This is a genomic window from Mesorhizobium sp. M0119, assembly GCF_040322615.1.
GTDB lineage: Bacteria > Pseudomonadota > Alphaproteobacteria > Rhizobiales > Rhizobiaceae > Mesorhizobium.
The window spans coordinates 1-56,207 of record NZ_JAMYTU010000013.1; the positions used below are offsets into that span (position 1 = coordinate 1).

49 protein-coding genes and 17 pseudogenes (1 of these 66 running past the window's edge) are annotated in these 56,207 nt (G+C 61.1%); 22 read left to right on the forward strand and 44 right to left on the reverse strand.

Annotated features, from left to right (window positions below):
* Positions 1–307: pseudogene (locus tag NKJ40_RS14540) on the forward strand (ATP-binding cassette domain-containing protein); the annotation flags it as partial.
* Positions 308–365: 58 nt separating this feature from the next.
* Here the strand turns inward: NKJ40_RS14540 and NKJ40_RS14545 are convergent.
* Positions 366–854, reverse strand: a pseudogene (locus NKJ40_RS14545) (ABC transporter permease subunit); the annotation flags it as partial.
* Between NKJ40_RS14545 and NKJ40_RS14550 the strand changes: the two are divergent.
* Positions 841–1,553 (forward strand): annotated as a pseudogene (locus NKJ40_RS14550) (IS6 family transposase). The pseudogenes NKJ40_RS14545 and NKJ40_RS14550 overlap by 14 nt on opposite strands.
* Positions 1,550–1,660 (forward strand): annotated as a pseudogene (locus tag NKJ40_RS14555) (IS6 family transposase); the annotation flags it as partial. The pseudogenes NKJ40_RS14550 and NKJ40_RS14555, both read left to right, overlap by 4 nt.
* Here the strand turns inward: NKJ40_RS14555 and NKJ40_RS14560 are convergent.
* Positions 1,647–2,873, reverse strand: a pseudogene (locus NKJ40_RS14560) (ATP-grasp domain-containing protein); the annotation flags it as partial. The pseudogenes NKJ40_RS14555 and NKJ40_RS14560 sit on opposite strands and share 14 nt — an antisense overlap.
* A 330-nt stretch (positions 2,874–3,203) precedes the next feature.
* On the opposite strand from NKJ40_RS14560, the pseudogene NKJ40_RS14565 reads away from it, so the two are divergent.
* From NKJ40_RS14565 to NKJ40_RS14575, 3 genes and pseudogenes are all read left to right on the forward strand, one after another.
* Positions 3,204–4,135: pseudogene (locus NKJ40_RS14565) on the forward strand (IS630 family transposase).
* A gap of 425 nt (positions 4,136–4,560) precedes the next feature.
* Positions 4,561–5,478 (forward strand): annotated as a pseudogene (locus NKJ40_RS14570) (alpha,alpha-trehalose-phosphate synthase (UDP-forming)).
* A 75-nt stretch (positions 5,479–5,553) separates the two neighbouring features.
* Positions 5,554–5,856 (forward strand): hypothetical protein, encoded by a 303-nt coding sequence (locus NKJ40_RS14575; RefSeq protein ID WP_352466615.1) that lies wholly within the window; start codon positions 5,554–5,556, stop codon positions 5,854–5,856.
* A 162-nt stretch (positions 5,857–6,018) separates the two neighbouring features.
* Here the strand turns inward: NKJ40_RS14575 and NKJ40_RS14580 are convergent, their stop codons facing one another.
* From NKJ40_RS14580 to NKJ40_RS14625, 10 genes and pseudogenes are all read right to left on the reverse strand, one after another.
* Positions 6,019–6,267, reverse strand: a complete 249-nt coding sequence (locus tag NKJ40_RS14580) for an ATP dependent DNA ligase (RefSeq protein WP_352466616.1) — start codon at positions 6,265–6,267, stop codon at positions 6,019–6,021.
* Entirely contained in the window at positions 6,207–6,848 is a 642-nt protein-coding gene (locus NKJ40_RS14585; RefSeq protein WP_352466617.1) for an ATP-dependent DNA ligase, read from the reverse strand. Before NKJ40_RS14585 ends, NKJ40_RS14580 begins: the two co-directional genes overlap by 61 nt.
* Positions 6,849–7,073: 225 nt before the next feature.
* On the reverse strand, positions 7,074–7,220 hold the full coding sequence (locus tag NKJ40_RS14590) for a hypothetical protein (RefSeq protein ID WP_352466618.1): 147 nt from the start codon (positions 7,218–7,220) through the stop codon (positions 7,074–7,076).
* 704 nt (positions 7,221–7,924) lie between these two features.
* Complete coding sequence (locus NKJ40_RS14595) at positions 7,925–8,194, reverse strand: hypothetical protein (RefSeq protein ID WP_352466619.1); 270 nt, start codon at positions 8,192–8,194, stop codon at positions 7,925–7,927.
* A gap of 280 nt (positions 8,195–8,474) precedes the next feature.
* The gene (locus tag NKJ40_RS14600) at positions 8,475–8,978 is read right to left on the reverse strand and encodes a hypothetical protein (RefSeq protein ID WP_352466620.1); all 504 of its coding nucleotides are present in this window, start codon (positions 8,976–8,978) and stop codon (positions 8,475–8,477) included.
* A gap of 58 nt (positions 8,979–9,036) precedes the next feature.
* Positions 9,037–10,203 carry a hypothetical protein gene (locus NKJ40_RS14605; protein WP_352466621.1) on the reverse strand — a complete coding sequence of 389 codons (1,167 nt, stop codon included), beginning with the start codon at positions 10,201–10,203 and terminating at the stop codon, positions 9,037–9,039.
* A 263-nt stretch (positions 10,204–10,466) separates the two neighbouring features.
* Positions 10,467–10,811, reverse strand: a complete 345-nt coding sequence (locus NKJ40_RS14610) for a hypothetical protein (protein ID WP_352466622.1) — start codon at positions 10,809–10,811, stop codon at positions 10,467–10,469.
* Positions 10,811–11,176 (reverse strand): annotated as a pseudogene (locus tag NKJ40_RS14615) (transposase); the annotation flags it as partial. The pseudogene NKJ40_RS14615 and the gene NKJ40_RS14610, both read right to left, overlap by 1 nt.
* A gap of 113 nt (positions 11,177–11,289) precedes the next feature.
* A complete protein-coding gene (locus NKJ40_RS14620; RefSeq protein ID WP_352466623.1) occupies positions 11,290–11,607 on the reverse strand; it encodes a hypothetical protein in 318 nt (105 codons plus the stop codon).
* Between the two features lie 170 nt (positions 11,608–11,777).
* Positions 11,778–12,140 (reverse strand): hypothetical protein, encoded by a 363-nt coding sequence (locus NKJ40_RS14625; RefSeq protein ID WP_352466624.1) that lies wholly within the window; start codon positions 12,138–12,140, stop codon positions 11,778–11,780.
* A 73-nt stretch (positions 12,141–12,213) separates the two neighbouring features.
* On the opposite strand from NKJ40_RS14625, the gene NKJ40_RS14630 reads away from it, so the two are divergent.
* The 5 genes and pseudogenes from NKJ40_RS14630 (at position 12,214) to NKJ40_RS14650 (ending at position 15,047) form a co-directional block, all read left to right on the forward strand.
* The gene (locus NKJ40_RS14630) at positions 12,214–12,621 is read left to right on the forward strand and encodes a hypothetical protein (protein WP_352466625.1); all 408 of its coding nucleotides are present in this window, start codon (positions 12,214–12,216) and stop codon (positions 12,619–12,621) included.
* A pseudogene (locus NKJ40_RS31895) lies at positions 12,618–13,069 on the forward strand (DUF3846 domain-containing protein). The gene NKJ40_RS14630 and the pseudogene NKJ40_RS31895 overlap by 4 nt, the downstream one beginning before the upstream one ends.
* Positions 13,066–14,064, forward strand: coding sequence for a hypothetical protein (locus tag NKJ40_RS14640; protein ID WP_352466627.1), 999 nt, complete (start codon positions 13,066–13,068; stop codon positions 14,062–14,064). The pseudogene NKJ40_RS31895 and the gene NKJ40_RS14640 overlap by 4 nt, the downstream one beginning before the upstream one ends.
* Before the next feature lie 343 nt (positions 14,065–14,407).
* Positions 14,408–14,659 (forward strand): type II toxin-antitoxin system Phd/YefM family antitoxin, encoded by a 252-nt coding sequence (locus NKJ40_RS14645; RefSeq protein WP_023802399.1) that lies wholly within the window; start codon positions 14,408–14,410, stop codon positions 14,657–14,659.
* On the forward strand, positions 14,652–15,047 hold the full coding sequence (locus tag NKJ40_RS14650; RefSeq protein WP_352466628.1) for a hypothetical protein: 396 nt from the start codon (positions 14,652–14,654) through the stop codon (positions 15,045–15,047). Before NKJ40_RS14645 ends, NKJ40_RS14650 begins: the two co-directional genes overlap by 8 nt.
* A gap of 735 nt (positions 15,048–15,782) precedes the next feature.
* On the opposite strand, the gene NKJ40_RS14655 is transcribed toward NKJ40_RS14650, so the two are convergent.
* From NKJ40_RS14655 to NKJ40_RS14760, 23 genes and pseudogenes are all read right to left on the reverse strand, one after another.
* Positions 15,783–16,670 carry a universal stress protein gene (locus NKJ40_RS14655; protein WP_352466629.1) on the reverse strand — a complete coding sequence of 296 codons (888 nt, stop codon included), beginning with the start codon at positions 16,668–16,670 and terminating at the stop codon, positions 15,783–15,785.
* Between the two features lie 107 nt (positions 16,671–16,777).
* The gene (locus NKJ40_RS14660; RefSeq protein WP_352466630.1) at positions 16,778–17,539 is read right to left on the reverse strand and encodes a response regulator transcription factor; all 762 of its coding nucleotides are present in this window, start codon (positions 17,537–17,539) and stop codon (positions 16,778–16,780) included.
* 50 nt (positions 17,540–17,589) lie between these two features.
* Positions 17,590–18,069, reverse strand: coding sequence for a NifX-associated nitrogen fixation protein (locus NKJ40_RS14665; RefSeq protein ID WP_352466631.1), 480 nt, complete (start codon positions 18,067–18,069; stop codon positions 17,590–17,592).
* Positions 18,070–18,086: 17 nt separating this feature from the next.
* Positions 18,087–18,584, reverse strand: a complete 498-nt coding sequence (gene nifX, locus NKJ40_RS14670; protein ID WP_352466632.1) for a nitrogen fixation protein NifX — start codon at positions 18,582–18,584, stop codon at positions 18,087–18,089.
* Positions 18,550–19,932 (reverse strand): nitrogenase iron-molybdenum cofactor biosynthesis protein NifN, encoded by a 1,383-nt coding sequence (gene nifN, locus NKJ40_RS14675; RefSeq protein WP_352466633.1) that lies wholly within the window; start codon positions 19,930–19,932, stop codon positions 18,550–18,552. Before nifN ends, nifX begins: the two co-directional genes overlap by 35 nt.
* Positions 19,933–19,940: 8 nt before the next feature.
* Positions 19,941–21,431: a nitrogenase iron-molybdenum cofactor biosynthesis protein NifE gene (gene nifE, locus NKJ40_RS14680; protein ID WP_352466634.1), complete on the reverse strand. Its 1,491-nt coding sequence runs from the start codon at positions 21,429–21,431 to the stop codon at positions 19,941–19,943.
* A 56-nt stretch (positions 21,432–21,487) separates the two neighbouring features.
* Entirely contained in the window at positions 21,488–23,029 is a 1,542-nt protein-coding gene (gene nifK / locus NKJ40_RS14685) for a nitrogenase molybdenum-iron protein subunit beta (protein WP_352466635.1), read from the reverse strand.
* Positions 23,030–23,155: 126 nt separating this feature from the next.
* On the reverse strand, positions 23,156–24,658 hold the full coding sequence (gene nifD / locus NKJ40_RS14690) for a nitrogenase molybdenum-iron protein alpha chain (protein ID WP_352466636.1): 1,503 nt from the start codon (positions 24,656–24,658) through the stop codon (positions 23,156–23,158).
* Positions 24,659–24,757: 99 nt separating this feature from the next.
* Entirely contained in the window at positions 24,758–25,651 is an 894-nt protein-coding gene (gene nifH / locus NKJ40_RS14695) for a nitrogenase iron protein (protein WP_023801970.1), read from the reverse strand.
* 481 nt (positions 25,652–26,132) lie between these two features.
* A complete protein-coding gene (locus NKJ40_RS14700) occupies positions 26,133–27,389 on the reverse strand; it encodes a type II toxin-antitoxin system HipA family toxin (protein WP_352466706.1) in 1,257 nt (418 codons plus the stop codon).
* A pseudogene (locus NKJ40_RS14705) lies at positions 27,364–27,691 on the reverse strand (helix-turn-helix domain-containing protein). Before NKJ40_RS14705 ends, NKJ40_RS14700 begins: the two are co-directional and overlap by 26 nt.
* Before the next feature lie 226 nt (positions 27,692–27,917).
* A pseudogene (locus NKJ40_RS31900) lies at positions 27,918–28,076 on the reverse strand (ISKra4-like element ISMet1 family transposase); the annotation flags it as partial.
* A 76-nt stretch (positions 28,077–28,152) separates the two neighbouring features.
* Entirely contained in the window at positions 28,153–29,259 is a 1,107-nt protein-coding gene (gene fni, locus NKJ40_RS14710; protein WP_502903711.1) for a type 2 isopentenyl-diphosphate Delta-isomerase, read from the reverse strand.
* A 28-nt stretch (positions 29,260–29,287) separates the two neighbouring features.
* On the reverse strand, positions 29,288–30,190 hold the full coding sequence (locus NKJ40_RS14715; protein ID WP_352466637.1) for a terpene synthase family protein: 903 nt from the start codon (positions 30,188–30,190) through the stop codon (positions 29,288–29,290).
* Positions 30,187–31,737 carry a hypothetical protein gene (locus NKJ40_RS14720; RefSeq protein ID WP_352466638.1) on the reverse strand — a complete coding sequence of 517 codons (1,551 nt, stop codon included), beginning with the start codon at positions 31,735–31,737 and terminating at the stop codon, positions 30,187–30,189. Before NKJ40_RS14720 ends, NKJ40_RS14715 begins: the two co-directional genes overlap by 4 nt.
* A 149-nt stretch (positions 31,738–31,886) precedes the next feature.
* Positions 31,887–32,879: a polyprenyl synthetase family protein gene (locus tag NKJ40_RS14725; protein WP_352466708.1), complete on the reverse strand. Its 993-nt coding sequence runs from the start codon at positions 32,877–32,879 to the stop codon at positions 31,887–31,889.
* A 154-nt stretch (positions 32,880–33,033) separates the two neighbouring features.
* Positions 33,034–34,377, reverse strand: coding sequence for a cytochrome P450 (locus NKJ40_RS14730; RefSeq protein WP_352466640.1), 1,344 nt, complete (start codon positions 34,375–34,377; stop codon positions 33,034–33,036).
* Entirely contained in the window at positions 34,377–35,216 is an 840-nt protein-coding gene (locus NKJ40_RS14735) for an SDR family oxidoreductase (RefSeq protein WP_352466709.1), read from the reverse strand. The genes NKJ40_RS14730 and NKJ40_RS14735 overlap by 1 nt, the downstream gene beginning before the upstream one ends.
* Positions 35,217–35,384: 168 nt before the next feature.
* Positions 35,385–35,528 (reverse strand): annotated as a pseudogene (locus NKJ40_RS14740) (ferredoxin); the annotation flags it as partial.
* Positions 35,512–36,801, reverse strand: coding sequence for a cytochrome P450 (locus tag NKJ40_RS14745; protein WP_352466641.1), 1,290 nt, complete (start codon positions 36,799–36,801; stop codon positions 35,512–35,514). The gene NKJ40_RS14745 and the pseudogene NKJ40_RS14740, both read right to left, overlap by 17 nt.
* A gap of 90 nt (positions 36,802–36,891) precedes the next feature.
* Positions 36,892–38,094, reverse strand: coding sequence for a cytochrome P450 (locus NKJ40_RS14750; protein WP_352466642.1), 1,203 nt, complete (start codon positions 38,092–38,094; stop codon positions 36,892–36,894).
* Between the two features lie 153 nt (positions 38,095–38,247).
* Positions 38,248–38,441: pseudogene (gene nifH / locus NKJ40_RS14755) on the reverse strand (nitrogenase reductase); the annotation flags it as partial.
* A gap of 432 nt (positions 38,442–38,873) precedes the next feature.
* A complete protein-coding gene (locus NKJ40_RS14760; RefSeq protein ID WP_156937376.1) occupies positions 38,874–39,038 on the reverse strand; it encodes a hypothetical protein in 165 nt (54 codons plus the stop codon).
* Positions 39,039–39,773: 735 nt separating this feature from the next.
* Here NKJ40_RS14760 and NKJ40_RS14765 point away from each other — a divergent pair.
* The 4 genes from NKJ40_RS14765 to NKJ40_RS14780 all read left to right on the forward strand — a co-directional run bounded on the left by NKJ40_RS14765 (position 39,774) and on the right by NKJ40_RS14780 (position 46,121).
* On the forward strand, positions 39,774–40,307 hold the full coding sequence (locus NKJ40_RS14765) for a peroxiredoxin (protein WP_352466644.1): 534 nt from the start codon (positions 39,774–39,776) through the stop codon (positions 40,305–40,307).
* A 70-nt stretch (positions 40,308–40,377) separates the two neighbouring features.
* Entirely contained in the window at positions 40,378–41,814 is a 1,437-nt protein-coding gene (rpoN, locus tag NKJ40_RS14770; protein WP_352466645.1) for an RNA polymerase factor sigma-54, read from the forward strand.
* 57 nt (positions 41,815–41,871) lie between these two features.
* On the forward strand, positions 41,872–43,089 hold the full coding sequence (locus tag NKJ40_RS14775; RefSeq protein ID WP_352466646.1) for an MFS transporter: 1,218 nt from the start codon (positions 41,872–41,874) through the stop codon (positions 43,087–43,089).
* 1,418 nt (positions 43,090–44,507) lie between these two features.
* Positions 44,508–46,121 carry an anti-phage dCTP deaminase gene (locus NKJ40_RS14780; RefSeq protein ID WP_352466647.1) on the forward strand — a complete coding sequence of 538 codons (1,614 nt, stop codon included), beginning with the start codon at positions 44,508–44,510 and terminating at the stop codon, positions 46,119–46,121.
* 13 nt (positions 46,122–46,134) lie between these two features.
* Here NKJ40_RS14780 and NKJ40_RS14785 read toward each other — a convergent pair.
* Positions 46,135–46,455, reverse strand: a pseudogene (locus NKJ40_RS14785) (hypothetical protein).
* Positions 46,438–46,554: pseudogene (locus NKJ40_RS14790) on the reverse strand (KTSC domain-containing protein); the annotation flags it as partial. The pseudogenes NKJ40_RS14785 and NKJ40_RS14790, both read right to left, overlap by 18 nt.
* Before the next feature lie 350 nt (positions 46,555–46,904).
* Here NKJ40_RS14790 and NKJ40_RS14795 point away from each other — a divergent pair.
* On the forward strand, positions 46,905–47,609 hold the full coding sequence (locus tag NKJ40_RS14795; protein ID WP_352466648.1) for an excalibur calcium-binding domain-containing protein: 705 nt from the start codon (positions 46,905–46,907) through the stop codon (positions 47,607–47,609).
* 38 nt (positions 47,610–47,647) lie between these two features.
* Positions 47,648–48,253 (forward strand): BRCT domain-containing protein, encoded by a 606-nt coding sequence (locus NKJ40_RS14800; protein ID WP_352466649.1) that lies wholly within the window; start codon positions 47,648–47,650, stop codon positions 48,251–48,253.
* Here the strand turns inward: NKJ40_RS14800 and NKJ40_RS14805 are convergent.
* A complete protein-coding gene (locus NKJ40_RS14805) occupies positions 48,232–48,564 on the reverse strand; it encodes a DNA -binding domain-containing protein (RefSeq protein ID WP_352466650.1) in 333 nt (110 codons plus the stop codon). The genes NKJ40_RS14800 and NKJ40_RS14805 overlap by 22 nt on opposite strands.
* Before the next feature lie 120 nt (positions 48,565–48,684).
* Between NKJ40_RS14805 and NKJ40_RS14810 the strand changes: the two genes are divergently transcribed.
* Genes NKJ40_RS14810 through NKJ40_RS14820 form a run of 3 tightly spaced genes read left to right on the forward strand, consistent with a single transcriptional unit; the run spans position 48,685 to position 49,917 of the window.
* Positions 48,685–48,987 (forward strand): DUF4258 domain-containing protein, encoded by a 303-nt coding sequence (locus NKJ40_RS14810; RefSeq protein WP_352450764.1) that lies wholly within the window; start codon positions 48,685–48,687, stop codon positions 48,985–48,987.
* A gap of 14 nt (positions 48,988–49,001) precedes the next feature.
* A complete protein-coding gene (locus tag NKJ40_RS14815; protein ID WP_023678227.1) occupies positions 49,002–49,457 on the forward strand; it encodes a helix-turn-helix domain-containing protein in 456 nt (151 codons plus the stop codon).
* On the forward strand, positions 49,411–49,917 hold the full coding sequence (locus NKJ40_RS14820) for a hypothetical protein (RefSeq protein WP_352450763.1): 507 nt from the start codon (positions 49,411–49,413) through the stop codon (positions 49,915–49,917). Before NKJ40_RS14815 ends, NKJ40_RS14820 begins: the two co-directional genes overlap by 47 nt.
* 325 nt (positions 49,918–50,242) lie before the next feature.
* Here NKJ40_RS14820 and NKJ40_RS14825 read toward each other — a convergent pair.
* The 4 genes and pseudogenes from NKJ40_RS14825 to NKJ40_RS14840 all read right to left on the reverse strand — a co-directional run.
* Positions 50,243–50,752, reverse strand: a pseudogene (locus NKJ40_RS14825) (transposase); the annotation flags it as partial.
* 281 nt (positions 50,753–51,033) lie between these two features.
* The gene (locus NKJ40_RS14830; RefSeq protein WP_352466710.1) at positions 51,034–51,654 is read right to left on the reverse strand and encodes a nitrogen fixation protein NifQ; all 621 of its coding nucleotides are present in this window, start codon (positions 51,652–51,654) and stop codon (positions 51,034–51,036) included.
* 359 nt (positions 51,655–52,013) lie between these two features.
* A complete protein-coding gene (locus NKJ40_RS14835; protein ID WP_352450761.1) occupies positions 52,014–52,205 on the reverse strand; it encodes a ferredoxin in 192 nt (63 codons plus the stop codon).
* A gap of 40 nt (positions 52,206–52,245) precedes the next feature.
* Positions 52,246–53,463 (reverse strand): cytochrome P450, encoded by a 1,218-nt coding sequence (locus NKJ40_RS14840; protein ID WP_352450760.1) that lies wholly within the window; start codon positions 53,461–53,463, stop codon positions 52,246–52,248.
* A gap of 436 nt (positions 53,464–53,899) precedes the next feature.
* Here NKJ40_RS14840 and NKJ40_RS31905 point away from each other — a divergent pair.
* Positions 53,900–54,241 (forward strand): annotated as a pseudogene (locus tag NKJ40_RS31905) (hypothetical protein).
* 119 nt (positions 54,242–54,360) lie between these two features.
* On the opposite strand, the gene NKJ40_RS14855 reads toward NKJ40_RS31905, so the two are convergent.
* Positions 54,361–55,365 (reverse strand): hemin-degrading factor, encoded by a 1,005-nt coding sequence (locus NKJ40_RS14855; RefSeq protein ID WP_502903712.1) that lies wholly within the window; start codon positions 55,363–55,365, stop codon positions 54,361–54,363.
* Positions 55,254–55,829 (reverse strand): hemin uptake protein HemP, encoded by a 576-nt coding sequence (hemP, locus tag NKJ40_RS31910; RefSeq protein ID WP_502903709.1) that lies wholly within the window; start codon positions 55,827–55,829, stop codon positions 55,254–55,256. The genes NKJ40_RS14855 and hemP overlap by 112 nt, the downstream gene beginning before the upstream one ends.
* Before the next feature lie 324 nt (positions 55,830–56,153).
* Here hemP and NKJ40_RS14865 point away from each other — a divergent pair, with 324 nt between their 5' ends.
* Positions 56,154–56,207: the 5' end (the start) of a HesB/IscA family protein gene (locus tag NKJ40_RS14865; RefSeq protein ID WP_023678237.1), read on the forward strand. The gene runs 267 nt beyond the window's last position; 54 of the gene's 321 nt are visible here — the first part of the coding sequence; it begins with the start codon at positions 56,154–56,156; its stop codon lies beyond the right edge, outside the window.

Genomic DNA, 56,207 nt, shown 5'->3' on the forward strand with positions numbered 1-56,207 from the left:
AGAACGTCACCGCCGGCTATGGCAATGGCATCGTCAAGGTTCTGAAGAATGTCGCGCTCGACATCTATCCCGGTCAGACGCTGGCCGTGGTTGGCCAATCTGGCTCCGGAAAGTCGACGCTGGCGCGCGCCATCACCGGCCTGCTGCCGCCACAACAGGGCGAGATCATTTTCGATGGCCGCAAGCTCTCCAACCGGCTGACGGACCGCAGCAAGGACGATCTGCGCCAGCTTCAAATGATCTACCAGATGGCGACGTGGCGATGAACCCGCGCCATACAGTCGGCACGATCATCGGCCGGCCACTTCTCGCCCGGCGGATAGAGGGTCGCCTCGATGCGGAGGTTGCGGATATCGAGCAAGATATCAGCCATTGCCGCGCCCTCCCTTGAGGTCGGTGGTCCGGTTGAGGATCCAATCGGCGACCAGATTGACGGAGATGGCAAGCGCCCCGATCGCAGCTGCGGGCATGAGGGCTGCAGAAATGCCGAAGACAATGCCGTCCTTGTTGTCTTTCACCATGCCGCCCCAGTCGGCTTGCGGCGGCTGCACACCAAGGCCAAGAAGGGACAGGGCAGACAGGAAGAGCACGGCAAAGATGAAGCGCAGGCCGAGTTCGGAGACCAGCGGCGACAGAGCATTCGGCAAGATCTCGCGGAAGATGATCCAAGCGCGGCCCTCGCCGCGCAGCTTGGCCGCCTCTACGAAGTCCATCGCGTTGATGTCCGCGGGGACCGCGCGTGACAACCGGTAGCCGGTAGGGCTTTCGATTACCCACATCTCTTGCAGCGGCGCTGTCACATTGATTGAGCGGTAAGGAAATTGAGGTAGCAGCGTGCCCATGACCGTGAGTGCACCGACCTACAAGAACCACCGCTATCCGATCGAAACCGTAGCCCGTGCTGTCTGGCTCTACTCCGCTTAATCTGAGCCTGCGCGACGTCGAGGAAATGCTGCTCGATCGCGGGATCGTCGTTTCCTACGAGACCATCCGCCGACGGTGCCGAAAGCACGGCCCTGATTGCATACGCCGCAAGGCTCCGACGAAAGGCGATGTCTGGCACCTCGATGAAGTCGTGGTGCGCATCAAGGGTCAGAAATGCTGGTTGTGGAAAGCGGTTGATCAGGACGGATATGGGCTCGACGAGATCGTCCAGACGCCCCGCAGCACCAAGGCGGCCAAGCGCCTGCTGACGCGGCTTCTGAAGAAGCAGGGCGTGCCGCCAAAGCGTATGGTCACCGACAAATTGCGCGCCTACGGGGCGGCCAAACGCCAGGTCATGCCGAACGTGGAACACTGCTCGCATAAAGGCTTGAACAACCGGGCGGAGAATTCTCACCTGCCGTTCCGAAAACGGGCGCGAACGCGACAGGGTTTCCGGTCGGTCGGCTCATTGCAACATTTCGTGTCGATCTTCTCCGCAGTCCGAAACCTCTTCGTCCCATCCCCGCCAACCGCTCCGCGACAAATTCGAATCCATCGACGTCGCCATGGCCGCGTGGGAAGCCGTGAGTGCACGGCCCAAGGATTGGGGCGATAGTGCCGGTGCATGAATACCCGTGTCGTCAGCTATAAACGTCATCGTTTTGCGCCCCAGATCATCACTCGTGCCGTGCGGCTGTATTTCCGGTTTCCACTGAGCCTGCGCCTGGTGGAGGAAAGGGTGTGATCGACCAACCGATTAAGTCGACAGCACGCTGAAGTATCGCCTCGGTCCGAACACGGCTGGGTGAAACGGCGATAACATGTCCCATATAGTCTCGGTAATCGCCTTTTCTGACGATCGGCGTCTTGGGCTCAATACGCAATTTGACCTCGGCGACACCTGGCACGGCAGCCGCCTGACTGTCGCCATTGATCCAATCGAGGATGCCATCGCGATCGGGGAGCAGGGAGCGCCAGCCGGCAATGTGCGAATGCGTTCTGCGCAGATCGCATTTTTCGCCGATGACAAGCTTGATGTGCTCGATTGTGAGATCGACACCGTAAGCCAGCTGAACCAGTATAGGATCCCCTCCCCCCATACGCGGATTGACTTCAATGACGACCGGGCCGCGCTTCGTCCACCGGAATTCAATGTTCGTTGGTCCCCAGCCAAGGTCGAGAGCTCGCAAACAGCTCAACGAAACATCGGCGATACGCTCATGCTCCTCATCAGTGAGCGAGGCCGGAAAGGTGTATTCACGAAAGAGAAAATGCGGTGGGGAGTCAAACTCAGCTGCGGCAATCGCAATGACCTCATTTCCCATTATGTTAGCGCCGTAGTATGGGCCTTGTGCGAATTCTTCGACCAGTATCCTCGGCGCTGATCGCCATATGTGCTTTCCGCCCAACAGATAGGTCGTATGTTCGGCCAACTCGTCGACGTTGCGGCACAATCGAACACCGCTGCTGCCGCTGCCAACAGCTGGCTTAAGAATCACCGGCAGGCCGATTTCCGCGGCAGAGCATTCTACCTCCGCCGCATTCGCTGCCATGCGATAAGCAGGTATTGGAATGCCGGCCTCGCCGAGGAGCTCACGTTGAATGAATTTGTCGCAACATCGTTCAACGGATGTGGGGTTCGGTCCCGGTAGATGGAAATGCCGGCAGAGCTTGCCAACTGTCGCATAGAACGACTGGTCGGCGCTCCAAAAGCCGGTAATGCCCGCAATGTCATAGGTCGCACGTAGCCTGGAACATTCGCTGATCAGCGCATCGAGATTGTCTGTATCGACACGGATGGCCTCAATGCTTTCCGCCGCAAGATAGTCGTACTGGGCTGGATCAGCCGACAGGGTAATTGGATGAAGACCAAGACGCTGGGCTGCTTGGACGTATTGCAGACCCATACGCCTATGGCCTTCAACCAGGATGAGCGCTTTTCTTGCCATTGGCTGTCGACCCTCCGTTAGGTGCTGTGCGGCGGTCGAGGTAAATCGGCATCAGCTTCTTCAGCCGTGCCGGACCTCAGACTCTGTGGTGAACGTACCATTGTTAGGGATTTGCGATCGTAAAGATTCTGTAAAATCATTTGAAATCCTGCCCGCCAGTTGCCCTGATGCCAGCCAGTCGCCCTGATCATCGGCTGGCGTCCCAAATGGAGACGACGCCTTCTCCAGGGTGTGCGCTAGAGCGGTTTTGCCAAATTCGGAGTCGCGGGTTTGCGTTGAGTGGCTTGTTCTGATTCCCTGATCGAAGTGATTTGCGAAAGGAGCAACGGCATGGCGCGAGCCTACGGCGTGGATTTGCGAAAGCGTGTGGTCGAGGCGATAGACGAAGGTCTGTCGACCCGGGCAGCGGCGCGGCGGTTTTCGATCGGGATTTCGACGTCCGGCGCGTGGTATCGCGAGTGGCGTTCGCGTGGCAGGCTGGAGCCTGGCCGGCAGGGCAAGCCGAAGCTTTCGAAGCTGGATGCGCACGAGGCGTTCATTCTCGCCCTGGTGGAGACCGACGAGCGGGACATCACGCTTGCTGAGATCGCCGAGCGCCTTGCCGAGCGCGGCGTCAAAGCCGGCGTGACGACGGTCCACGAGTTCTTCGCAAAGCGCGGCATCACGTATAATAAAGACGGCGCACGCGGGCGAACAGCAGCGCCCGGACGTTTTGGCCGCGCGAGAAGACTGGTTCGACGGATAGCTCGATCTCGACCCAAGCCGCCTGATCTCATCGACGAAAGTGGCCTCAATACAAAGATGGCGCGGCTTTGGGGTCGCTCGCCGCGCGGCGAACGTTGCCGGGCGGCCGTGCCTCACGGGCATTGGAAGTCCACGACCTTCACGGCGGGCTTGCGTCTCTCAACGGGATCGCCGCGGACGGTGCGATGGATGGCGAAGCGTTTCTGGTCTACCTGCGCCGCGTCCTTGCGCCGACGCTTCAGCCCGGCGACGTCGTCGTGATGGACAACCTCCCGGCTCACAAGGTAGCCGGCGTTCGCGAGATCATCGAGGCGGCCGGCGCATGCCTACGCTATCTTCCGCCCTACTCGCCGGACTTCAATCCGATCGAGATGGCATTCGCCAAGTTGAAGGCCTTCCTGCGAAAGGTCGCCGCGCGATCCATTCCAGAACTGTGGGACGCCGTGCGCCTCGCAATCGATCGATTCGAACCAAAGGAATGCGAAAACTTCTTCGCCCATGCCGGCTACGATGCGTGACCCAAATTATTCCGAAAACGCTCTAGTACAGACGCGCCAACCGCCCGAACGTCCGCACGGTGAAGAGTAGTGCCCTCCGGCTGCGTTTCGACATCCCTCCATTTGGCTCGAAAAACCTCATATCCATCGGTCTTCGGCCGGCCATACCAGCCCCTCTCTCCATTCGGGCGAGCACCCCACCCCAGTGGCTCGGCGCGAGTTCAGCGTTGACCCCAATCTTGCGCAAGGAAGGACAGCGGCGCTATCACATTGATTGAGCGGTAAGGAAATTGAGGTAGCAGCGTGCCCATGACCGTGAGTGCACCGACCTACAAGAACCACCGCTATCCGATCGAAATCGTAGCCCGTGCTGTCTGGCCGGCAGCGGACTATCCTGGGTACTATCAAGGTTTGCGAATTCAATATTGTGGCCGGCGCTCCACTCGTTGCTCGACCGGATCTCAGGCTCAGAAGAGCATTATAAAAGTTATCGCGACATCAACGCCTTCATGGCGCGCGCGGTGTCCGAATTGGAGGATAACGAGGCCTTCTGGGTTCATGACTATCATTTCCTGCCGCTCGGCGCTGATTTGCATAAGCTCGGCATTGACCGGCCGATCGGCCATTTCCTGCATACGCGATGGCCCGAGTCTGACATGATGGAGCGGGTGGCCAATTCTGGCGAGCTAATGAAATCTATGCTCGAGTATGATCTGCTCGGTTTCCAGACCGACCGTGATGTGAACAATTTCCTCGCCTGTGTCCAATCTCATTTGGGGCTGGAGAGCAAGCACGGGGTCGTTTTCTCGGAGCATGGCCAGACGCGATGCCAAAAGTTTCCTATAGGCATCGATCCGAAGCAATTCGCACGGTGTGCTGCGGATTCGCTTGCGGAGAAAGCCTATATTTCGCAGTTGAAACTTGGTGGAGCAAAGCTAGCTTAGCTAGTTATCGGCGTCGATCGGCTCGACTATACCAAGGGCATCGACAACCGGATCAAAGCTTTCGAACTGCTGGCAGCAGTCGAGCCGCAAAGTGTCTCGCTCTTGCAAATCGCAACTCCCTCACGCGGCGACATCCAAATGTACAGTGAATATCGGCGCGACGTCGAAAGCCTCGTCAATCAAGTCAATGACGAGCATGGCACGGACGAGTGGAGGCCAATCATCTATGAGAACAGGTCGTTCACCCAAGCTGAGTTCGCGGGTCTTTACCGCGCCGCGCGTGTTTGCGTAGTGACGCCGTTGCGCGACGGCGTGAATCTTGTGGCGAAAGAATATATTGCTGCACAAGATCCGAGTGACACCTCCCACTGGATGGCGCCGGCCTGTCGTATTCGTCGACGGCCATGGTTCGAGCGATAGGAACCATTGGCAGTTCGAGCTTCTTTGCGGCCTGTCCCCCTTTAAGCCCAACGATCTCATCATCCCGCCTGGCTGATGTTCCCTGAGATCGACGCGATCGATGCCGTGTTCGCGCAGCTTGCGTATAGCCTGCATGGCGGCTTCGTCGTCGGGAAAGAGATAGCGACCGGCGGGATCATAGGACGTCAGAAGGCGGCTGCGCCGGAGTTGAGTGTAAATCCATTTCGGCGGAATGCGCAGTCGCGCAGCCAGCTCCGTGACGGCAAGTCGTCCTTCGACCTTGGGCCAGCGGGTGCGCTGCCGCGCGGTCATGATGCGACGGCGAAGACGGACGCCCTGGACCGTGCTTGGGGGCACTTCATCGACGCGCCGTGGTGAGCGATGGCCTTCAGCGGTGAGGAGGCGGGCGATCTCATCATCATGGACGCCCTTGGAAGCCAGCTCGCTTAGTGTGATCGAGCCGATAGCATCCTGGGCCACCACCGACCTCGAGAAGGCGCCAGGCAGAAGGCGCCTTGGGCGGTCCTGCGTCATCACTTCTTACAGAAACTCGTCAGCCGACCGGTCTTCGCGAATACCCTTGAACGATGGATGGCGGAGCTGATGATCCTCGGTCCATCCGCGGTATTCGACGTCGACGACAATCTCCGGCCGCGTCCAGACTGCACCTTTCACTTTGAGGCCGGGAACAGGCGACTTCTGGGCTTCAACGGCTTTGAGCCGGCGCATCATGTCTGCGCCGGTGCGTGCATTGAAGCCTGTGCCAACGCCGCCGGCGAAGACCAGCATTCCTTCCTCGACATTCGCCAGGAGGATACTCCCCAAGCCGCCGTAGCTGTTGCCTGGCTCGTAGCGATGACGATGAACTCATCGCTCAGAACGCATTTTGTCTTTACCCATTCCTGGCGCCCGCCGGATCGATATGGACTGGCGCGAAGCTTGGAAACGATGCCCTCGAAGCCGAACTGGCAGACTTGTGCGAGAATGTCGCTGCCACGGCTGATCTCGTCGCTCAGAACAATGCCGTTTGGCGGCGTCTCACCCAGCAGATTAACCAGCGCTTTGCGCCGATCGACGAGTGGCCGATCGCGAAGATCTTCGCCGTTAAGCTTGAGCAGGTCGAAGACGGCAATCATGATGTCCTGACGTCTCCCGCCGCGGCCAAGAGCCCGCTGAAGGCTGGAAAAGTGCGACAAGCCCTTGTCGTCGGCGACGAACGCCTCACCGTCTATTATCGCGTCCGAGGCGTCGAGCTCGGCCACCGCCGTTACGATGGTCGGAAACTTGACGGTCCAGTCGTGGAGGTTGCGGGTAAGGATTTTGACCTTGCCTTTGTCGAGATAGACCCCCATTTGATTTCGTGTAGCCATTCAGGGCCCTGCGGGACGCGGTCGACCAGCGTCGGCAGGAGGGGCGGGATTACGCCGGCGGCAATACTCGGCCGGTCACGGGCACTGGTGGTACGGCGCGCCCATTTCATGACGCCTTCCGATCCCGTGATCTGAAAAGCGAGAACGTCACGCGGCCGTCATCCCATACCTTCGCCACATCGACTATGGTCAGACGATCGACCGGCCCGATCTTGGAAGGCAGCATCATTGTATCGAGCAGATAACACCGGCAAACATCGAACCGGTGCGGTTGAACAAGCGAATTGCCGCCAATGTCTCGCGGTCATCCATGGTGTCGCCCCAGCGGTCGACGATCGACTGGACTTCCCAGCTGTTGCTGTGCTTCGCCATGGCAACGGCAAGCTCGCGCCGGACCTCGCACCGGACGGCCTCATCAAGGCAAATGACCGCGGTCTCGCTCATGTCGAGAGAATATACAGCGGTCCAATTTGTTCCAGCACCTTGACCGCAATAGGCGGTGGCCGGAGTCTCCTCTCTCGAACGGCGGAGAGGCTTGGAGCGATATTGTGCGATCTTCTCTGATGTGGCTCGGTCTGGCTGATTGCCGGGGCGATGTTGCCGCTCAGCGGGCGGTGGACCCAGAGAAGGACGAACTTGCCGAGATCATCGAAGCGCTGCCGAACGGGCCTTTCACAACGCGGGAAATAGCTCTCCGGGTTGCTGACAGTCCTCTTTCAAAGAAGCGCTCGCCGGCTTCATCGAGCGAAGCGGCGCATTCTCGTCAAAGCGGTTCGGGAGGTATCTGGCGCGATATGCCGCAACGCGGATCGGCGGGCGATGGATCGAACAACTGCCTCGTGACAGCAACAGCAATAGCACCGTTTGGCGCGTGGCCGGCGAGGGTGATCATTCGTCGTCGTTGTCTAGCGATCCGGAAGCAGAGTTTCCCGGCTGGTAAACCCCCACGGGACAATAAACCCTGACAGGCGAGCACTCATGGGATCAAGGGCATCAAGTGCGCAAGAGAGGACGGCGTCCACCGCATTGACCGGAAGCAGACGCCGTAGAGATTCAGGGATTACTGGCTAGGGGCATCAGTGCGGAAGGTGCTTTTCCAGCCAGTCATTCACGTCCTTCTTGCCCCACCCTGCATACGGGCGTCGAAGCGAGATGACATAGAAATTGTCGTTGCCATCGAGATGCTTTTTGAACCGCTCATATACCTGATTCACCGTCTCGCTGGTGGAGATGGCATAAGACGATTCGGAGAGCCTGGCCCAACCCGCGCTGGCCTTCACTTCGTCAACAATTTTAGGGCGCGCAGTCTCCTTGTTGAGATCGTAGGTTACAATAAACGTCGACATATAAAGATTCCCTTATGTGGAAACCCTTGGTCGGGTTGACAGAGAATCGATTGCGAGTATCCTCGCCTTATGTCTTCGACATGCCGCATCCCGACCAAAGGTTTTGCGGTTTATCGACACGGAGCCGGGGTTGCCGCCCCGGCTTTGTCGTATCGAGAATCAGCGTATGCTGATCTACCGCAAGCTAAAGGCGACTCGTTTTTCGCGTCAATGTTATGATGTCAGGATTATTCAGGATGGAGCCACATCCTGACTCAAATCCGCCAAGGAGCCGAAACGGCTAAGTAGCCGCAAACGGCTTCCCGACTGCCTGTTCCAAGACAGGCTGCGCCGCCTTCATATCGCTGAACATTACAACGAGAGCTGCACCGAGCGTCTCAAGGTCCTGCTTTTTCCGCATGAGTTGGACGTGCTTTTTCACTTCGTTGATTGATGTCTGCAGTTTCTTCACTGGCTGCTCTTGCTCTGGCGGAAGGTTGACCGTGAACGCCCCCAAGCCGCTATAGAGCCGAACTAGGCTGGCCGAAACCTCTTTTCGCTTCTCCGGGTCGATCGCGCCGCTCGTTCCTATCTCTTCGGTGAAGGCGTTCAGCAAGTCCATAAATTTCTTCGTCTCTGAAACGAGACTCTGAAACTCCTGCACCTTCATCTCTTCGACGCGGTTGATGCGAGCTTCATAAAGCGACCAATAAACGCCAGCACAGCCGGCAGCACCTGTTGCCAACGACGCGACCACAGTCCCCAGAATGTGCGTACGAGCAAAATTTTTGATCGCCGTCAGCACGGTTGGCTCCTATCGGGCCGGGATCATCCCATGATCGCGGCCTCCCCCAATAATATAGCTATTCGTGGCCGAACTTTGAGCTTCCGGCCGCCAGGCTATCTTTCTTTATCGTTACGTCTGTCTTAAGACCAACGGAATCTTTGGTGGCTTCGCGTCTCGGGCAAACCTCATCTTCCCACAGATGAAGATTGGCGTATATCTCCATTGTCTGGCGGATGTCCGTTTCGAGTTCCATGTCGCAGATCGAGACCACCGCGTTGGCGGAGTTTAGTACATTTGTGTCAGTCGCCTCCTGCGCGGTAATACCAGAACCTGACAGGGCGAGCATAGCCGACACATAACCGGCCATAGCCGCTTTCTTCATGGGACGGCCAAAGTAGCCGGGCGAATGTATTTCGACGTTGACTCCACCAAAATACGCCTTGTCGTAGTAAGCATCGATCGCTTCATGGAATTCCATATCCAGAAATAGCTGAAGCTCCCCTTTCTTCAGCGCAAGATATTGAGATGCAAAATAGTTTGTAAGATCGACCGCCTTATTTAGGTCATTGAGATCGATGTCATCCTTGGTAACGCGGATTAGATTTCCGGACGACTCTTTCCATACATAGTCGCCGTATGCATGGGAGTATATTTCACGCCGGTCATCCTCACGCGTTACCTGGATTATGGCCTGCCGATTTTGCATTAGCCGTATCAGCCGCCGGTTGAACTGCTGCTTGGCCAGATTGATCGGAAGCCACTTCACTTTGCGCGCGGGAATGCTTTCGCCTGGATACCGGTGACTCTCCACCGTGAAATCCGGATCGAAATTGTTCATGACTTCACCGAAGAAAACTGTCGAGCCGTATCCCTTCCCAGGGACTATAATCAGATCCCCGGCCTTTGCTTCCGCATACAGGTCATGGACTTCGTGAACAAACCTCGGGGCTTCCACCGCCACCGTAGTAACCGCATAATCGTCCGGATTTCGGCTCGGCTTGTCGTCCAGGACCGACCCGCGTCGACGCCATATTGAGATGCGCCTCGCCATCCGAAGCTTATTGCGAAGGTTTGTGTCGTTAATCTCTGGAGGCGCAGAGAACGCGATACCAGGGAGGTCAAGAAACACGGAATCGGTGGCTTGAAAATCGCCGTAGAACCGCTTCCCTTCACCGGGATGCAGAACGAATATGCGATGGTCATCTGGCAGAATCCGAATTGCCGGATCGACAATTATCGTCATTTCCCCCCCCGAGCGAATCGCTTGCCCGTGACAACCACTACCCGACAAGGATAAGTTTGTCAGGTTTGCCTTGTTCACCCAGTAAACGTTTCGGTGCTTTTTCGGTGGATTAAGAGAGTACGTCGGTTCTTAAGCACGAACCGTTGCGGACCTTATAACGGGAACGGGGTCACGACCGTTTTTGCCTACGAATTTCGGATCATTAGCCAAGCGCACGTCCGGGTGATAAAAACGGCCACAGCGCTAGCAGGCCGTTGAAGAAGTCAGGCTCTTTCGCAAACGAAGCCGGAATCGTCGGCGTTGTGGATGTAGAAGTGGCCGACGAGGCGACCTGCAGTGCCAAAGACAACCCAGCCGCGGCCACAGGCTGGGTCGTTCTCATCATGCCCCTCCCACGAGAATTCCGCGCAGGCTGAACCATCGCGGGTGCCATAGCGGACATCGAGGAAGCCCTTGAGTGCGCCGAAGGCGATCTCGCCATCCGCCGAGCCTTTGAATGTCAGATGGGCTTCCTCGACGAGATCGAGGAAGTCGTTATCCCAAACATCCATCTCGATGATGCGCCAGCGGCCGGCGAAGGCCTTGGCGAAGCCGGGAACCTTGGCCATCAGCCGGTCTCCGCCATGAGCTTTGGCAGTCGCACCAGATTGTAGGCAGCGGCTGCGAAGGTGAAGGCCCATCCGACACGGTCGCGGCCGCGGAACCTGGTCTTGTGCTGGCCGGCCACGACCTTGATCCAACCGAACGCCTCTTCGATGCGCTTCCCGATGCGCTGGCTGACGGCATAGCCGCCATGTCGCGTCGTGCGCCCGTCGATCGCGGAACTGCGGCCGCTCGTGTTCTGCGCTACATGCGGCGTCACCCTCATCGAGCGTAGCTCATTGACGAAGTCTTCCGCGTCGTAGGCCTTGTCGGCGCCGAGCGTGATCGCCTGTGGCCGCTCCGCTCGAGGTTCGATCATATATACATAAGCCTCTACTGCGAAATTCCCGCGTTTGGATGAAACTAATCCGGAAATCCGGAAATCCGAAGTTGTACAATCACCTCGACATTCGCGAGTAAGTTGCACAGGAAGTAGCGCCGTCGCTACCGCTCGACCGAACATGCCCCGTTTAGTCTGTTGTAGCTTCCGAACCCGTTCATCATTTCATTGAGAGCCTTGCAAAGGCACTCGGCCTGGGCGGCAACAAGCTCGGCTCTGTGGTGTTGCTCATCAACTTGTTCGGCCAGGTAGTTCACGCATTCAATCGCCTCGTGAGGCGTCAGACTTCCCTCGCAATGCGGATCGCCAAATGTCGCGAGTTGTGGGCCAAGCTCAGGAACACGGCATATCGTTTCAGATCTCACGGAACATGGCGTTAGTGCCATCGCGCATACCGCGCCGATCCAGAACGGCTTTGCCATAAGAATATCCCCCGGAAATCAGGCGCATCCTCTGCGCTAATTGGGTACGAGGCAAGCTGTCATGCCGTGCCGAGATCGGCGTGTCATACTAGCTTCCACTGGCGAGCATTCGGCATGCTGCTGGCACTCGTGGGCCATGGTGGTCGCCGCGCGTCTTGACGGCCTGCTTGTCACCTTTCGTTTAAACGGTCCCTGGTCATGACCGCGACGCGGGAAAGTGTCAGCCTCAGCGCTTCCCGCAAATAGCTTATCCGTATCTGTTCGAGTGGCCCCTTGTCCGCCTCCGGCAAGTCCTCCAGGTCTCGCAGAGCCGTCAAAAGCTCTGAGGTTGGAGAGGTCAAATCCGGCCCGTCGAAGCCTAACAGATCGATTGTCATTTTTCGTACTACCATGATCCGCCCTGATTTGGGACGCGTCTTCGGCTCATCCTCATCGGCGGAGACAGTCGGCGAGGGCGCGGGCGGCATCTGCGCAGGTTTCGACGGCAGGGCGTCGTTTGGAAACAGTATGCTAGCATGGTCGATCTCAGCCACTTTACGCCACCTCCTCTTCGCTCTTGGCAGCCCCGAGTGGGCGCAAGCGCAACATGCAGCTGCGGAACAGCGCTTGGTAGGCAATCACGGCAAGCCCGATGCTGCCGCTGCCGTGATGTTCCCGAGTGAGCGCAAGGCCGAAGCCCCGCCTCCTGCCGGCAAAGACGACGATCCTGCTGCGATACTCTTCAAGGATGACGCGGCCAGGAAGGACGTGGATTACGAGCGTGCCGTTGGTGGAGAGCTTGACCAGTTCGCCTTAGATGCGATGAAAATTGGCGACAGTGAACAGGCTACCGCCTTGAAGGCGGCAACGGTAGCACTGAGCGAGGATTTCCGCGCCTCTGGAACCGATCCCACCTCAATCCAGGAAGCTTTCACGATCGTTCCCGCTGCTCCGCGCGAGCTCGGGAGCAGAAGCGGTCTCCTGCCCCTTTGGGCACGAGACCGCTTCGCGGAGAAAGAAAGGGCTAGACCATGAAACAGACTGCTTACCTGCTGGACCCCGAAACCACGATCTTTCGGGCCGTCGAGCTTCCGGCCGGAATCAGCTTCAAACCGATCTATGACCTGATCGGGTGCCGCTTGATCGAGGTCGTGCGCTTCGATGAACGGCATTCCCTGTTCGCTGACGAGGAAGGCTTGCACGACAGCTTAACCGCCTTCACCATCTTTGAAGGATACCCGCAGCCGCTGGCCGGCAAACTCGTTCTCGTCGGCGGTGACGGAAGCGAACCCTACTACTCTGCCCCTGATCAGCCTTGAAGACGCTTCGGCGCATTTCAAGTGCTGCCGTCCGGTACTGGACCCGGTGTTTGCCACCAACGACGAAATGACGGCGGGAGGGCTGATCATCTCCGGCGCATTGATGGGCTTGCAGGTCAAGGATTGACCGCCGTGCCCCGACCTTTGTCGAAGGAGAGGCATGATTAAAATCCCCATCGTGGAAAATCGAAGCCTCGCCATCGTGACAGGAACCTTCGCCGCAAACATTGCGACGAAGGATATCGAACACCAGTTCGACGCACTGACCCACTTTTCAGACCGGCGCGCGAACGCCGAACTTGACGAGTTGGCCGACCGAGTAAACGAGTTTGCGGGCTATGTCGTGGAGCTGTGGGAGAAGGCGAGCGCACTGAACCCCGAACCAGAGATCGAGGCTTTCACCCGCCGCCACGTCGAGTTGACGCGGCGCTATTGGGCGGCGGAAGGTCGCTGCATGAACTGGTTTATCACTGGACCGGCCCGCTTTCCCGTTGCCCGCAACGAAAAGCGGATGAAGATTTCCGATGCCCGCCGCGCCGATCTTACCGCGCATTCAGCAGCGGCCCGGAAAGCGGTGAAGCGGAAAGCCTTCCCCCAGAGGGCGGATGACGAGCCGATCCGCTCGGGCGATCCATCAGCGTTGCAACGGATCATGGCAAAGATCGAGGACCTGGCCCTGTCGATCGACAAGATGAAGGCCGCGAACTCCATCCCGGCGCATGGAAAAGACGGCGCCGACGACGCAGCCATGATTGCGGCGATCGTCGCCCGGACCGGCCTTTCGGCAGAATTGGCGGCACGCGGCGTCGTGCTGGCCGACTGGCAATGGAAACGCGGATTCGGCACGGCGGGCAACCGTGCAGAAATCCGCCGCCTACAAGGGCGGCTGAAATCCCTGACGCGGATGCATGAGCGCGGAACGCAATGCCTAGAGGTTGAGACACAGGCCGGAGCCGTGGAGATCAAGGAAAATGCGGACATGGCGGGCATTCAGATGATCTTTCCCGGCAAGCCCGACGAGGCGACGCGGCGGGCGCTGAAGGCCAATGGCTTCCGCTGGTCGCCGTCGCAAGGCGCGTGGCAGCGGCACTTGAACGAGGCCGGGAGATGGGCCGCCGAACGGGTGATGAAGGCGATCAGCGCCGAAGGGGCCGCATGAGTGCGGCCCCTTTCGGGCGTCCTGCCCGCCGCCATGTCACCGTAAACGATACGCCGTCGCAGCTTGGCGGAAGCTTCACCGTCTCGATTGTCGAGACGCTGGCCGAAAATGCGGTGAAGGTGGCGTGTCTGGTACGGACGCGCAATCGCGCAAGGCTGGGAGGCGTGGAAGGATTGGGACGGCTACACGTTCCAGACCAACCGCGCCGCACTCAGCAACGAACGGACAATGCCGCTCTTTCGAGCGGATCGATCCTGATAAGAATGGTGGCGGTCGCGCGCCACCATTCTTGCTTTCCTTACGTGAATTACCTATTGTAGGTACTTCAAAAGGAAGTAGGGCGATGAAGCAATTCACATTCTCGGACATGAATCGCGTGTCAGGCGAAATCCTCGAAACGGCATTGATTGAGCCGGTGGCCCTGACCAAGCGCGGCAAGGAAAAGCTCGTCATCCTGTCCGCCGCTCAGTACCACCAGCTCGTCGGCCAGCCGCATTCGGTCGCCTATACGCTCGAGGACGCTCCTGATGAAGTCCACAATGAACTCATGACAGGACTGGATGCAATAATTTCCGGCGACAAGCCGCATGCTTAAAGCCGGCGATCTGCTCCGATATTATTACCTATGGGCGCGGGAAGCAGACGCCGGCGAGGAATCCGGACGCAAGGCGAGGCCGGTTTGCATCGTTGTCCGGACGCCAGCAACGCCCGCAGCCTTGTTTCTCTTTCCGCTGACTTCGCAAAAACCCGACCGGTCGCGCCCGCATCTCGCCATCAGCGAAATCGAATGCCGCCGCGGCGGCCTCGACTGTCCGTCGTGGCTGATCCTGGACGAATATAACCGGGTGCAGGTCGATGAAGCCTATGACCTGGTGACGACGACGCCGATCGGCGCGTTCAGTCCTGCATTTGTCCGCAAGATTGCTGGCGTGATCAAAGAGACGGCGGCGCGGCGTCGATTGCGCGGCATCGTTCGCAAATAACCGGACTGATTTTCTTGGCAGGCCTCCGGTCCTTATCCGCATCGAGCGGGCCAGGACCGGAGCGAGGGGCGCCCCTACGCCCCTCCCCTCGCACTCCCCTCCCCGACCACGGCCGCCGCTCCGTTTCACGATGCGGGGTCACCTCAGCCTGTCGTCATTGTCGGCAAGTCGAACGCCGTAGCCAGGTCCTGGACCAATCCAGCGAGAAGGCGAAAACCGGCCTGACGGCCAGTTGGCGGTTTGCCGATTGATGAGGCCGAAAGGCAGCCAGGGCTGCGAAGGCCGCGTTTTCCGGCAGCTCCAAAGTGGCACTACGCAATCTCAATGCTGCGCACGATACGGCAGGCCCTGCCCGGGCGTGCAACCCTAAAAGGTTCTCCTCTCCGCTTCGCTGCGTTGCGACCGCTGACGCGGTGCGCTTGGCAGTTCCAGCCGTAATCGAGCTTCGCGATTGCGCACAACCACTTTGGAGGCCTGCGAAGCCGTGGTTTTGACTGCGTGGAGGAGCGCCTGTATCTCTGCGCGGCCATTGGTCTCCGAGTTACGGATCATCTCGGGCGAGCAGAACCCCCGAGAGCGCTAGAGATGTCGGGGAAGTTCTCGGCGACGGCGTGTCGCCGACCGGCTGCGAAGAGCTTCGCGAGATTTGCGCGTTTGCCGCGACCTTTCTGCGAATTGGTATCGCGATAGGTAGTAGACCCAGGGAGAGCAGCGACGGTGCTGCTTCGGAACCCGTCAGCGAGCCAAAAACAGCGGCAATGGCGGCTTCCCAACTATCCATCTCGTCACGCCGCCGAAAAGTCGCTCACGTAGCCTGCGGTTGCCATACGCGCCCACGACTATCATGTCGGCAGACGTGTCGATTGCGTGCTGCGCGAGCACCGTGGCTGCCGATTTTCCGGCGCTCGCCAGCAGGTCAACCGAGACCCGAGCACCGTGCCGAGTGAGATAGGCAGCGATATCGGCTCCCGGCTCGGTACCATTTCCGGTGCAGGTCGCCTCCGGATCGACTAGTGCGACACGAACTTCCTCAGCACCGGCTAGCAGATCCAGCGCTTCCCGAACCGAACGGGACGCCTCGACTCGCGAATCCCAGCCGACCAGCACGCGCCGTGGAGCCAGAGTCGCCTCAGCGCCCTCCGGCACGACAAGCACCGGCTTTCCGGTGTCGAACAGGCTGCCGTTGATAACAAGGGGACCGACGTTAATGTCGTTGAGAAGTGCGGGGCCGACGATTGTCAGATCGTTGCAGAGCGCCCGCTGTCGCACCGCGTCACCGATGCTGGCCTGATCGCAGTTGGCAATATCGACATCATAGCACCGCCACGTGGCTCTCAGCAGTTTGTGAATTTCCCTGGATATCTTTTCCAGCTTGGCTATGTCCTGTGAAAATCTTTCGATCTCCCTAAACCGTTTGTCCAGTCTGGCGATGGCCTGTGCGCGTTGTCCAGGCCACTCAGGGATGCCATCGCCGAGCAGCGGAGAAGGCATAATGAGCGGCGGAGGCGACATCACCAGTACGGAAAGATACGCGCCGACTTCGGCACACAAGCTGGCAGCTGTCCTGACATCCTGATCGGAGTGGTCAGCTCCCGTCACACTGAGTACGCTTCTGAAAGCCATTTGACTGCTTCTTTCTGAATATGTCGTACCTGCCGGCGCGTTTCGAAGCCGCAAGACTTGCCCTCAGCACGGCGGAAATGCGGAGTGGCACCACATCGGCTATCTATTCACCCGTCCGGCCACTCGAGTGAGTAGCCGGCAGACCTGACGGTACGAATGACGCTGGAGGGGGAGGCCGCCTTCAGCGCCCTTCTGAGCCGGCTGATATGGACATCCACGGTGCGTACACCGACATGAATATTGGGCGGCCAGGCCGCGCTGATCAGCTCGTCTCTAGTGAAGACCTTGCCGGGAGTCTCAAGCAAAAGCCGCAGCAGGTTGAACTCGATCGGCCCAAGGTGGACTTCGTGGCCATTACCCCGAACGCGGTGGGCATCGAGCCTTATCTCAAGGTCGCCACAGGAGATCCAGCCGCCGTTTTCAATCCCGTTCGAACCCGGCTTTGGCAGCGCCAGCTTCGTCCGTAGACAGTCGAGCAGCTTGGCCGGCGCGAAGGGCCGCACAAAGCTCTCGTCAATACCTGCCTTCAAGAGATCGAGGTGCTGGTTCTCGGCGCCGGGCGCGATCAGCGCAATTACGGGCAGGCCGCCGGTCCGGGGCTCCCCCTTGAACTGGGCGCAGATTGTGGAGCCTGTCGCGCTTGCCGGCCCGCAGTCCAGTACTACCGCCTGGAGCTCACGTTCGTCGGCCAATGCAAGTGCTTCCTTCACGCCGCCCGCCGGCTCACTCGTGAAGCCGTCCACCCCCAGAATGTGGCTGAGGAACAGATACAACTCCGCATCTTGCGAACAGATCAGGACCAATGGCTTCATCAGCGCTACCCCAAGAACCACATCGGCCTCGACCGCCTCGATTGAGAGGCTGGCCATCGCATGTCCTCAAGGCCTGACATGATCCTCTTGATCGAAAATTGGTTCCATCACGCCCGCGCCACCTCCGGATGAGCCTCAATGGCTGCGGTGGCATCGCCGGCCAGTTTGGTACCGGCCGCGGCGAGTTTCCAGAACGTCTCGAAGCCGAACCGGTGGACGTCGCGCAGGGTCTTCGACAGAACGACCAACCGCCCGGCCGTGAGAAGCACGCGCCCGAAGCCCTCATGGCTCATCTCCATCATCGGCGATGCCATCAGGCCGGAGCGCTCCTCGATCGCAAGCCCGACGGCGGTGTAAAACATCTCGAGCCTCCACAGCACGTCCGGATCGGGATCGCCGATGATCGGGATCGCACGGCGCTGTTCCCTGGTGACGATGAAGTCGCCCAGCAGCTCGGCGTCCGATTTGCCTTCCCAAGACCCGTGGGAATCATGAGCCCGGACCAGCCGCACGAGGCATTTGACGAACGGGGTGGCAAGGGCCGCCTCGTTCTCGTTGACAGCGGAGGTAACCGTGGCATCAGACATTTCGTTTCCTCCTCATTTCAGTCCTCCTCCTCGAAGGACGGTTTCTGTTCGGCGACACCTGCCTGCGCCAGCACCTTGCGCAGCCAGGGGGGAGGACACGTCCTGAGCATCATCTGCGTGCGCAACAGCACCTCTTGGATGGTTTCGGGCTGCGGCACTTTGATCGGATGAATTTTTGCCGAAACAACCTTGGCTGCCGAAGGTCCGCCGATCGCCAGACAAAACAGGAGATGACATCCCTTCAGCGCCTCCACCTTCGGGGTGATGCGGTCATCGCCCTCAGTTGGGTGCTTCCCGCTCTCGTCCGAAACGTCATCGAAGGCCACGGCCTCGACGAGCTTCCACTCCTCGCGCATCACGTCGTAGACAGCAAAGCGCCTGGCCGAACCGAAATGGGCGTTAAGGTTCTTCATGTCCTGCGTGGCGATCGCCACGCGCAATGCGCCAGCTTGGCGTTCCGGCGTCGGTGCGTGAACCTCGTCAGTGACGAGCGAGAGGCGACGAACGGAGCTCATCTGGCATTTCTCGCTTACGGAGTGGATCAAGCGCCTCAGGCGTCGGCGCGTGCCGGTTGGCTTCAAAAATGTTGGCGACCTCGAAGATCAGGTCGCGGGTCCCCTGGTAGAGGATTGTGAGCTTGTGCTGGCTGCCGAGCCGGTCGAAGATCGGGAAGCCGACCCGCATGAGCGGAATGCCGAGGCGCTGCGCCGCCTGGCGGCCGTGGGAATGGGTGACGAGAAGATCAGCGCCGGCGCCAAGAGCTTCCAAATCGCCGAGATCGCCGATTTGAACCGACTGCGCCGGTACTTCCTCCAAAATTTTCGACATGTCGGTGGTGGTGACCGCCGCCGCGATTTCGGAGCCCATTCCGATGAAGAAGCTCGCGAGTTGGTAGAGTTGGTCTGGTTCAGCAGCGATCGCAATTTTCTTGCCTCCAAAGTGGAAATGTCCGTCGAGCAACGCATCCTGCAACTGCGCCCGGCGACGGCGCACCCCAGCCGGCGCCGCCGCGCCCGAAACCGCGGACAGCAGCGAGACGAACCGGTCGGCGTCCTTCAATCCAGTCAGCGATCGGAACAGCACGTAAGGCACGCCGGTCAACCTCTGCAGCAGCTCGGCCGGGCGGCGCATATGCTCACCGATGACGATGCATTGCTCGGCCGTGCCAAGCTCACGGATATCCTCGACACTGGTGCCGCCATAGGTGGTCGTGACCCAGCGGTCGGGCACCGTACCGTCGAGCGAGCCGGAGACGTCCGGCAGAATCACGGGCTTCAGTCCAAAGCTTTCAACTGTCTCACGCAAATGCTCGATATCAGCCACAGTGAAGTTCCAGCCAGGCAGGATCACGATCTTCTTCGACTGGCGCGCCTGCTCGCCGGGCCGCGTAATCCTTTCGATCATCGCGGTGACCGCCTTGGCCCAGCCCTCTTCGATCGCGCCGTCGAAATCCGGTGTGTTGGCTAGCACCACCTCCGTACCCGCGAGTTCTTCCGTGCGCTTCAGCCTGATATCGGCGATATCTCCTGCGCAGTCTTCGCCCCGGGTTTCCACCAGCGCCGTCGTGCAGACCCCGATCAGCGTTGGCTTTGTGCGGGCCTTGAGGTTGAGGATCGCCTCTTCCAGATGGTCTGCCCCGCCGAGGATCGTCGCCACCTCGTCCATCGCCGTTGTCTGCAGGGGGATGGCTTCCTTGAAATGCCGCACGAAGAGCACGAGCGCGAAGCTGGTGCACCCCTGGCTGCCGTGGAACAACGGCATCGCGCCGTCGACGCCAAGAAAGGCCAAGGCGGCACCCAGCGGCTGCGATGACTTCAGCGGATTGACCGCCGCCGCTTTGGTCTGGGGAAGGATGCGGACCATCGGCTTTCTCAACACTCGCCGAAATCGTCGGCCGTCGTGCCGGCGAATTCCTGGACAGCATGTAAGGTCGCGGTCTCATTTTTCGTGCTCGGCAGTTCCTCCCTCACCGCAGGCTGGCAATCCCATGGTGCCGGCTCCCGCACCTGGCACCAGATTGGGTTATGAATGGCGAGATCAATCTGGCGTATGAGTTCCACCATGCCGTCATAGCCGGCGTAAGGGTGTTGGCGCTCCTGGTTGATATCGAGCCAGGGTGTCTTGGCCTTCAGCGCGATGAATTGCGTGCGCCCGCCCGACAGCATGATATCGGCCTTGTGTTCTGAGAGCATGGCGTAAAGCTCGCGCGCTGCCATCTGCTCAAACATGTGGTTGTCGTCCTTGAGGATGTGCTTGATGCGCTCCTTGTCTTCGACTGTGGATTTCTTGACAGAGGTGCCGACGATCTCGATGCCGATCTCCATCAGCGCATGGACGACCGACCAGGACTTCACACCACCGGTATTGAGCAGCACGCGCTTGCCTTCGAGCCTTGGCCGGTAGGCCGCGAGCTTCGTCCATGCGATCGCCTCCTCATCTGCAATCAATGCCTCGGTGCGGCCGAGGATCTCCGGATCGGCACCCTTCTTCACGAGCAGCTGAGAGATCTGTCGGAGCGCTTCCGAGGTGTCGGTGATGCCGTAGAAGGAGCCCTCGAAGAACGGAATATCCCAGCGCTGCTCCATCTTGCGGGCGAGATTGATGAGCGCGGTCGAGCACACCATCATAGCCGCCCGGGCGCGGTGCGCGGAGGCAATGTCGAGGTAGCGCGCGTCGCCCGGAATGCAGGCGCGCACCCGGATGCCCAGCCGATCAAGGAGCGGCTTCACCAGCCAGAATTCGCCCGAGAGGTTGAATTCGCCAAGGATATTGATGTCGTAAGGGCCGGCATCGGCGGGCTCCACCGTGCCGATGACATGATCGAGCAACGCCTCGCCGGCAAGCTTGTTGCCAAGATTCTTGGAGCCGACGAAGCCCGGCGCATTGACCGGCACCACCGGCAGGCCGAACTTTTCCGCCGCGCGCTTACAGACGGCCTCGATGTCGTCGCCGATCAGCGCCGTAACACAGGTCGGATAGACGAAGATCGCCGGCGGCCCATACGCTTCCTTGATCTCGCGGATCGCTTTGAAAAGCTTCCGCTCGCCCTGGCCCATCACAACGTCGAGTTCGGTGAGGTCGGTGGTGAAGCTTGTGCGCCACAGCGTTGGCCCGGACGAAGCCGCACCGCGGTTGTCCCAGGAATTGCCCTCGCAGGCGAGCGGCGCATGGATCAAATGCGCAACGTCGGTGATCGGCTGCAGCACGATCTTGGCGCCATCGAAGGCACAGCCGCCGGCCGCCGCCCCGGGGGTCAGTGGCTTCGAACAGCCGTTTTTGCTCGCCTTGGCATCCTTGCCGCGGTTCTTCTCGCAGGCAGGCTCGTTGAAGACATCCTGGATTTTGGCTCTAAGCAAGGACATTGCGTCGGTCTCCAAAGTCCCTCGGGAAGACGACCGGCCAAAGCCGACCGTCACGCTTAGCGGGTGAGGTCATACGAATAGTCCGTCACGCCCGTCTCGCTTGTCTCGCGATCGAGCTTGTCGAAGATCTTGTCGAGGATCGTCGTCAGGACGCGCAACCCGCCTTGGTAGCCCATGAGCGCAAAGCGATGGTGATGGTGGCGGTCGAAGATCGGAAACGCCAGCCGGATCAGCGGCGTGCCCGTGTCGCGCTCCAGATACTTGCCATAGGAGTTGCCGATCAGCAGGTCCACCGGCTCGGTGAAGAGCAGCGAGCGCATCGCCCAGAGGTCCTTGCCCGCCCAGACTTGAGCATCCTTGCCGAAGGGCGAGGATGCAAGCAGTTCCTTCAACTCCGCTTCCCAGGCCGAGGTGCCGTTGGTGGCGAGGCAATGGGTCGGCTCGCCGCCCGTCTCCATGATGAAGCGGGCCATGGCGTAGACAAAGTCCGGATCACCGTAGATGGCGTATTTCTTGCCGTGCAGCCAGGATTGGCTGTCCGCCATGGCGTCAACAAGTCGGCCGCGCTCCAGGCGGATTGCCTCGGGGATTTGCTTGCCGGAAATCGCGGAGACCTCCATCAAGAAGTCGTCGGTCGCCTGGACTCCGAGCGGGTAATGGAACGAGGCAGTCGCCTGCCCTACCCCCTCGCAATACTCCAGTGTTTTTCGGGTGTTGTAATGCTGTAGCGACAGCGTCGCCTCGGCGTTGAGTGCCTTCCTCACGTCTTCGATCTTCGTGCCGCCGTCATACATGCGGTATTCGCCGTCGGACGGCGTGTCGAACTGGTCAGAGGCGTCTTGGATGAAGGTATAGGACACGCCTATCAGATCGAGCAGGCGCTTGAGTTCCCGGTTGTTGCCAACACAGAAGCCGTCGAAACCCGGAATGACGTTGATGGTCCCCTCGGCTTCCGTTCGCTCCTCGCCTTTCCAGAAATGCTCCAAAATGCCCTTGACCGTTACGTCATAGCCATCGACATGGCTGCCGACGAAGGCCGGCGTGTGGGCGAAGGGCACGTCGAAGTCGCGCGGGACCGAGCCTTGGTCCTTGGCGTTCTCGATGAAGCTGTGCAGGTCGTCGCCAATGACCTCCGCCATACAAGTGGTCGAGACGGCGATCATCTTCGGGTCGTAGAGTTGGTACGTGTTGGCGAGCCCGTCAACCATGTTCTTCAGGCCACCGAACACTGCCGCGTCCTCGGTCATCGAGGAGGAAACTGCGGAAGCAGGCTCTTTGAAATGGCGCGACAGGTGCGAGCGGTAATAGGCCACGCAGCCCTGGCTGCCGTGGACGAAGGACATGGTTCGCTCGAAACCCGCGGCCGCGAACACCGCGCCCAGCGGCTGGCAGGCCTTGGCGGGGTTCACGACAAGCGCTTCGCGAGCGAGGTTCTTTTCGCGGTATTCCCACGTCTTGGTGAATTCGCGTTGGTCGGTAACGACCTGGTCCGGGTGCGGACATTCGAAATTCAGCCTCTTCTCGGCGAGCATCTGCCTGTATTCCGGCTCGCGGAACAGGGGCGCGTGGTCGAGAACTTTTTCAGCCGACTGCGGCATGGGTGGTTACCTCTTTCCATCTGGCCCGCCATACGGCGGCACAGGGACGTCGAAACGTTTCAGGTCTCCCGCGGACAAAGGGCCACAGGCGTTCAACGGCCTCCCGGCTTCCGGGAGGCCAGGTTTTCATTCGGCTGCGATCGCCGCCGACGGCTCGGCTTTTTTCTTCCAGGGGGCGTCGTAGAGGTTCCAGACTGGGTTGTTGATGGCCAGATCCATGTCGCGGGCGAAGATGGCGAAGCCGTCGTAGCCGTGATACGGGCCGGAATAATCCCAGGAATGCATTTGACGGAACGGTATGCCCATCTTCTGGACCGGGTACTTTTCTTTGATGCCGGAGCCAACGAGATCAGGACGGATCCCCTCGATGAACTTCTCCAGCTCGTAACCAGTCACGTCGTCATAGATCAGCGTGCCCTTCTTCACGTAATGGCCGGTACGCTGATAGTCGTCGTTATGGCCAAATTCATAGCCAGTGCCGACGATCACCATGCCCAGATCCTCATATGCCGTGACGACGTGACGGGGGCGCAGCCCGCCGACATAGAGCATCACCGTCCTGCCTTCGAGGCGCGGCCGGTACTTGGCGATGACGGCATCGACCAACGGCCGGTATTTGGCGATGACCGCCTCGGCCTTGGCCTCGATTTCCGGCCCGAAATGCTTGGCTATCTTGCGCAGAGAGGCTTCAGTCTGGGAGGGGCCGAAGAAATTGTACTCCATCCAGGCGATGCCATATTTTTCCTCCATATGCCGGCAGATGTAGTTCATCGATCTGTAGCAATGGATGAGATTGAGCTTGGCCTTCGGCGCTCGCTCTATTTCGGCCAGCGTAGCGTCGCCCGACCAGTTGCCGACCACGCGCAGGCCCATCTCCTCGAGCAGGATGCGCGAAGCCCAGGCGTCGCCGCCGATATTGTAGTCGCCGATCACATTGACATCGTACGGGCCGGCCTCGAACTCGACGTCCTTCTTCTCGAACACCCAGTCGCGGATCGCGTCGTTGGCGATGTGGTGGCCGAGTGATTGCGAGACGCCGCGGAAGCCCTCGCAGCGCACCGGGACGATCGTCTTTTCGTGTTCCTTGGCCTTGTTGCGGGACACCGCTTCGGTGTCGTCGCCAATCAGGCCGATCGGACATTCGGATTGCACGCTCATGCCCTTGTTCAGCGGAAACAGTTCCTCGATCTCGTCGATGATCCGTTCCAGCTTCTTGTCGCCGCCGAAAACAATGTCCTTCTCCTGGAAATCGGAGGTGAACTGCATCGTGACGAACGTGTCGATGCCGGTCGTGCCGACGTAATAGTTGCGGCGTTGCGACCAGGAATATTGCCCGCAGCCGACCGGGCCGTGCGAGATATGGACCATATCCTTGACTGGACCCCAAACCACGCCTTTCGAGCCGGCATAGGCGCAGCCGCGAATCGTCATCACTCCGGGGATGGACTTGATGTTCGATTTGACCTCGCATTCGGAAAGGCCCTCGCTTTCCTCGCCAGCCTCGTCGCCGCTCTTTGCGACGCTGAGGTGCTTTTTGCGGCGCTTCGCCGCCTTGTCAGGATATTGCGACAGCACCTCCTCGATAAGCTTCGCATGGAGGGCGCCGTCATTCTCGTATTCCAGGCTCATGGGACCCCTTTCAAGGTTCAGGGTGACGCCTCACCAACGAGGCGCCGTTCTTTGAAAGGCGCGCCAGGTCAAGGCCGCGCCTCGTGTCGGCAGCGGTTGTTACTGTGCGGCCGCCTTCGCCGCTTCCTTGACCTGAAGCTCGGCAAGCATCTGCTCGTCAGTCTTCATGATGCCGAAGTCGAGCAGCATGTCCTCGAGCTCCTCCATGGTGATCGGGGTTGGGATGGTGCCCTGGCCCGAATTGGCATGGATCTTCTCGGCCAGTGCCCGGTATTCCCCGGCCTGCTTGGAGTCCGGCGCATACTGGATGACAGACATCTTCCTAAGTTCGGCGTGCTGGACGATGTTGTCGCGGGGCACGAAGTGGATGAGCTTGGAATTGAGCCTGGAAGCCAGCGCTTCGGCGAGGTCGAGCTCGCGGTCGGTTTGGCGCTCGTTGCAGATCAGGCCGCCGAGCCGCACGCCGCCCGAATGGGCGTATTTCAGGATGCCCTTGGCGATGTTGTTGGCGGCATAGAGCGCCATCATCTCGCCGGACATGACGATATAGATTTCCTGGGCCTTGTTCTCGCGGATCGGCATCGCGAAACCGCCGCACACCACATCCCCGAGCACGTCGTAGGAGACATAGTCGACATCGTCGTAGGCACCGTTCTCCTCGAGGAAGTTGATCGAGGTGATCACGCCGCGGCCGGCGCAGCCGACACCCGGCTCAGGGCCGCCCGACTCCACGCATTTGATGCCTTTGTAGCCGACCTTGAGCACGTCCGCGAGTTCCAGGTCTTCCACCGAACCTTCCTCTGCCGCGAGGTGCAGGACTGTATCCTGCGCCTTCGCGTTCAGGATCAGGCGGGTGGAGTCGGCTTTGGGGTCGCAGCCGACGATGAGGATTCTCTGCCCGAGGTCGACAAGGGCGGCGAGCGTATTTTGGGAGGTGGTGGACTTGCCGATGCCGCCCTTGCCGTAAAAGGCGATCTGACGCAAACCTGACATGTAGCTTTCCTTCCTTCGTTCCATTCATCGCGGCTGCCGCGACATGAATGCCGGTCGGGCAGCTGTCGCCGCCTCGCACCCAAGGATCTCAAGACTCGTGCCAATTTGGCTCGTCGAATCGAAGAATAATTTTGTGGTTGTTTTTCAGGTATTTAGCTTGAAGCCGCAGAAAGGATCGTCGGAACAAGCCGTGTAGCGGACCCGACAATGGCGACACAAAGCGTCGGATCGCGATCCCCAATCACGCATTCGTTCGAACCGCATCGTTGTGTTGAGGTGGGCGAACAGCATCTCGACCCTCTTGCGTTTTTGCGGGATGCTGCGAACTCTCCTGTTCCGGCGAGCTGACGTGCTTGGTCTCGCGTGCCCTCATCGACACTGCGCGGAATCTTGCGCCACGCTGGCATTACCTGCGAGCCACCGCCATCAATTCGGGGCTGCGGGCGATCATCCGCAATATCATCAATCCAAGAGGCTCGGCTCACTTATTGGCGCAGGAGTTCAGTATCGGCGTCATCGCCTTCACATGTTCGTCGATCCGCTCGAGCACTTTCGCCGCGACAACGTCGCGCTCAGGCAGATGCCACCAGTGCTCGTTGACGAGTTCGACGGTCTCGACCACTGCCTTCAGGACTGCCGGCTCCGGAAGCCTTGCACGGTTCGCGAATGCTTTCCATCGCGGTGCTGCTAGCGCCTTGAACGAGCGCTCCCCTCCAAGCGAAAGCGCCATGGCGTCGGCGGGAATATATGGCACGGTCGACAGAACGTCGTAGATTGGTGCAAGCACCGGCTTGTCGCCGTTGCCGGGATAAATCAAAGACCAGTTCTTCAGGTGCATGTCGCCATGGCCGGTGATGACCGTCAGCACCAGGCGGCGGACGAATTCGAGAGCCGCCGTAGGCGAGACGGCTACGCCAAGGGCCAAGGCTATGTCGTGATAAGCGGCCCCCTCATTTTTGCGCGAGGGATAGACACCGAAGACCTGAGCGAAATCCTCGATGTGTATCCTCTCGCCATCGGCGCCGCGATCGAAGCGTTTGACGAGAAGGACCTTGCCCTCCGACAGCGTGTTGAATTCTTCGGGAACGCCCTCAAAATCGGACTTCTCGACCAGTTCGCATTCAGGAACCTCCATGCCGATCGCTGCAGCCAGCGCCAGGTTGGCGAATTCGTTCTCGGAAACGCCCGGAAACGCCGCCGAAGGGAACTTGGCGATGTACCGGCCCTGCTCGTCGTCCATCGGCAAGGTAAGGCCACCGGCTTTTCCAGTGTTCTTCATGACCGACAGCTTCATCTGCACGCCGGCAAGTGAGAACCGTGCCTTGGGCTTATCTTTTGAAGCATCCTGCGAAACCGCTATCGCGCCGTCACTGGGCAACGCCCGTACGGCTCCCGGCAGATCGGCGCCCAGCGCCGCTAAAAGATCGAAATCATTGCCTGGCCGGACATTGCCTTCGTGGTGCTTTTCCATCGCCTCGCGCAATTTCTCCTCCGGCAGGAGGTTCGCGAAGAAAGCGGGCAAGGCGCCCGCCAGAGGCTTCGGATCTTTCCGCAATCCTCCCGTCGCTGCCCGGAACGACAGGCTGAAAACCGGAAAGCCGCCCGTCGCGCGGTAGGCCTCATCGAAGTTGAATGCATTGAAATCGCCCGGCGTCCTAACGATTGTGCCGACCTTCAGTGCGTTCAAGAGCACGTCCAGCGACGGGATCGTCTTAGGTGCGCGAAAAACTGGAGCCATGATCGTCATCGTCAGGTTGAGGAACAAAAGCGGGTCGATCGTCATCATCATTCGGACGCAATAGAGCCTGGACAGCCGGCACCATGACTTGCGGAACCATCATCATTTCCAGACCGAGTGCGCGAGCGATATTCATGAGCGTCGTCGCACGCGCCGCTGCGGCTCCCTTTTCGATGTCGCGATAGCGGGGACGGGATAATACCCGCCAAATCAGCGACCTGCTCCTGCGTCATGGCAGCGGCCAGCCTCGCCTGCCTGAAAAGCCGACCGATTTCGCGCAGAATTTCCGATTCAGATGCCATCATGATACCTATACGATCTATTCCAATGCGCGATGATACGCAAAAGGATCTCATTGCTCCGGTGAGTGCGATATGAGCCCAAGGAACCGGTGCGACCTGGGAGAGCAACTCGGCGGGAATATCGATGCCCTGGCTGCGGACATAATCGACAGCGCAGCTGAGATAGACGGTAAAGCGCGTAGGCTATTGGCGGCCCGTTCAGTTCTGGCTGTCGGAAAGGCGCCCGAAGCCGGTTGCGAAGTTCGCCCTTGATCTCCGCCGCCCGGAGCTGCACGAGCATATGCGCACCGTGAAGTGACCAGCGCATCTGCTGCTTCTTGACCATACGTTTCCCGACGACTGAGTTCACCGCCGACTCGGCGAGAGTGGTGGCGACGGCGAAGCCCAGCCCGGCAGCGCTTTCCATCCTTTCTCACTCAGTAAGACTAGGCGCCCGCCGCCACGTGCGGGCGCCGCCGGCGTCAACCAGCGGGCAGATGCGCCGAGGGCAACAAGCGCGCCTGACGCAACGCCGCCAGATCAGCCGAGCCGGTGCAGAAGCAGGCGACGGCCAACTGGCGGATGACGATCTCGAAATGCGCGACAACCGCCTCGGTGGATACCGTAGCCGCGCGTAGCACGCCGGCTGCCTGCCCGGCGATGTCCGCGCCCAGGCGGATGGCCTTGGCCACGTCGACGCCGTCGCTGATCCCGCCCGACGCGATCAGCTTCACCGCTGGCAGCGCCCTACGTACCGCCTGCACGCTGGCTGGGGTCGGAATCCCCCAACCGGCGAACGCCATCGCCACTGCACGGTCGGCGGCATCGCGGGCCCGCTCGCCCTCCACCGCGGCCCAGCTGGTGCCGCCGGCGCCGGCGACATCGATCACCGCCACGCCAGCCTGAACGAGCGCACAGGCCACCGAGGCGGACAGGCCCGACCCCACTTCCTTGGCCACGATCGGCACGCCCACGCTGCGCGCGGCGCGAGCGATCTGCGCCAGGACGCCGCGCCAGTCGCGGTCGCCCTCCGGCTGTACCGCTTCCTGCAGCGGATTGAGATGGACGATGAGTCCATCGGCCTCCAGCGCATCCACCGCCCGGCGCGCAAGGTCCAGGCCGTCAGCCTCGCGCAGTTGCGCGGCGCCGATATTGGCAAGCAATGGAATGTCTGGCGCCAGGCGGCGCAGCGCGCGCGTCAGCCCCTGGGAGTTGCGGGATTGCAGGCTCACGCGCTGCGAACCGACGCACATGGCTATCCCCAAGGCTTGCGCTGCCTCGCCCAGATGCCGGTTGATGGCCTCGGCGCGTGGCATGCCGCCGGTCATGGAGCTGATCAGCAGGGGCGCGCGCATGGTCTTGCCAAGCAGCGAGGCGCTCAGGTCGATCTGCGTCAGGTCCAACTCGGGCAATGCACAGTGTTCGAAACGAATGTACTCCCAGCCGGCGGAGGCCTTGGCCCGCGCTGTTCGCCGATCCAGCACGATGTCCAGGTGGTCGTCCTTGCGCCGGCTCAGGTTGGTGTCGCTGATGCTCGCTCCATCCGCCGCATCGGGCGACGGCGTTTCGTCGGATCGGACCGACGGCAGCGCGCGCACGCCGCCGTTTCCCGCGCGTTCAGGCCGGCGCACGCTGGCCTCCGCCCGCAGCGTCGCTGCGGTAGCGGCTGGTCGAGGTCTGGTAGTACCGCGCGCGGATGGCCGCCATGGCCTCGATCAACGGTGCCCACGGCGGGGGAAAGCGTTGTTGCGCCATCACCCCGTGCAGCATGCGCATATGGCCGGCCAGCTCGTCCTTGAGGAACTCCACCACAGGCATAGCCGGATAGCGCTGCAGCAGCAGGATCGCCGCGTTGTCTCCCTCGCCGGCCGACCTATCCTTTTCGCGTCCATGGAGATCGTTCTGCAAGCGCCCTATCGCGGAGATGAGCCGCAGGACTTGGCGAAACGCCGGACGCGCGCGCAAGGTCGCCATGTCCAGCCCCCACAGCAACGACAGGCAACAGAACACGTTCGTGTAGGCGATCGAATCGATGCCGTTGTGCAGGTACTCGGCGTAGGACCAGCGTTCCGCCCCTGCCGCCTGCGCGTGTCCGGCGCGCAGCGCCGCGCAGTAGCATCGGGTATCGTCGAGTAGCCGAGCATAGTCGCGACGATCGTAGGCGAGCGCGGCCAGCGAAGCGCGCAGCACAGCGCAGCCCTCGAATCCGGGGAGCGCGCACGGCACGCCCTGCCCCAGCGCCTGCTCCACCGCGGCGAGCTGCTCCGGCGCGATCAGGCCAAGGTCGTTGCAATCGTCGAGCCAGAACAGCAGCGCCAGTTCGCGATAGAACGCCACGATCAGCGTTTCGTCCTGCGGATCGCGGCCGGTGCGGGCGCTGGTGTCGCGCAGGCTCGGGTGGATGCGCTGCAGGATGTACTGGCCGCCCCTGACCGCTTCCACGGCATGCTCGTCGGCGAACCCGGTCAGCGAATGCCCCCACTCCAGCACCTGCTGCAGCGCGCGTTCGTTCTGGATCATGGCGCCGCTCCTGCTCCCTCGGCCAGGACGCGCCGCCCCCAACGGAGCGCCAGCCACAACCCGGCGAGTTCGGCCACGCGCACGACCCGGGTGGGGCAATACAGTTCCTTGCCGATCCACAGCGGCGTCTGCGGCAATGCATGCGCCGCATGGCGGGCGAGCATCCACTCCAGCGCACGCGCCACCGCCTGCGCGATGCGCCGGCGCCCTGTCGGCTCTTCGCTCCCGTCCATCACGTGCAACGCGAACAGTGCATAGGCGGTTTCCTCGAATGTGGACGCGCGACCGGCGCCCCAGCCGCCGTCGTCGCGCTGCGCCTGCAGCAGCGCCGCCAGCGCGCGCTCGTCGCGCCACTGGGGCTTGCCTTGCGCCAGCGCAGCGACCGCATGCGCGGTGGGATACAGCCACGAAACGTGCCATTTCTCGTTGTCCCATAGACCGTGCGGGTTGCGATTGGCCTCGACGTAGGCGCTGGTGCCGGCGGCGGGCTTTCCCAACATTCGCAACGCATGCAGGGCATGGATGTTGGTCGACACCGAGGCATTGCGCTCGCCGGGAAAGGTGACGAACAGCTCGCCGATTTCGAAATGGCGCAACGCATCGACCGCCGGGTCGCGGCCTGCAAGGCGCAGGACGCACATCGCAACGGCGGTGTCGTCCGCATCGGCCGCGAAGTGCAAGGCCGGGCCCAGACCGCGCACGCCCAGGTGGGCGTCGAGCTGCGCGACGATCACTTGCACCGCCTCGGCGAGCGCGGGATGCGCGAACAGACCGGCCAGATGCAGGGTGTACAGCGACCAGCATGGCTCGAACACATTGATCGACCAGACGTTGGGAACGACACCTTCGATGCCGCTGCGCGTCGCCCGCGATGCCGCCTGCAGATACGCGTCGGCGCGCCCGACCTGCGGCGTGTTCCCCTGTGTCACGGCGCGCGCACGCCACGCGGCGGTGGCCGCCGGACTGATGCCGATGCTGCCGTCGTCATCCGGGCATGCGGTGGTCGGCGACGTCCCCCAGGCTTCCCAGGAGTGCAGCAACGGATGGCCGCTCGGCAACGTCCCCACCGCCCCCACCTTGACCAGGCACGCTTGCCGCAACGGCAACAGCGCCGGGTGGCGCGGAAACGCCACGCCGCCCAGCAAGGATGCGGCCTCGCCGCACAACTGCGGCAGGATCAGCTCCGCGCCGATCGGCGCGTCTTCCGGCACCGCATGCACGTAGGGATCGGGCTGGCGCTCGAGGAACCGGGTTGCAGCCTGGACTGCGTCGGCAGCGCCTGGAACAGGATCGGCACGCTGCAATGCCAGCAACGCCGCCCACGTGGGCGCATGGCGGAACAGCGGGAAGTCCGCGCTTCCCCATCCGCCATCGGCCTGTTGCTGCGCGATGAGCCACGCGTATGCGTCCTGCCGACCGGTGACGGTGCCGTGGAACTGCAGAGCTCGCGCCGTGTCGTAGACGGACGGACCGACGCTGCCGCCGTCGCTCATCTCGCTCAACAGGTGGCGCAATTCGGAAAGGATCTGTTCGGACAGCGCGTTCACGCCGGATGTTCCTTCTTCAGACGGTTGACGAGGACCAGGATCGGGCAACCGCTGCGATCGGCGCCGCGGACTCGGACAAAGAGCAGCATGCACCGCTGCCGCCGGCCGATCGCAGCAGCACAGGGGCGAGTCCATGCGGACGGGCGCGCTCATGCGTATGGCGCGGACAGATACACGTTGGCCCGCTGCAGCATCTGCGCCAACCGTTCCGCACGCGGCCCCAGCGGGACGATGGCTTCCCCGGCGTCGCGCAACAAATCCAGCGCGAACTGGCGCGCTGCCTGCAGCCCCATGATCGACGCGCAGGTCGGCTTCTGCGCCGCCGCGTCCTTGCCGGGGGTCTTGCCCAGCGTCGCGGCATCCGCTGTCGCGTCGAGAATGTCGTCGATCACCTGCAACGCCAGCCCGAAACAGGCGGTGTACCGATCGAGCGCACAGTACAGCGCAGCGTGCGCGGCATCCTCCGCGATGGAGCATAGCGCGCCAATGCGAACGGACGCGCGCACTAGCGCTCCGCTCTTCATCCGGTGCATCGCCACGATCCTGTCCAGCTCGGCGTGCTTTCCGACCAGCGACAGATCCATGGCCTGCCCGCCTGCGGCACCCTCGGCGGACACGGCCTGCGCCAGTTCGCGCACGAGCGCGATACGGTTGTCGCCCGGCGCATCCAGGCTCGCCAGGGTCAGGAAGGCGTGCGCCTGCAGCGCATCGCCGACCAGGATCGCAGTGGCTTCGCCGAACTTGACGTGCACGGTCGGAAGGCCGCGGCGAAGCACGTCGTCGTCCATCGCGGGCAGGTCGTCGTGGACCAGGGTACAGGCGTGCATCATCTCGATGGCGGCGCCGACGTCGTCGAGCATGTGCGCCGGCGTGTCGGCTAGTGCGCCGGCAGCCAGACAGAGCAAGGCGCGGGTGCGCTTCCCGCCATGCAAGGTGGCGTAGCGCATCGCCGCCATCAGCTCGGTCTCACCGTCGTCTTCGGCGCAGAGAAGACGCGCCAGCGCCTGTTCGACCCGCTTTGCGCCGTCCTGCATCCAGATCTCCGGCAGCAGCCTGCCGGATGCGCCGCGCGCCTGCGCGCCCAATCCGCGGAGCGCGGAAACGCCAGTTCGGTCGTCGTGTAGCGTGGAACCGGTCTGCATGTTTTTCATGTCCTTGTACCTGACACGAGATGGCCACAGCGAGCGCCAAGCCGCAGCGGTGTTGCCGGCGTCGCACCGAGCGCGTGCGCTGAGTGCAGCAATGCCGCGCCTCGCCGGCGCCGCTGCCTCGCCACACGGGGCATGCGATGCCAGCTCATGAGAAGCCTATGCGGATTGCCATGGACGGATGTGCGGTCGGGTAATACCGCCGGCCTTTTTCGACGCCGCTCAGCAACCGCGGCCGCACCCCGGCCTTGTGCATGATCAGCGCCAAGGCGATGCAGAACTGCACCATTTCCAGCCATACCAGGTGGTAGCCGATGCAGACGTGTGGGCCGGTACCGAACTGCAGCATGTCCACCGGCCGGATCGGCTCCGTGCGTTGCAGCCACCGTGCCAGGCGGAACTGATCAGGCGCCTCGTGCAGCAGCGCCGAGGTCGAGAAATGCAGCAGCGGGATGCACAGATGGGCGCCCGCGGGAATGCGCCGTTGGCCGAGTTGCAATTCCTGCAGGGCACGACGCGGCAGGAGCGTGGTCGCCGGATGCAGGCGCAGCGTCTCGCGGAACAGCGCCTCGGCGACCGGACACTCCGCCAGGTCCGCGTGCCGGGTCGGCACCGCGCCCACGCGTTGCGCCTCCTCGACCAGGGCGTCCCACAGCACAGGCTGCCGCGCCAGCTCGATCACCATCCAGGCCATCGTCGAGGCAGTGGTGTCGTGACCGGCAAGCAGCAGCAAGCGGATATTGGCGACCAGGACGTCATCGGAAAGCGCATCGTCGCTGCGGTCGAAGGCGCTCACCATGTCGTTGATCAACCCGGTGCGCGCGGCATGCGCGCGCGCGTCGCGGACGAACTGGCGCAACTGCGCGTCGATCCAGTCGCGGGCGGCGCGGCCTCGCCGCAAGGGCAGTCCGGGCAGGTCGACCGGTGGCGCGACGATCAACTGCAGCAGTTGCCGGTATTTGCGATGCCATCCCGGCAGGTCCTGCGCGGGGATTCCCATGAGGCTGAAGATGAGCTTGAGCATCAGGTCGCCGGTTTCGCGCAGGATGGTTACGTCGCCGCGCTCGCGCCATGCCTGCACCCGCGCCCAGATGACGGGCGCGAACAGGTCGCCGATGCCGGCCTGGGTTAGCCCCTTGGGCAGGAACGCCGCCTTGATCGCATCGCGCGCTTGCCGGTGCGCGCCGCCGTCCTGGGCAACCAACGTTCCGCCAAGCAATTCGGGCGCGATCTCTTCGATCAGCGCCGAGGACACGTCCTTGTGCCGGAGCAGTGCGAACGCATCCGGATGCACGCAGGTCATCAGGTGTCCGGCAGGGCCGAAATCCAGCCAGAAGTGGCTGCCCAGCGTCCGTTCTGCGCGTTGCAGCAGGCGCGGCAGGTCGCAGACAATGGCGGGAAGATGCCCGACCAGGGGGAAAGCGCCAGGCATGACCGGGATGTCGCATCGCAGCCGGTGCCGACGGTTGAGTGGGTTGAGCAGCATGTCCATCAGCAGCGCGCCGCCGCCGATTCGGTGTCGCCGGCAGGGCGCGCGGCGCAGCTGTTGCCGCCGTCGGCGTATGTCGGCACATGCGCCAGCATGCCGCCATCGATGCACACGACTTGGCCGGTGATGAACGCAGCATCGTCGGAGAGCAGGAACGCCACGAGGGCGGCCACGTCCTCGGGGCGGCCGACGCGCGGCAGGAGCTGGTGCCGGCGCAAGTGCCGTTGCATGCACTCGTCCAGCTTGGCGAGGAGACGCTCTGTCATGACGAGACCCGGCGCAACCGCGTTGCAGCGGATCTGCGCATGACCGTATTGGGTGGCGAGCGAAGCCGAGAGCATGTTCATCGCCGCCTTCGACGCGGCGTAGGACGTCTGCGCCGTGTCACCGCTGAGCCCCTGGCACGACGACATGTTGACGATCGCGCCACCGCCGCGGGCGATCATACGTGGGATGGCCTGCCGGCAGCAGAGCAGCGTGCCGCGCAGATTGGTCGCGATGGTCTGGTCCCAGACTGCCAGGTCTAGGTCAAGGATCGCGCGGTCGCGCGGGGTCAGATGCATGGCGCTCGCATTGTTCACCAGCAGGTCGACCCCCCCGAAGTGACGCTCCGCCGTCTCGAACAGCGCTGCCACCGCCTGCTCATCGGCGATATCCATGGCTATGGGCAGCGCGTGGCCTGCTTCGGCCGCGATCTGCGCGGTGCAGCCGATGGCCGCCGAGCCATCAATGTCGGCCACCACCACTCTGCCGCCTCCGCGCGCGATGGCGAGAGCGCATGCCTTGCCGATGCCGGCGCCGGCGCCGGTCACCACGGCCACCTTGCCTTCAAACCGTCCCATCGTGTCTCCTGAATTGCATTGGTCCTTCGCGGCATGCCGCTGGGCCTGCGCCGGAGAAGGCGCAGGGTCGGCGCTGGGGCGCTCGTCATCGCCAGCGTCGCTTTCGATGACCCGAATGGCGGCGACCGGGCACTGGTTGGCCGCAAGCCGCACGGCGGCGTGCAGCGCCTGCGGGACCGTCGCCACGCACACTTCGGCCACGCCGTCCGGTTCGCGCTGGCGAAAGGTGCCCGGCAGCGTCAGCACGCACTGCCCGGTAGTTCCGCACAGATCCTGATCGACCAGGACGCGCATCTCAGCCCTCCTGCCCATGCAGCCGCACCGGCAGCGCGCGGAACGTCCTAAGGAACGCGGAGGGCTCCCGGGTCGGCTGCTCGGCCAATGCCAGCGTGGGGAAGCGCGCCTGGATCCGCGGCAGGCTCTCGGCCAACTGCACTCGGGCCAGTTGCGCACCCAGGCAGAAGTGGATGCCGTGGCCGAAGGTCAGCATAATCTTCCCGTCGATCGACATGCCAGGACTGGTGCCGTAGAACCGCACGGGATCGAAGCGGTCGGCATCGGCGAAGGCGTCCGGGTCGCGATTGCCGGCCGCGATCAGCACGCGCACGTCCGCGTTCTTCGGGATCACCACGCCGCCCAGTTCGATGTCGCGCTGGGCGATACGCGGAATGGAGCTGAACATGGCGGGCGCGTCGTAGCGCAAGGCTTCTTCGACGAATGCCTTCACCCCCACGGCATCTCCCTTCAGCCAGTGCCGCTGTTCGGGATACGCCAGCATCGCCAGGACCGCATGGCCGATGGCCGCGGCAGTGGTGGCGAAGCCGCCCAGCAGCATGCCCCAGAGCATGCTGATCAATTCCGCATCCGACAGCATCTCGGCATCGTCGTCGTGTGCGCCAACCAGCATTGACACGATGTCGTGGCGGGCATCGGTGCGCTTGCGCTGTATGAGGTCGCCGAAGTAGGCCTGCACCCTGGCGCTGGCCGCGTCCCCCGCAGCGAGTTGGGGATCGCTGGCGTGCGGGCTCAGGCCTTCCAGAATGGCGCTGATGCCGGTGACGAGCCCGAGAATGTCGTCCGGGGGCATGCCGAACAGTTCGCCGAAAACCAGCATGGGCAAGGCCAGCGCGAATTCCTGATGCAGGTCCACTGCCTCCCCGCGCTCCAGTGCGGGCGCCATGCCGTCCAGGCGCGCTGTGACAATGCGAGCGATGGTCGGCCTCAGGTTGTCGATCCGGCCGATGGTGAAATCGCGCGAGATCAGCCGGCGCAGACGCGTATGCGTTGGAGGTTCCTTCATCGCTAAAGTGGACGCCAGCAAACTTAGCGACAGGCTGGTCGCCGCACGCGGGAAATAGCGCGCCAGTTCGCCTGGCGCCGGCCCCCGAAAAGCATCGCCCGTGGCCTTGAGCGCCCAGTAGATGTCGGCGTGGCGGCTCAACAGAAAGAGGCCCGACGCCGCGCGATGTACCGGATCGTGCTCGCGCAACCACCGCATGAATGGGTACGGGTCCTGAATGCACGCTGGCGACGCCAGTTCGGCGAAGGCATCCCGGCATGCTGCCGTGGTTTCTTGCACGTCCATCTTGGTTACCTGTTGGCTGGCTGATCTGACCGGCGCGCCAGGCGCGCCGGCAATTTGGAGAACATCGCGATTCCTGGTGGCGTGCGCGCATCACCAGAGCACCGGGAACTCCTCGAACCCGCCAGTGATGATCTCCTTGCGCAACTTCAGTTCTTCGGGCGCCACGGCCAGGCGCAGCGCGGGAAAGCACTGGAAGATCGAACCGAACACCGCCTTGAGTTCCAGCCTGGCCAGCGCCAAGCCGATGCAGTTGTGCGGCCCGTAGGAGAACGCCAGGTGCGGGTTTTCGTCGCGTCCGATGTCGAAGATTTCCGGGTCGTCGAAATGGCGCACATCGAACGACGTCGCCGGCAGGCCGACAAGCACCTTGCTCTCCGCAGGAATATCCACGCCCGCGATGGTCACGTCGGTCCTCGGATAGCGCATGATGCCGTCCCAGCCCGCGCCCGGCGGGTACATGCGCAGGATTTCCTCCACCGCCTTGTCCACCAGGGATGGATCGCCGACCAGGCGTTCGCGCTGTTGCGGATGGCGGAACATGGCCAGCAGGCCGAATTCGATCTGCGCGACGGTGCTCTCGTGCCCCGCCACCAGCATGCCCGTCGCCAGGCCGATCGCCTCTTCCTCGGTCGCCTTGCCCTGGTCGACCGCCGCGAGCAGATCCGTCAGCAGGTTGTCGCCAGGATCCTGGCGCTTGTCCCGCATCTTGCCGCGAATGTAGGCGCGCAGTTCTTCCCAGGCCAAGCGCGACGCGCTGCGCGGGCCGCTTTCATGCTGGTGCGTCATCACCTCGTCGGACAGCCCGGCGAAAAAGGCGTGATCCTCGTAGAGCACGCCCATCAGCGCGCTGATGACCATGGCCGGAAGTGGAAAGGAGAGGTGGCGCCGCAGGTCGGCGGGCTGGGGCTGGGCCGCCAGTGCCTCGAACAACTGCGCGGCGATCACCTCGACTTGCTGCGCGAGCAGCTTCACCCTGTGGTTGCTGAAGGCCGGCGCCACGATCGTGCGTAACCGGGCATGCTCGCCCCCCTCGTGCGAGACCAACCACCCCGGCGATCCGAGAATCACCGAATCCGGGGTGAATGTCGCCGGCGGCATTCCCGAGGGCCGGAACGCCGCGTCGGACAGCACCGCCTTGGCTTCATCGTAGCCTGTCACCCACCAGCCTTCGTGCCCGGACGGGAAGCGCACGCGGTGGATCGGACCGTTGGCGCGTTGCGCCAACATCTCGGGCGAGGGCTCGATGTGATCGACGCGCCACATCGGCAGCGTCGGCAAGGGTTGTTCGGACATGGTGGCACTTGATCTCTAAGCGATGGAAGGGCGGGAGGTGACCGGCAGGCGCTGCGGGCAGCGAATGGCTTAGGAAGGCATGTAGACGACGTCCTCCGCAGCGTAGCCCGATTCGATTATCAAGGTCGGCCAACGTGTAACTGCCTAGGCATACCGCGCGGCGAGATGCAGAACGTTATCCTGCGCCTTCGAGTTCAGGATAAGGCGAGTGTGGCGGGCCTTTGAGTCGCAGCCGGCCATCAAGATTTCCTGCGCAAGGGTCGACAAGGGCGGCGAGCCTGTTTGGTAGGGGGCGGTTTCGCCGAGGCCCCCTTCCCATAGAATGCTATCTGATGCGGATTTGACATTTTGCTTTTCTTTCTTCGTTCCATCGATCGCGGTGCCATCCACGAAAGGAAGGTCGGTCGGCAGCTCCCGGCCCGCAACGAAGGAGCTTCAAAACTCGTGCCAATTTGGCCGACCCAGCAGAAGAAAAAAATTGTGATTGCTTTTCATCGGGTTAGCCTGAGGCCAGACAAGAGCTCGGCGAAATAGGCCGGTGTCGCGGGCCAACAAAGGCGACAGAACAGTGTCGGATAGTACGCCTCGGCGACCTTTCGGTCGGGCTTGCGACATTCTGGTCCAGTTTCGAACATAAGAGGGTGGCAAATAGACACGATTGGGGAATTCGATCCTTACGGAGTCAGGCGCTTGCCGAAGCGCGCGCCCATGGTTGCTGCGACAGGCGCATGTTCGCGAAAGCCGAGCCTGCGCACGCAAGAACACGTTTGCGGCAGACGCTACGAAATCGCTGCAGTGCCCGCCGGTGTGAGGTAGGGCATCGGCTCGGCTTTCGGTTCGTCTTTGTCCAGCCGGTGCGGAAGCGCCGCATATCCGCACCATACAGCACCCTTGTCGAGCGTGCTGACGAGGCGGTTATAGGGCGCGCCCGGTCTTGAAGACACGGTCCTCCCAAGAAAAAGGATCGCTCCAAAAGCATCTCTATTTGAAATGGCACGCCGCTTGCTGCTCCTGGTCAGAGCCCATCAAAACACGATGAAAGCGACTTGCGCCATGCCCGACACGCGAAGCTCTAGACCGTGGCCTGAGGAGACGGTGCCTGTTCCCGCTGAACATCGGTACATCATCTCCTCCGGAGGTCCCTCCTCGGCAGCCGCTTTGCGCACGGCTGGTCCGATGGCGGCACGCCAACACATGGCGCTCGCGCAATTGCCGTCTACCGGTTCTGATCAGCATGTGAGTGCCCAACAGCCCCATCAAAGAGCCACCGAAGCCAAGGTCGGCGGGTCACTGGCAAACTTCGACAATACGCCTAAACAGCTCAGTAACGCGGGTCTCTTGCGTGAAGTCACATTTGAGGCCTCCACACGCGTTCGATATTGGCTACTTCGGGCCCGCTATCACTTTGTCCCGGGCACGAGCGCGAGCGATGGATGCCGCTTCCGGCGCCATAGCCGTGGAAAGATTGCCCCAGCGGCTCGACAGCCTCCACTTGCTCAGATCGATGGCGTTCGGGTGACGAAGACCAGCAGCCAGCACGTTCCCCTACATCGGGATGGAAAAAGGAGGGTGCGAGCCGCGAGGGCCTCATTTCATACCCGGCATACGAGCCTTTGCTCGGTATTGCGCCAGCCTCTGCCAGAATCCGGCGCGCCAGTTTTTTCCTGAGGAGCAAGTTGATGACCGTTCAAAAGAAGGTTCCCTTCGTCACCTTTCTCACGCGTGTTCGCGATGAGTCAGTCCAGGGCCCAAATCCATATCGCTGGGAAGAAAAGACATCTGACGACTACTTTGCCGGCAAGCGCGTCATCCTGTTCTCGCTGCCTGGCGCCTTCACTCCGACCTGCTCGACCTACCAACTGCCCAATTTCGAAGAGCTCTATGATGAGTTTGAGAAGGAGGGAATTGACGCGATTTACTGCGTCTCCGTCAACGATGCCTTCGTCATGAATGCGTGGGGGAAGTCCTTGGGCCTGCAGAAGGTCGAGCTCATCCCCGATGGCTCAGGCGAGTTCACACGCAAGATGGGCATGCTGGTCGCCAAGGACAATCTCGGCTTCGGGATGCGCTCCTGGCGCTACGCCGCCCTGATCAACAATGGCGTGGTGGAGCAGTGGTTCGAGGAGGAAGGTTTCTCCGACAACTGCGAGGCCGACCCCTATGGCGTCTCATCCCCGCAAAACGTTCTCGAAACGCTGAAAGCCGCCGCATGACCTAGAAAACGTCTCACTGGTGCCATTGCCCGCCCCAAGAGGCTCCCTCGACAGGATTATCGCGCTCACCATGCAATCCTCAGCAAGCCTGCTTCAGCGCCAGAAGCAATCCATGGTCGCATCGCCTCAACTCATTGAGTCGATTCGCTTGCTGCAACTGGCGCATACTGAACTGCATCAGTTCGTGGAGCGGGAAATCGAGAAGAACCCGCTCTTGGAATCTGCGTCAAACGATGGCGGGCCTTTTGGCGATGTTTCGATTTCGGGAGCGGATCAGCGTGTCGGCCCACGCGCAAACGCCGTTGACGGACCGACCGGGGCCGGCTCGCCTGAACGGCTCGGGCAATGGAAATCACTTCGCAACACGACCAACAACCCGCCGGGTAATGGCCCTTCCCTCGACGAGTTTGCCAGCCTCGCCGAGACATTGCACGACCATGTCGCTCGTCAGATCGCCCTCACTGCGTTCACACCACAGGAGCGGCTGATCGCTGGCCAGCTTGCCGCCGATCTGGAAGACACTGGCTATCTTCGGGCAAACCTTTTGGAGCTGGCCGAGAGCCTGAATGTCCGGGAGGCTGATGTGGAACGGGTTCTCGGAACCTTGCAGCACTTTGATCCACCGGGAATTTTTGCGCGAACTCTCGGAGAATGCCTCGAAATCCAGTTACGCCAGCGAGACCGGTTCGACCCGGCAATGGCAGCTTTGGTTGCCAATCTTGAAATGCTTGCGCGACGCGATTTTCAGGCACTGAAGCAGCATTGCGGCGTCGATGAAGACGACCTTCTCGACATGATGCATGAGATTCGGGCGCTCGATCCCAAGCCTGGAAACAGATTCCAAACCGGTGCGTCTGAATCAATCATACCCGACGTCTGGGTCACGCCCTCGCCGGAAGGCGGGTGGCAGATCGAACTTGATCCGGCCACACTGCCCAAGCTGCTGATCAACCAAACCTACTATGCCGAAGTGTCGCGTCAAACTGTCCAAAATTCGAAAGATCAAGCATTTCTCAACGAATGCTTGCAAAACGCGAACTGGCTAATCCGCAGCCTCGATCAGCGCGCCAAGACGATTGTTAAGGTTGCCGCTGAAATCGTGCGCCAGCAGGATGCCTTTTTGGAACATGGCGTCGCCCACCTGCGGCCTCTCAATCTCAGAACCGTCGCTGACGCGATCGGCGTGCACGAGTCGACGGTAAGCCGGGTGACCTCGAACAAGTACATGCTTACCCCGCGCGGAGTCTTCGAACTCAAGTATTTTTTCACCGTCGCGATCGCGTCCTGCCAAGGCGGCGATGCGCACTCCGCCGAAGCTGTCCGCCATCGGATCAAAGCGATAATTGCCGCAGAATCTCCCGGCGACGTGCTTTCCGACGATGACATCGCTGTCCGGCTGAAGGAAACCGGCATCGATGTTGCGCGCCGCACCGTCACAAAATATCGCGAAGCAATGAACATCCCCTCCTCCGTGCAACGCCGCCGCGAAATGCGCTTGTGTCTTTAATGTGGGTCAAGGCAGCCAACCTCATGTTGCAGTGCATCCAAAGTGGAGACTTCGTTCATGACCCGATCCGCGGCAGGCGTCATGGACGCTGTTCTGCACGACCCAGAAAAGCCCGACCAACCGTCTGGTCCCGCATGGGGTGCGGTCATTTCGCTTTCCTTGGGCACCTTCGGGTTGGTGACGGCAGAGTTTCTGCCTGTCAGCCTGCTCACGCCCCTCGCGCATGATCTCGGTGTCACCGAGGGTGCGGCTGGACAGGCGATGACGGCGACCGCTATCGTCGGGGCGATCTCGGCGCCGACGGTGGCCATCATCACAAAGCGCCTGGACCGCAGGATCGTCATGTGGGCGATGACGCTGCTGCTGATCCTGTCGGACGTTCTGGCGGCCGGCGCGTGGTCGCTGGCGGTTCTCCTGACTGCACGCGTCGTGCTCGGCATAGCGCTCGGAGGCTTTTGGTCGATGTCGGCATCACTGGCGATGCGGCTCGTTCCAAGCCACCTCCTGCCGCGCGCGATGTCGATCATCCTCACCGGCGTTTCCGTCGCTACCGTTTGCGCAGCTCCAATCGGCGCTTATGTCGGCGATATTTGGGGATGGCGAAGCGCCTTCATGCTCGCCGCAGCCTTCGGCGCCGCTACACTGCTAGTGCAACTCATAACCATTCCGAGGCTGCCTCCGGTCGGAGTGGCTAGCTTCCGCAGCCTGCTGGATGTGGCCAAGATTCCGATGGTCAAGGTCGCGCTTTTGGTCGTCCTGCTGGTCGCTTCCGGCCACTTCGCCGGAATCACCTATATCCGCGCCTTCCTCGAGAAGGTTCCCGCGCTGGATGTCGACACGATCTCGCTTGTGTTGCTTGCTTTTGGCATCGGCGGATTCTTCGGCAATTTGGCCGGCGGGCTTCTGGCCGAGTACAGTCTCAAGGCAGTCGCGGCCCTTGCCCCGCTGCTCATAGCGATAGCCGCTGTTTCGCTGCTGACGGCGGGAGCATCGGCCTCGGGCTCGGCGATTGCGGTTGCCGCGTGGGGCTTTGCCTTCGGCGCGGTGCCAGTGGGATTGCAGACGTGGATGGTGCGGCGCGCCGTTCCCGAGCAGGCCGAAAGCGCCGGTGTGCTGATGGTCGTAGCGTTCCAAGTGGCAATCGCAGCCGGCGCGATTTTCGGCGGACTATTGGTGGACAATGCCGGGATTACCAGTGCCATTGCCTACAGTGCTGTTGCCACGTTCCTCGCCGCCCTGACAGTGTTCCTGCTCGGCCCGAAGCGCGAAACCTAGACCGCCTGACAGAAGAGGCCTCAGCAGCGCAGCGGGACGCGAGATGCAATCGCATGCACGGCGCGGCGCGATCCTCCGCATGATTACGCATGGTCAGCGCAAGAGCGCAAGCGCCTCGCCGGCTTCACCTCCGGGCCATGGCGACCTTCGCCGCCAGACACGCGAATCTCGCTGGCACCGGTTCCACTTGGCGACGATGAGCGCTGCCAGCGCGTTGCTGGCGGTCATATCCTTGACGACAAGCCGGCATTCTGGGCGAGCGACAGCTACGCGCCGGCCATGCCCGTCAGAACGCCGGTGACTCGCCACCGGGCGGCTTGGCGACCAGCTTTGGCTCCATCGGCGGAATGAACTCGAGCCGGCGGGCGCCGGGCTGCAGCAACAAAAACGTCGATTTTTCATCGCGTACATACGGCCAGACAAAAAGCCCGGCGTGCTCCCTCCGCCATATCAATCGATTTTATCCGAGGTGTCACATCCGGGTAATCTAGCGGCTTCTAATGAAACCGGCTAAGGGGAGCGCGGATTTGGGGGAACTTTTCGTGAATAGCCAAAAAGATGCAGAGCGTATCCTTGCCGAAATGTCGATCGCACAGGCGATTTACGATGCCATTTGCGAGATGAACGGATCTTCGTACAGGCAAGACAAAGCACCTTTGCGGTGGGACACTTCGTCAGGCCAACCGTTGAGCCTAATGAGTATTGACGGCTTTTTCGAATTGCGGGAACTCGCTAGGCGCATAGCGTCGAAGATCGACACGCCTGCGCTCATCAGTCTCCAAAGACACACCTCGCAGTCATCAAAAAAGATTGACTTCCACTAGGTAGAAACTGCGCTCGCGCTGCGACGTGCCTCTGGTCTGAGCGCCGACAAAACCCGGCGATCGGGAACCGCCCGCCGCACCTTTCGGCACGGCGGGTGATCAGTCGTTCACCAGGCACGGGGGTGTGGGCGGGGTGGTGTGCCCGGTGCACGTGATCGTAGAACCTATGCTCATAGGCGGCTGCGTCTACCAACCGGCAGTTGGAATGTTTCGACAGCTTGCCTGGCACGACCGCGGCTCGATCAAAAACCATCAACGATCGGAGTAGCGTTCCTAGTTCATCGCCACGCAAAAACCCGCCGCAACTTGGATGCGGCGGGCTGGTCGATATCACGAACTCATTTCGTCTTTGGCAGCGCGCTGGATACAGAACGAATTACAAAAGGGCCGCGAAGCTCCTGCGGGCGGCTGCTCAGCGATTTTGCAACCAACCGAAGACTATTTTGGAGCTCACTCGAGTGCTGCTTCACTGTACCGTGTGCCACCGACGCTCCTTTAAAACTCTCAGCCATGATTGATTCCTCCGCGATTCCGATTAATGAATCCTTCCGGTCCTACGAACAAGCGATTTGTTGGGCTCGGGGGGGAAAAGTGATGATTGTATCCGGCGCGGAAGTCCGCGACTCCACCGACTGGCCAGAATTGGTCTTCGGGTTGGTGGGGCCTATTGGGGTCGACATGAACATCGTCACGCGCAAACTTGAAGAAGCCTTGGTTTCGGTAGGATATCGTCCGCAGGTCATAAGACTGACTGGTCTCATGAAGGATATAGCTGTGGACGGGGGTGAAGTCGCCGACGGCGGCGATCCAGTGAGCCACTATCAATCACGAATCCAATACGCAAATGCGGTGCGTTTAAAATGCGCCAACGATGCTGCTTTGGCCGCTCTTGCCATAAATGACATCCGACGGTTGCGTTCTGTCCACTGGGGACCCGATCACCCTTCTGCTCAACCTCAGCGACTACCTGTCGAAAAGAGCGCTTACATCCTGCGACAGTTGAAAAGAGCCGAGGAGATATTGCTGCTCCGGAAGGTTTACGGACGCAAGTTCATTCAGATTTCGGTGCACCTCAGTGAGAAGGAAAGGCGCAAGAATCTGGAGCGGACCATCGCGCTAAGCAATCCTAATCTGAGCCCAAGCAGTTGTGCTGAAGCGGCCGAAACTCTCGTTGAGACAGATATGTACGAGCGTTCCGACGTGCATGGGCAACGGATTGAAGAGGTGTTCCATATGGGAGATACTTTTATTCATGGGCGAAACGAAGAGAGTATCTCTCGAACCATCGACCGTTTTGTTCAGGCTTTTTTTGGAAAAAACTCGATCAGCCCAAACAAAGATGAGTATGGGGCATACATGGCTGCCTCCGCATCTCTTCGTTCGCTGGACCTTGCACGCCAGGTCGGGGCGGCAGTGTTTTCTTCCAAAGGGGAAATTATTGCGTTGGGCTGCAACGAGGTGCCGAAATTTGGTGGCGGCACCTATTGGACCGAAGACGATGATCCCCATAGGGACTATGATGATGGGGTCGACGTAAATCGAACCGAAAAGAACCGAATTATTTTCAACTTCCTTCGAACTTTGGAGGAGGCATCCGTTTTGAAGGATGGCGCAACAGCCGAAGCGCTTTATGCCGACTCGGCCGTCCGGAAGCGAATTAAGGCAGCCTCGATTTCCGATATCACGGAATTCGGGAGAATGACCCATGCCGAGATGACGGCACTCTGCGATGCGGCGCGCTTGGGTCGGCCAACAGGCGGCGCGACCATCTTTGTCACAACCTTTCCATGCCACAACTGCGCGAAGCACATAATTGCATCAGGTTTAAAGCGGGTTGTGTTCATCGAACCGTACCCAAAAAGTAAGGCCCTGGAGTTTCACGAGGACTCTGCTGTCCTTGATGAAAAGAATGAACGACGCGTTTTATTTGAGCATTTCGTGGGTATTTCGCCCCGCAGGTATCGAGACATATTTGAAAAAGGTTCGAGACGCTCTGCTGATGGGAAAGTTGCTGAATGGTACAAAGGAGAGCCTATGCCTTTGCTCGAAGATAAAGGCCCGTCGTACATTTACGATGAAGAGTCCGCTATATACTCCTCCCTAATAGCAGTGGCTGAGGAGCTAGGTATAGTGGTCAAATCAGAGCAGTCCGAGTCGGATGAAATCGACAAGACGACAGCAGACACAGAAAATATTGCGGCCCAGTGACCCAGCTGCCGATTCACTCCTCCGCCGCCGGTCTGAACTTCCGCACGATGAATTCGAACAGGATGTCCGAGATCCACATTGCCGACACCCCGATCAGGAACGCCGCGGCGAGCGTTGTTGTGTCGTCGTCGGTCGCCGGAATCGGCAACCCTGTGGCGCGGAAGTAATTCACTACCGGCAGCGTCAGATAGGGCAGCCGCCAGGGCGCCGCAGATCGGCGACGCCACCATGCGCGTATCTTGTAGCGGTGGCGCGACAGAGCGCGCAGGACGCCCCCAGCGAGGCCGGCAGCAACGACCGGGCCTCGGAACTCGGCAAAGGTCTCCGGCGGCACATCTTCAAATTCGTATCGTTTGCCGCTGGCGACGAACCACACCGAAAGGATTGTGCGATCCAGATCGTATTCCGTTTTGCGTATCGAGGTGGATGGCATGACGGCGGGATGCGCAAGGTCCAGGAGGTCCCAGGGACTACGAGGTCTATGGCTTCATGACCACCAAGCCGAACGCCCTTGTCACGCACCTGCCCGCGCAACCGTGAAGGCCACTGGACTCTCCGGAGCAAAGAACGCATTGTTCCCGAGGGGAGCGGGGACTTGGACAAATCTCGGTATGACAATCGGTCTGGCCAGTGGCGGAAGCGCCCTGGCGTAAGGCGGTATCGTGCCCGACCGCTCTCGGGCGTGCCGATGCGGCTGGTGTATGTTACCATCGCGGCAGTGGCCGCATTGGCGACACAGTACTTCCTGCAGCACACCGATGGTTTCCAAAAAGCCGTGTCGAAATGGATCGGCCCGGCTCCCGCTCCAATAGCGGGGATTGCTTCCGCTGCTCGACCGAAAAGATACCATCGGCATTACCGATGCTATGGTCGAACCAGCGCTCGGCCGACGTTATCGGCGGCGGTACGATCGAAATTCACGGCCAGCGTATCCGTTTCAGTGGAATCGACGCCCCGGAGGCCGCGCAACGGTGCGATGACGCCAAGGGCTTCCGCTACCAGTGCGGTGCGAAGTCCGCCGGCGCCCTTGACGCCTTCCTGGCAGCCCTCGAGGCCGCTCCGGTGCACTTTCGTCGCTTGGGACCGCTACGGCCGCTTTGTTGCCGACTGCTCGCGGGCCGCGGCAGAAGCGTTGCCTCGTGGCTGGTGGAGAACGGCCAGGCTCTTGATTGGCCTAGCTACAGCCAGGGCGCATATGCACCGCAGCAGGCGAGAGCGGAGGCGGCGAAAATCGGTCTTTGGGCTGGCGATTTCGAGGCGCCGTGGGTTTGGCGGGTAGAGCACGCAGAAAAGGCGCAGCCGGCGATCAGCCAGCCGCTCGGCATCGTCGGCGGCCGGCAAGTGGCGCAAAGCTACTCATGCCAGCCGCGGCGAACTTGCTCGAAAATCAGCCCGTGCGACGAGGCGCAATGGTATCTCGGCAATTGCCCGTGGGGCGGCAAGCTGGACCGCGATGGCGACGGAAGGGCGTGCGAGACGCTCTGTTAGGAACGACAATGGGCCGCGGCCCTCGGGGGGACGTATTAATGGACGAGAAATTCTACAATCGCGTTGGCGGCGACCGTATCTCGTCGCGTCAGGTCGACGAACTCATAGGGCTCGCCCGTGGCCTGGCCGCAGATGGAACCATCAACAAGGCCGAGGTCGAGTTCCTTCAAAAATGGTTGGCGGCGAATGTGGAGATCAGTAATCAACCAATCATCCGAACCTTGTACCGGCGCATCAATGATATCCTTGAAGACGGCGTGCTCGATTCCGATGAACACGCGCAACTTGTGGATACGCTAAACAGCTTCTCGAATCGTAATTTCGAACTCGGAGAAGTGCTAAAGTCGACGTCGCTGCCATTCTGCGATCCGGCCCCGACTTTGACTTTCGTCGGCCGGTTGTACTGCTTCACAGGCACATTCAATTTTGGCCAGCGGAAGCATTGCGAACAGGCCATCGCAGATCGCGGAGCCTTCGCGGGAGGTCTGAGCCAGAAAACAGAAGTTTTGGTTATAGGCGCCTATGCCACCGAATCGTGGAAGCATTCTTCATTTGGGGATAAAATCGTCAAGGCTACCGGCTGGCGCGACCAAGGATTGCCAATCTCGATCGTCGCCGAAAGTCACTGGGCCAGCTTTCTCTGAGGTGTCCTTTGCCAAACGATCGGGCCAAGTTTCCAGTGCGGCGCACCGCCCGCCAGCAGATATCGGTAGCCGTTCGTCGTCATCCACCGGGCGCGGGCGAGATGCGTCTCCCAAGCCCTGAATGCCCGCTCCGGTTCCTTCTCAGGATCGATATGCAGGACGATCCTGGCGACCTCTCGCCAGTCCGCCTCCTCGGCCGCGGCGTCGAGCAGGCGAATGTAGGTAAGCAGACGCTCTTCGTCGTATCCGGTCAGAACCGAAGAAGTGGGAGCCTCATCGGCGACGTCAGAGTCGAGCAGACATTTGCGCATCGACGCTTTTCTAACCCAGTTGATGCCAGCTGCAAAAAGCGACTCGCCGTTTAAGGTTACGGAACTTTAACGAAAGGAGAGCATTGACTAGAGGCCACTACCTATCATATTGATAGGCGCATGGCCGAGATTATACCGCTGACGCTTACGGTGCCGCTTGCGTTGAAGATGATTCGGCAGCTGGCGGCTGACACGAACAATATTGTGATCGTTGCACACGCCCGCAAGCGCGGACGACAGCGGAGCATTTCTCGGAGGCAGGTCGAACTCTGCGTGCAGCGGGGTACGATCTGCGAAGGTCCAGTGATGAATGCGAAGGGGCATTGGCAAGTCAATATGTACCGGCACGCTGCAGGAGAAGAAATGGAATGCGTCGTGGCAATTGATTGGGGAAAATCTCTGATCGTGATCACGGTGTTTTAGGAACGGGTGAAGAGATGGCTTACCACTATACCGAAAGCGGTCTCGACAATGTTTGGCTCGAGAACGGATACACAAGGCACGATACGGCTTACGGAGTCGGTGTTTCGATTCAAGATACCGAAGGCCTCCACAGGGCGATCGGTCAATGGGTCATATCGCTCCCCAAGCCTCTAAATGGCGCAGAGCTTCGTTTCCTGCGCCTAGAAATGGATACTACGCAAAAGAACCTCGCCGGGATCCTAGGGGCCGACGAGCAAGCTGTGCGGCGGTGGGAAAAGGCCCGGACGAAGCCGATGAATGGCTCCGCCGACTTGCTCCTGCGCGCCCTCTATTCCGAGTATACTAACAAGAGCAGCCGCATTCGTCGCATGATTGATCGGCTTGCAGAACTCGACCAGATCGAAGCACCGACAGGGCGCTTTTGTGAAACCGACCACGGATGGCAGCCGCAAGGCTGTGCCGCAGCGTAGTCTTTGCCCCGGCCTCTGCGCCGGGGTTTTTCTTATCGCGGAGAATTCGATGCCGAGGCCAGTTTTGCCGTTAGTCAGCACAATGCTTCTTCCGGCGGAGATTCCAGATGCCGGCGCCGCCCTAAAAAAGTTGGAGGAAAGGAGATGGCGAGAAGCCAATCCCGCAGTCTTCATGCACAAGCGAATTGCGGACATGATCGAGCAATTTGAGAAGAATTTGGGACTGGAAAGCGAACTCGGGTTGACCGTTGTCGGTGGCCAAGATAGCCCAATTCATCTCCGGTCATTTGCGTGCTCGCCGCCGGACATTTTAGAGTTCCATGGCGTCAACGAACGCGGTCAGTCTGTTACGCTCATCCAACACCATACGCAAACCAGCCTGCTTCTCACCGAATTGCCGAAGATCAAAGCTAAGGCATTTCGCATTGGCTTCGTGCCGGCAGGAGACGGTGGTGCCTAAAGCGCGTATTCGCCCGACGCGTTACTAGACTAGTCTCTCATGTTCCCTGTCAAGGTTGAAGGCAAGAAGGCTCGCCTGCTTGGCAGGTTTGCGAAGCAGTCGGACCGGCTGAAGCTGCACAGGGCTGGGGGTGGAGCTCAGAGACGACGGTTGATCAGACTCTCATCCGCGGGTTGGGTACCGGCCTTCCGTATCTTCGTCTCGGGGCTGTCCTCGGTCTAGAGGGCGGGCGTCGGGCGCATCGGCTTGGCCACATAACTAGCGACGGGAGTTCCCCACCGTGGCCCCACCCCCAACACTGTGCAGCGGGTTGGGTCGAGACCGGCTATGACGGCGCGACCTCCCGGCCGATGCCCCACAAGAAGGCGGCCATCTCGCGTGCGATCGCAGCCACGACCACCGGCGGCTTCTTGCCGGCGGCGCTGAGGCGACGATAGCGGGCGCAGAGCCGGAGCTGCCCCTTCCAGGCAATATCGCGGACGGCCTTGGGCAGCCCCTCGAGCCGCACCCTCAGGGTCTCACTGACCCTGGCAGGATAGCGGTAAGTCCATGCCGCTTCGACCAGGGCGCGGCGGGCGCGTCGATTGCCGGCGAGCGTAAGGCTCGACCGGCGAACCGTGTCACCGGTCGAGCGCTCCCCCGGGGCAAGGCCGAGAAAGGCCATCAGCTGCGGCGGCGTATCGAAGCGACGCACATCCCCAATCTCGGCCGCAAATATCACTGCGACCAGGAACGAGGCGCCGCGCATGGCCTGATAGGCCTCAACGACTCGCGCCATGGACCAAGTTGGCACGACGGCGCGCAACTGCTCATCCAGGCGGTGTAGTCGCTGAGCCTCCGACAGAACTTCGAGCATAGATCGGCTCGGCCCATCCGTAGCTCACTTTGAGGCTCTCTTTTTGCGGCAACGAGAAAGACGCTCGCAAGCAGGTCAAATCGCTTGCGCCTGCCGTAAGAGCTCCACCGGCGGCGCGCCATGACGACGGCCCGCCGAAGCGAGCACCGCGCATCGGGCAGCAGGCACAGCATTCAATCCCCGAAGGCGTCAGTCGACATTCGACAAGAGACATATGGCGCGGCGCGAGCGCTGGGGCTTACGACTGACGGAAGCGGCTCTCAATCCGAGGCGATGCCGTTCTTGATCCGTGTGAGGTGGCTTTCGCCTTCCTCCGGGCCGAAGCAGCTTTCGAAATCATTGCATTCCCGGCAACTGGGCGCGCTGCACAGCGAAAAACCTTCGGCCTCGCAGAGCTTGCGGTAAAAGTATCTCTTCCATTTCATGTTTTGGGTGTTGCCGGCCGCCAGCGTCGGAAAATGCGAGGCGAGCAGGCAGCCGAGGTCGCTTCGATTAAAAAGGCCAAGGTCCTGCCAGAGATGGTCATTGCGCATGGCACGCCGGGCGATGATCTTGGCGAAGCGGGCGCTCGCCGGGTCGCCCGGCCGGGCATGCGCCAGCAGCAGTCCGCGCAGAAGTTCTTCCTCCAGGTCCGGCTCGGGCTCGCTCACCTCTTCCAAGGCAAACGCGGTGGCAGGAATAGCAGGGAAACAGCGGGCCAGGACATCGCGCAGCTCGGCGCGCGAAAGGCCGGTTGCCTGCGTCGCCGTCGCCTCGCCGGCCTCGATCTCCTCGAGCGCACGTGAAAGCACACAGGCAAGCACATGCTGGTCGAACCTCCTCTCCAGCTCGATCTGCGGCCATCGGCCGGTGCTGAGCCGGGCATAGTGTTGGGCAAATATGGTGCCGTTCTCCTGGTTTGTCCTATCAAGTCATGCAGCGACCCGGCCGGCCGCAACATGGGTCGGGCAGTTCTTCGGGTAGAGGCAGTCGCGGATCGTCTCGCGGTCGAGTAGTGCGGTAATTTTCGTCTGGTCCATCGGCTCTGTCGCAAATTCTGTGATTGGAAGAGGTGTTTCGCGAATCCCCGCCCTGCCGTTTGCGCCTCATGGGGAACACCTCGGCGCCGGAAATGCCCCCGCGGAGTTGGACGTGGACCATGCGGGACAGAGGTCGCGTGCTGTCCTTTCCAGTGCGGCCACATGGTCGACCCCATTCAAGCCCGCCAGACCCACGGTTGAATGACGTCTGATTCAAAGCGTCAGGGGGTGAGTTCCAGCGCACGTTCAGGACAGCATCGCGCGCCTCGCGATGCCGGCAGCTCCTCCCCTTCCGCAACTTCAATGTCACCAGGCAGGATATAACCCTCGTCATCAAGCTTGAAGATGTCCGGCGCTTGCGCCGCGCATCGCGCGTGACCCTGGCATTTGGCATTTTGGACGATGATGCGCATGGCGGTCCCTCCATTGTCTGTGCCCCGGCTCGGGGCGGGCCTATGACCAGTCCAGGATCAAATTTTCGATCCCGAACACATGGCCGCCAGAGGTTATGGGTGCCGTACCCTGCTTGATCCTGAAAGCCGGGATGCGCGCCAGCCACTCCTCCAGGCCAATGACAATCTCCCGCCGGGCAAGGTGTGAGCCAAGGCAACGGTGGGGACCATAGCCAAAGGCGGCGTGGCGGTTGTCCTCCCGCTCCAAATCGATCGTGTTGGGGCATTCGAATTCCGCCGGGTCACGATTGGCAATCATCGTGGCGCAGGAAACATAGTCCCCCTTCCGGATCGGCGCGCCTTCGAAGTCGATATCTTTCGTAGCCACGCGGATCAACTGAATGGGCGGATAGGCCCGCAGCAATTCTTCGGTTGCGAGCGGGATGCGGTCCGGTTCGCTCCGCAGCAATTGCTGATCTTTGAGGTTGCGCGCGAGGTACGCCAAGTCAAAGCCTATAGCTGCTGCGACCGTGTCGAGCCCAGCGACGAAGACAAGCACGCCGATGCCGCGGACTTGGGTGTCCGTCAGCCGGCGGCCCTCGACCTGTGCCTGCACGATAAAGGTCATGAAATCGTCAACCGCCTCCTGGCGGCGCATGGCTGCAAGTTCGTCGATGAATGCCACGATCGTCCGGGCAGCCACAGGTCGTTCCTTATCATCGCCGTGGAGCAGATCTTTCCCCCAGCCGACGAATGTATCGAGTCGGTCATCGGGCAACCCCAGAAAGCGAAGAAAGGTGCTCACCGCGAAAGGAAAGGCAAAATCCTTCATCACGTCGCAGCTTGTGCCCGACGCGGCGATCCTTTCGATCAGCTCGACCGCCCGTTCGCGGACAGCCGGTTCCAAAGCCAACACCCGCTTTGGCGAAAGCAGCGGATTGAGCAGTGAGCGAAAGACGCCATGGGCCGGTGGATCGAGCTCAAGCGGGATCGTCGGCCAGTTTTCACCCAGTATGGAGGAGAAGATGCTGCGATGGCTGGAAAAAGTCTCTGCGTCCTGCAGCACCTTCCGCTGGTCCGCGGCACGGGTGATGACCCAGGTACCCCGGCCATCTTGCGTGTTGTAGCGGGAGTAAAAGATCGGAGGCCCGTCATGTACGCAAGCGACAGCTGCGTGTGGATCCCCGTTGGGTGTTGGTGGCATCCCTGGCGATGTAAACAGGCTGAAGTCCCTCACCATTTCGGGCGGGACATGATCTGGAACGGGCTTGGTCGCCATTTTGCTTTCTCTACATTGACGTTCATGGCTCGATTGAGATTGCACCTCTGTTCATAAAGTCGATTTGCAGCATGGGTACGTCTCGGGTCGGGCGCCTTCTAGATTCTGTCGCCCGATACAGCCCACCTGCACCAGCGCGGATGAGATCGGTTGCGAAGTCAATCAGAAGGGCATCTCCGCTGCGCAGCGGTCATGAAGCAAAGCCGCCGCTTGTTCTCGTCAGGGTCGAGAGGCTGGTCAATCACCGCTGAGCTCCGTGACGCACTGCTGATGCCCTGCTGATCAAATAGTCGAAGCAAGTCGCGTGCCGGATAGGCGTACCCATGGCGCTGCAGCAAGCGATGCCAGCCTGCACTGGGCCCGTCGCCGCTAAGTTGATGATCACCTGTCCATCATTCTTAGGACAACGTCCGACAACCGACATCCACGGTCGGTTTTGTCGAGTCCGCGACATAGGGCAGTTCGGCCTGGCGGCTGCTGCACAGCCTTCCGGTCGACGAGCGAGGAGATCGCTCGCAGGGCCCGGATTGAGCAACGACGCGATCCACCGAAAGGATCGGGTGTGGTCCGACAAGACCCGCGGCGCTTGCCCGCGATGATCGAAATTATCAACAAGGTCGAGCCGCGCTTCGGTTCGGCGCTGATGGCGTATGCGTTGTATCACTCGCAGCCGCTGCAAGGATTTCCGGTCAGACGAGCGATGCACTCGTGCGCAGCGATCCGGCCGGCGACGAGCCTGACTGTATCGATGCGGTCCAATTCCGGCGTGCACACCTGACCGTCCGTATGCCCTACGACGGCAAGCCTCGCACATGGACCTATATTTCCTCGCGAGCCGCTGTCGGAACGTGGTGCCGAGTCCTATGGCGGCCGGTTCATTCCGAGGGTCTGTCGGCTCTACACATCCCTGTCGGTCGGACCGGGAACGCGTGGCAGACTCTCGGCCAGAAACCGCCAGTCGCTGCGCTCGCGTTCGCCTTCCTTGCGCGCGCCGAAGAACTGGATGATCATCTTGCCGTCGGCGTCATAGGCTTCAACGGACGTGACGTGACCGTCCCTCGTCGGCTTGCGCACGGCCCAGACCTCGCGGATGTGATGAGTCCTAAGATGGAGATGGAAGTTCTCGTCGAGCACATTGATCCGCGGCCCGATCTGCTTGACCGACTTGATCGGGCCGGAATGGATCTGGATGCAACCACGATTGCCGACAAAGCACATGATCGGCATCTCGTCTTCGGCCGCCTGTTGGAACAGGGCGCCAACGGCGTCATTGTCGAGCAGCCAGGCGTAATCCTCGTCGGCCATACGCATCGCCTGGCAGCGGCTGAGCTTCAGTGTCTTCAACATATGGTAGAACTGATGCACGTCGCTCAGCCGGCTCCAGTGCTCGCGTAGGTCGTCGACCGTGGCGGCTTGGTCTTGACTCACTGCGTTATCGCGCGCCCCGCTCGCCTCGACCGATATGATCGGCTCCTGGTCGGAGGATACGAGCTCTGCCGCCAGATTCTGATAGGCGTGCAGGTTCGAGGCGGGCCTGAGATGTATTTTGTGCATCGCCTCGCCGGTGGCATCAAAGAATTGCAGGCTGCGGCGGATCTCGGCTTCCTCGCGCTTCTCGACGGCGAAGCCATACGCCCACGCTTTCGGGAAGATGCGCAGGTCGATCTCGTCGCCGAGCACCATGGCATGCGGGTTGCCGGTGACCACTTTGTCGTAAACGCCGATCTTTTGGTGCACGGCACTTTGGTTGCGGGTGACCGCCATCACCTCGCCGACCGCTTCGAGGCCGGTCAGCAGATCATCGACGCGCGGCTCGATGCGCACCGCGCCGTGACCACAATGCGCCGCGACCAATTCGGCTTCCGAAATGCCCAATCGAGCGGCGAGATCATGCTCCCGGATTTTCGGATTGTCTTCGCACGCCCGCCGGATTTCGTCCGGCGACGGTTTCTCGCGCTGGTCCATGTCTTACCCCTGCTTCCACCTACGTGTAAGGATCGGCTGCCCTGCCGGGGAATCTTCAGCCGATAGGGCGTGCCGTAATGCTCGACCCTGATCTGCTGCTGGCCCGTGAACAAAGTGTCGCTGGACAGCGTGCGCACGTCGTCGCACCCGCGCGAAAACCGGGGGTGCTGTCGGAGCGGCGAGACCCGAGGGGCACGAGCAGGCACATGCCGATGGAATCCCATCGAGCCGGCCGGCGGCCACTGGGCGGTGGTGAGCGATTGTCGGTGTTGTCGCAATCGGCCAATCGGGCATTCGGATGCCACAGGCCGCGCTGCTTTGCCAAACAAAGCGTATCTGACCCAGTCCTGACATGTTGCTCCCTTGCTTCGCCCCATCGATCGCGAGGGCACCCACGACATGATTGTGGATCGGCAGTCTCTTGCCGCCTCGCCAGTGGAGCTTCAAAAACCGTGCCAATTGCGCCGAAGCAAGCTCAGAAGAAGTCTTCTGTAATGGTCATTGGTTTAATGTGAGTTCAGCCAACAACTCAGGCCCAACATCCCGCGTGGCGGACCCGACAAACCCGACAGTACGTGTCGGTTGGCCGACACCTTCGCAGCAATGGACTCACAAGAACCACCGCAGTGTCAGAGATGCCGCGCTGTGTTGAAACATTTTTTCGCTTTGGCACGGTGGATGCAACCTGATGCGCAAGCAGGTCCCGGACTGAGGAGAATGGAGCCATGATTACGCTCACCGACAACGCTGTTGCCGCCATCAAGACTGCTCTTTCCCGC

Coding starts and splice junctions, on each gene's coding strand:
- NKJ40_RS14575 (WP_352466615.1), top strand. CDS start 5,554: ATGTTCCCTGAGATCGACGCGATCGATGCCGTGTTCGCGCAGCTTGCG.
- NKJ40_RS14580 (WP_352466616.1), bottom strand. CDS start 6,267: ATGCTGGTCTTCGCCGGCGGCGTTGGCACAGGCTTCAATGCACGCACC.
- NKJ40_RS14585 (WP_352466617.1), bottom strand. CDS start 6,848: ATGGCTACACGAAATCAAATGGGGGTCTATCTCGACAAAGGCAAGGTC.
- NKJ40_RS14590 (WP_352466618.1), bottom strand. CDS start 7,220: ATGGCGAAGCACAGCAACAGCTGGGAAGTCCAGTCGATCGTCGACCGC.
- NKJ40_RS14595 (WP_352466619.1), bottom strand. CDS start 8,194: ATGTCGACGTTTATTGTAACCTACGATCTCAACAAGGAGACTGCGCGC.
- NKJ40_RS14605 (WP_352466621.1), bottom strand. CDS start 10,203: ATGACGATAATTGTCGATCCGGCAATTCGGATTCTGCCAGATGACCAT.
- NKJ40_RS14610 (WP_352466622.1), bottom strand. CDS start 10,811: ATGGCCAAGGTTCCCGGCTTCGCCAAGGCCTTCGCCGGCCGCTGGCGC.
- NKJ40_RS14620 (WP_352466623.1), bottom strand. CDS start 11,607: ATGGCAAAGCCGTTCTGGATCGGCGCGGTATGCGCGATGGCACTAACG.
- NKJ40_RS14640 (WP_352466627.1), top strand. CDS start 13,066: ATGATTAAAATCCCCATCGTGGAAAATCGAAGCCTCGCCATCGTGACA.
- NKJ40_RS14645 (WP_023802399.1), top strand. CDS start 14,408: ATGAAGCAATTCACATTCTCGGACATGAATCGCGTGTCAGGCGAAATC.
- NKJ40_RS14650 (WP_352466628.1), top strand. CDS start 14,652: ATGCTTAAAGCCGGCGATCTGCTCCGATATTATTACCTATGGGCGCGG.
- NKJ40_RS14655 (WP_352466629.1), bottom strand. CDS start 16,670: ATGGCTTTCAGAAGCGTACTCAGTGTGACGGGAGCTGACCACTCCGAT.
- NKJ40_RS14660 (WP_352466630.1), bottom strand. CDS start 17,539: ATGGCCAGCCTCTCAATCGAGGCGGTCGAGGCCGATGTGGTTCTTGGG.
- NKJ40_RS14665 (WP_352466631.1), bottom strand. CDS start 18,069: ATGTCTGATGCCACGGTTACCTCCGCTGTCAACGAGAACGAGGCGGCC.
- nifX (WP_352466632.1), bottom strand. CDS start 18,584: ATGAGCTCCGTTCGTCGCCTCTCGCTCGTCACTGACGAGGTTCACGCA.
- nifN (WP_352466633.1), bottom strand. CDS start 19,932: ATGGTCCGCATCCTTCCCCAGACCAAAGCGGCGGCGGTCAATCCGCTG.
- nifE (WP_352466634.1), bottom strand. CDS start 21,431: ATGTCCTTGCTTAGAGCCAAAATCCAGGATGTCTTCAACGAGCCTGCC.
- nifK (WP_352466635.1), bottom strand. CDS start 23,029: ATGCCGCAGTCGGCTGAAAAAGTTCTCGACCACGCGCCCCTGTTCCGC.
- nifD (WP_352466636.1), bottom strand. CDS start 24,658: ATGAGCCTGGAATACGAGAATGACGGCGCCCTCCATGCGAAGCTTATC.
- nifH (WP_023801970.1), bottom strand. CDS start 25,651: ATGTCAGGTTTGCGTCAGATCGCCTTTTACGGCAAGGGCGGCATCGGC.
- NKJ40_RS14700 (WP_352466706.1), bottom strand. CDS start 27,389: ATGGCTCCAGTTTTTCGCGCACCTAAGACGATCCCGTCGCTGGACGTG.
- NKJ40_RS14715 (WP_352466637.1), bottom strand. CDS start 30,190: ATGATCCAGAACGAACGCGCGCTGCAGCAGGTGCTGGAGTGGGGGCAT.
- NKJ40_RS14725 (WP_352466708.1), bottom strand. CDS start 32,879: ATGCAGACCGGTTCCACGCTACACGACGACCGAACTGGCGTTTCCGCG.
- NKJ40_RS14730 (WP_352466640.1), bottom strand. CDS start 34,377: ATGGACATGCTGCTCAACCCACTCAACCGTCGGCACCGGCTGCGATGC.
- NKJ40_RS14735 (WP_352466709.1), bottom strand. CDS start 35,216: ATGGGACGGTTTGAAGGCAAGGTGGCCGTGGTGACCGGCGCCGGCGCC.
- NKJ40_RS14745 (WP_352466641.1), bottom strand. CDS start 36,801: ATGGACGTGCAAGAAACCACGGCAGCATGCCGGGATGCCTTCGCCGAA.
- NKJ40_RS14750 (WP_352466642.1), bottom strand. CDS start 38,094: ATGTCCGAACAACCCTTGCCGACGCTGCCGATGTGGCGCGTCGATCAC.
- NKJ40_RS14765 (WP_352466644.1), top strand. CDS start 39,774: ATGACCGTTCAAAAGAAGGTTCCCTTCGTCACCTTTCTCACGCGTGTT.
- rpoN (WP_352466645.1), top strand. CDS start 40,378: ATGCAATCCTCAGCAAGCCTGCTTCAGCGCCAGAAGCAATCCATGGTC.
- NKJ40_RS14775 (WP_352466646.1), top strand. CDS start 41,872: ATGACCCGATCCGCGGCAGGCGTCATGGACGCTGTTCTGCACGACCCA.
- NKJ40_RS14780 (WP_352466647.1), top strand. CDS start 44,508: ATGATTGTATCCGGCGCGGAAGTCCGCGACTCCACCGACTGGCCAGAA.
- NKJ40_RS14795 (WP_352466648.1), top strand. CDS start 46,905: ATGGATCGGCCCGGCTCCCGCTCCAATAGCGGGGATTGCTTCCGCTGC.
- NKJ40_RS14800 (WP_352466649.1), top strand. CDS start 47,648: ATGGACGAGAAATTCTACAATCGCGTTGGCGGCGACCGTATCTCGTCG.
- NKJ40_RS14805 (WP_352466650.1), bottom strand. CDS start 48,564: ATGCGCAAATGTCTGCTCGACTCTGACGTCGCCGATGAGGCTCCCACT.
- NKJ40_RS14810 (WP_352450764.1), top strand. CDS start 48,685: ATGGCCGAGATTATACCGCTGACGCTTACGGTGCCGCTTGCGTTGAAG.
- NKJ40_RS14815 (WP_023678227.1), top strand. CDS start 49,002: ATGGCTTACCACTATACCGAAAGCGGTCTCGACAATGTTTGGCTCGAG.
- NKJ40_RS14835 (WP_352450761.1), bottom strand. CDS start 52,205: ATGCGCATCATCGTCCAAAATGCCAAATGCCAGGGTCACGCGCGATGC.
- NKJ40_RS14840 (WP_352450760.1), bottom strand. CDS start 53,463: ATGGCGACCAAGCCCGTTCCAGATCATGTCCCGCCCGAAATGGTGAGG.
- hemP (WP_502903709.1), bottom strand. CDS start 55,829: ATGTCGTGGGTGCCCTCGCGATCGATGGGGCGAAGCAAGGGAGCAACA.